Here is a 53,635-nt window from a genome sequence, read left to right on the forward strand (position 1 = left end):
CACAGAACGACATGGCTACGATCCGACTTCAGCCACCCCGCGGAGCCCGCCGCGGGGCCACGCTGGTCCCTCAGGCGATGGGCCACACCCGTCGCGCCCGCGCCCCACGGCCGCCTCGGCTGACGGACCCGCCTGCCTCAGGGCCGCACGGTACTCAGGCAGAAGGGGTGGCCGGCGGGGTCGAGCAACACCCGCCAGCCGTCGCCCGGCTGCGCCCGCGCCACCGTCGCACCGAGCGCGACGGCGGCCGCCGTCGACTCCTCCAGCTCGTCGACCGCCACGTCGATGTGCATCTGCTGCCGCTGCGCCCCGTCCGGCCACGCCGGCGGCGCGTGGTCGGCGACCTGCATCAGCGTGAGCATCGGGCCCGCGCCCGCCAGACAGATCACACTGCGGTCCGGCCGCGCGTACGCCTCGGTGAGCCCGAGCAGGGCACTGTAGAAGCCCGCGAGCACGTCGGGGTCGGGGCAGTCGATCGATATCGACGCCAGTTGTCCCACCGCCATCAGAACCGCACTCGGCGCGCATCGGTGGTCGCGCGACCCACCTGGTACAGCAGGATCGGCACCACGAGGCACAGGACCACGTTGATCACGCCGGTGGACACCCACATCTGCCAGCTGCTCGCCCCGCTCGCGAGCGGGCCGAGGGTGATCACCAGGCCCGCGCCGATCGCGATCAGGATGAAGAACAGCCCGGGCCGCGGCGCCGAGGTGATCAGCAGCGCCAACAGCCCCGCGCCGATCAGCGTCAGGAACGCCGCCGCCACGATGGTCAGGGTCAGCGAGCGCTGGGCCGCCGCGAAGTCCGCGCTGTCGGCGAGCCGGTAGAGCCAGTTCAGCGCCGACGTCGCCAGCCAGGCCGCGAGGCCCGCGACGACGGCGACCAGCACCGAACCCATGACGAACTTGGGGACGTCCAGAACCGGTGGCTCGGACCGCGTCGCCGCCGCCCGGCCGGTGGCGTGCTGTTCGCGATACGCGTCCTCGTATCCCTGCTGGTAGGCGTCGTTCGGACCGAACTGCTGCGTGCGTTCGTCGCGAGGGTCGTAGTAGGTCATGCGCTCCTCGTTCGTGGAAGGACCCGACGAGCCCAGGGTAGCGACCGATCAGCTGTGACCGGGGTACTCGTCCTCCGTGAGGTGCTCGCCCCACGTGGTCTCGGGCTCGTCGCTCCCGGGCTCGGGGGCCTCCCACAGCGCGAGGTGGCACATGAAGTCCTCAGCGGTGGCGCCGTGCCAGTGCCACTCGCCCGCCGGGGTGTAGACGGTGTCACCCGGGCGCAACTCGATCAGCTGCTCGCCGCGGGTCTGCACGTAGCCGGCGCCCTCGGTCACGTGCAGGGTCTGGCCAGTGGTCGACTATCGGATGGTCGCCTGCTCGGCCGACCACGACGCGAGCAGGCGAAGACGCTCCGCGGACGGCGATCCCGGCTCCGCGGTGTAGATCATGAGGACGTGTCCGGGCTCTGCGGTCACCAGCAGTTCCTCGTAGGCCAGCGTCACGTCGCCGACCACGGGATGGTGGTAGCGCTTAGTGCCGGTCCCGTGCGTGCGGACGTCGTGCGCACCCCACAGCGTCCGGAAGTACTCGCTCCGGGTCGACAGCTCGCCGACCAGGTCCTGCAACGCCCGGTCGTGCGGATCCCGCCCCGCCTCGGCGCGCATGATCGCCACGCACATCTGCGCGAACAGCTCCCAATCCGGATAGAACTCGTGCGCGGCCGGATCCAGGAACTGGAATCGCGCCAGGTTCGGGGTGCGACCACCGTCACCGAGGATCGGCGAGAAGAACGCCCGCCCCAGCGGATTCACGGCGACGACGTCCTGGTGTCCGTTCCGGACGAACGCGACGGCGTCGGTGATCGCCGTCAGCGCCCACTGCAGGCTCGGCCGGGATCCGGCCGACCTCGTGGCCCGAGTGCGGGGCCGCCCAGACGTCGGGACACCGTCCGCGGCGCGTGCGAGGTCGTACAGGTGGGCACGCTCGGTCTCGTCGAGTCGGAGTGCGGCGGCGATGGATTCGAGCACCGACGACGACGCGCCCGCGATCGCGCCGCGCTCGAGCTTCGTGTAGTACTCGACGCTCACGCCGGCGAGGATCGCGACCTCACTGCGCCGCAGCCCGGCCACGCGCCGGCCACCTCCCGCAGGAAGACCGACCTGCCCGGGCGTCACCTTGGCGCGCCTCGACATCAGGAACTCGCGTACCTCGGCTCGGTTGTCCACGGTTCGACCATAGGGGCGACCCGCGGTTCCGTGACAGTCACTGCCGGTACCCCTCATGTCCGGCAGAACCGAAGGAGTACCGCTGTGCGCGGAGTCGCCACGCACGCCCCCGGCGATGTACGGGTCGAGACCGTCATCCGCGTCACCGCCACCTGAGTGTGCGGCTCGGATCGGTGGCCGCACCGTGGCATCGAGGAGGTCGACGGCCCCCGCCCATGGGCCACGAGTTCGTCGGCGCGATCGAGGAGATCGGCTCCGACGTGCGTACCCCTCGAAGTCCGCAACGGCTACCAGTGCCGGTGCGTGCACGCCGTCCTCATGGGGCTGATCGGGACACAGGCCGAGCCCGCCCGCATCCCCCTCGCCGACGGCACCCTGGTCGCCCAGCCGACGCCCGAGCAGATCCCCGCGCTGCTCGCCGCATCCGATGTACTGGGCACAGGATGGGCGCCGAGCGGCGCGACCCGACGCCACGAAGGTGCTACTCGCCGTCTGAGCATCCCGATCAACCGGTCTCGCAGGTGGTCGGAGTCTCGGTCGAATCGGTCCGATTCCGGCTTGTTCGCCCTCGTCGGCCCGCAGAGACCGTGATCTGGACCACGAGGCCGATCACTCCCGAGCCTCGATGAACAGGCCGCGGCTACGTGCGGTGGAGGCGAGGTGTATCACGCCGCCGAACAGCGCAGTCTGGATCAGTTCGTCGGCGAGGTCGGGATGGACGTCCAGCGGTTCGAATCCGGGGTGATGCGCGGAGACGTCGTCGATCCTCGCCCAGTGTCTGATCCCGCATCCCTCGACCGACTCGATGAGGACCCGCTCCACGATCGTCTCCGCACCGTCCATCGTCCCGATGCTAGGCGCGCCCATACACCTCGGCCGTCGACGCCGAGATGCGCAGCGCCGGAACAGTTTTACGAACCGGCGTCCCGCCACCGCGTAAGCGCCGCACCGAACAGCGGCTCGCCGTGTCCCACGCATACGACGTCGACGTCGTGGTCGCGGATCGCCGCGGCGTGCCGCCCGACGGCGTCACAGTCGACGTTGAACGTGCCGGGCACGGTGTAGCCGCCGACGTTGGCGACGGTGTCGCCGACGAACAGCACGCGATGCGCCGGCAGATGGACTGCGATGCTGCCGTGCGTGTGCCCCGGAATCGCGACGATCCGTGCGCCACCACCGAAGTCGAGTACATCGCCGTCGCGCAGCTCGCGGTCGACGGTCACCGTCGGCGCCGGCCGCGATGGAATCGCCTCGTAGATCGGGCGCTCCCAATCCCGCAGCGTCGGTTCCGGCTTCGGGACGTCGCCACGCAGGACGGGGGCATCCTCGACGTGCGCCAGGATCTCCGCACCCCAACCGGCCACGTCGGGCGCCGACCCGTAGTGGTCGACGTGGCCGTGGGTCACGATCAGCCGGACGACGTCCGCGGGCCTGCGGCCGAGTTCGACGAGTACCGCAGCGATCGCAGGCGCGCTGCCGGGCACGCCCGAATCGATGAGGGTGACCTCGCGCCCGTCCAGCCAGATGTAGACGTTCACCGCCGCCACCTCAGGGAACGTCAGGGCGTACAGCTGCGGCAGGATGCGAGTCAACACTCTGCTGATCCTAACTACGGGACCGGTCGGGTGCCCGAGATCCCCGGTCGCGTGCGGGTGTCCGGCTCCAGCCCAGATCACGGGTAGAACAGTCGGCAGGTAGACATATCGGCGCCGACCGACCGACCATCTGATTCGGGCCTATCGGCTGAGGAGTGGCGAGATGCTGAGAGAGTCGATCGTCGAAGCGATCGAGAGCCGTCGTGAGATCGAGTTCGGCTACGACGGACGACACCGCGTCGTGCAACCAGCAGCGCTTGGCGAGTCGCGTCGAGGCAAGCTCACCCTCCTTGCATACCAGGCTGCAGGCGGAAGCAACTCAGGACTGCAGCGCGGCCAGCCCTGGTGGCTGTTCACTCTCGCCAAAATGACGCACGTGCAAGTCGGTGAGCGTCGCTTCCTCGCTGACCCCGCCGGCTACCAGCGAAACGCCGCACCCCTACTCGCGATCGACGCACAGTTGTAAAGTACTACACAGCAACATATTTCGCCGACCTTACCGTCGGCCGAGCCACCGCCCTCAGCGGCGACGTTCAGTCCCGCGCCGGGTACACCGCGATCTTGATCAGGTTGCCGTCGAAGTCACGGCAGTAGTGGGAGGTCATCGGTCCGAGTGCCCCGATCCTGGTCACGGGTCCTCCGACCCAGGTGGTTGCATACGTCGGGTCGACAGGATTTGAACCTGCGATCATCCGACCGCCAAAAGGCTGCTGGAGCGTTCGCCCAGTTCACGCCGAATCGCCAGGTACCCCTCACCTGATCTTTCTCCGCCTACATCGCCGGTCGCGACCTCCGCGCCCAGCTCCCGAATCTCGCCGCCTCCGATGCCGCCGCCGAAGGGCCACGGCCGGGCCCCGAGGGAGGGACCGGACGGGCGGGAAGTGCTACCCGGCCCGCCCGCCGACACCGTGAGACCCGGATGTGCCCTGGTGCCCAGAGGCCCCCGCGCCGCCGTTCGCGCCGCCGCTTCCGCCGGCACCGGCGGCCCCACCCGATCCGGCCGCGCCCCCGACACCGGCGGCACCACCCGATCCACCGTCACCGCCGGACCCGCCGGCGCCAGCCGCGCCGGACTGTCCGAACAGACCCGCGTCGCCGCCGACACCCCCATTCCCGCCGGTACCACCATCGCCGCCCGATCCACCGTTGCCACCGGCGCCCCCGTTACCGCCGTCGCCGGATACCGCCGTGTTCCCCGGACCGACCGACGTTGCCACTCCGCCGCTGCCCCCGCTGCCCCCGGCGCCGCCGGAGGCCCCGCTGCCCCCGGCACCCCCGGCACCACCGGTGCCCCCGCTCCCGCCGGCACCGGTGATCAGCCCGCCGCTACCGCCGGCACCACCGCTTCCGCCGGCTCCGCCGGACCCACCCGAGGCGCCGTCGCCCCCATTACCGCCATCACCGCCGGTGCCACCGATCGCGTCACCACCGCTGACAGCATCGACGGGGACCCCACTGCCGCCGCCGGTGCCGCCGCCGCCGCCATCCGCGCCTTCGCCACCGTCGCCGCCGTCACCACCAGCACCGCCGGTCGCGACCACGTTCGCCGCGCCGAAGCCACCGTCACCACCGGTGCCGCCGGCACCGCCGGGCGCGCCGTCACCACCGTCGCCGCCAGCACCGCCGGTGGCGCTGACCGCCTCGGCCGTTTCACCGTCGCCGCCGTTACCGCCGGCCTGCCCCGACGTGGTCCCGGTATCACCGTCGCCACCAGCCGAGCCGACGGTGTCACCCAACGACGTCACGGTGGTCCCGTCGGGGGCCTGAGAGCCGCTCGATGCCGGATCGACACCGGCCGCCCCGACGCCACCCGCACCGCCGTCACCACCGTCGCCGCCGATGCCGAAGAACAGACCACCGTTCCCACCGTTCCCACCGGCGGTGCCATCGGTGCCGTCGCCGCCCGCCGTGGTGCCGTCCGCGGAGGTGAGTTCCACACCGGCGGTACCGGCCAAGCCGTTGCCGCCGTTCCCGCCCACTCCGAAGAGCAGGCCCGCGTCGCCGCCGTTGCCTGCGGGTTCGGTCGCAGTGGCGTCACCGCCGTTCCCGCCATTGCCGTACAGCAGCCCCGCATCACCGCCGTTCTGACCGGGCCCTCCGTTGCCGCCGTTGCCGATCAGCAGACCGGCGTTCTGCCCCGGACCACCGTTGCCGACGAACACCGCCACCACCGATGCCAGCGGATCGTACGGAGCAGTCACGGCGGCCACGGTCAGCGCGGTGGTTCCAATCGCTGTATCGGCGGCGTCGAGGACGCCGACGATCGGTGCAACGACCGGCTCGATGGCGGCGAGAGAGATTCCGGCAGGGACGGTCGGCAGCAGCGGGGTCGGAGCCGTCGCCGCCCGCGCGAGACCGTCGCCCGGGGGCGCGGCCACCAGCGCCGCCACACTCACCAAGGCGGCCGCGGCGGGAATCCAGAGACGGGTGCGAGAACGTCTGCCCATGGTGGCTCCTCATGTCCACGATCGACCGGAGACGCTGTCGTCGTCTCCGCGCGGTCCGGGAGCCGTCGTGACACCACGGCCGACAATCCCCGACGTTACGGGTTCCGATGCCCGCGGCGCAGGCATTCCGCCCGACAACCACCTCGCGGAACCGCTGAACCACCCGCCGACCGCCACGCGCGGGCGACGGTCACCGGATCCGCCGTGTGCGCATCAGCCAGCGGACAGCGTCCGGGCTGCGCTGGGAGGAATAGCGAACCCGATGTGTCGTGTCGTGTCACATCGACCTGCTGGAGATAGTCGAAACGCCCGACCAGAATACCTTCTGACCAGGCGTTTCTTCTGTCGGGCTGACAGGATTTGAACCTGCGACCACCTGACCCCCAGTCAGGTGCGCTACCAAGCTGCGCCACAGCCCGTGGCTCCCGCTCTCGCGGTGCTGTACGAGGCTACCGCACGCCCCCAGCAGGCGTGAAATCGCCTGCATAACGCCCGTCCCAGTAGCCTGACGCCGCTCACGCCCGCGGTACGCGACGCTCCCACCACGCGGAGGCACGCGGTCCACCGCCCTCGACGGTGACGTCCCGGAACCGCTGATCGATCTCCTCGACCGCGACTCGCAGCCGATGCGCACGCCGGCCGCCGTTACGCATGAGCCGTTCGAGGCGCGCCCGGGCGTCGTCCTGAACCATGCCCGGGTCGCAGCATGGACAGCGAGTGGAGATGTAGCGCTGCGAGCGCATCAGGCGTTCGACGGTCTGGACGTGTCGCCGCCACTGTGCTAGGTACCGCAGTGCGGCGCCGTCCTCCCGGGGACGCCGGGGCCTGTGCGGATTCACCGCAGGTGAAAGGGGTACGCCCTCCGGTATGAGATCGTCATTCGCAGGCGCCGTCTCGTGGCGCGGCCGGTGCAGGCCGACGGGAATGCCGGCAGCTGAATAGTAGCGGGACGCTCACACCCGGTCGACCCACCGCTCCCCCGCCGACTCGAGCTCCGCGCCGCCCGCGGTCACGCCGGCGACCAGCGCCGCGAGCCGCGGCCGATCGGCGGCGGGCACACCCAGGCGTAACGTCACCAACTCCCCGTACACCGTCTCCAAGACGGCGACCCCCGCCGCGCGCACCTCGTTCTCGAGCCGCCCGGCACCGTCGTACGGGACGGTGACCGTCCACTCTCCCAACAACTCCCGCCGCAGCGTGCCCACCTCGTCGAGCGCGACGCGCACCGAGTCCGAGTACGCGCGTACCAATCCGCCCGCCCCCAGCAGCGTTCCGCCGAACCACCGCGTGACCACCGCGACCACGTCGGACACCGGCTTGCCACGGAGCACCTCGAGCATCGGTGCCCCGGCGGTACCGGCGGGCTCCCCGTCGTCGCTCGTGCGCTCGACGGGGCTCGGCGGCGGCCCGAGCACGAAAGCCGAACAGTGGTGCCGTGCGTCCCAGAACTCCTTACGCACCCGCACCACGACCGCCCGCGCAGTCGCTTCGTCTTCGACCCGCCGAAGCGTGCACAGGAAGCGCGAACGCTTCACCTCGATCTCCGCTTGGCCGTCGCGGGCGATGGTCAGGTATCCGGGCATCTGTCCATTCTCCTCGACCGGGTCTGCGCCACCGATCGCCTGTGAACCCGCTGTGGGCGTAGCGACGTCGCCTGCCGCCACGTATCGTCGCACCATGCAGGACACCCCAGGAGGCGCCCGGTGACCACCGAACCGCTGCAGGCACCGTCGGAGCCCGAGCGGCACCGTTCCCCACACTGGCCCTGGATCATCGGCATCATCGCCGCCTTCGTCATCGGCGTGGTCGTGGGTATCGGGTCCAACACCGGCACCACCACGATGCAGTCGGCCGAAGGCGGGTCCACGGAGACCATCACCGTCACCCAGACCCCGGACGTCGGCATCCCCGGCACCACGGATACCGATACCCCCGACACCGATACGACGGACACCGACACGACGACCGACACCGATACGGACTCCTCGACGACCTCGGACCAGTCCGCCGACATCCCGGGGGACGGCATCTACACGGTCGGTCAGGAGATTCAGCCCGGCAGGTATCGCGCATCCGGCGGCGACGACTGCTCCTGGCAGCGGTCCTCGCAGGATCAGTCGGGCCAGGAAGAGCCGATCGAGAGCGGCAGCTCCCGGACGGTCACGATCCGCAGCTCCGACACGAGCTTCCAGACCGAGGGCTGCGGCTCCTGGACGCGGGTGCGGTAGCTCTCAGACCGAGACAGTTCTCAGACCGAGACGCGCACCCGGCAGGCCCGCCGACGCACCGCCACGAGAAGTGGGGCGCCACCGTCGAGTCGCACCGGCACCTCGGCGCGGACGGTGCGCCGCAGGCCGGTTCCGTCACGCAGTTCGACATCGGCCATGGTCGCGCCCGCGAGCCGGGCGCCCGGCCACGCGAGGTCGACGGTGTCGAATCCGCGCGGCAGCACGCCGTCGACCCGGCACCATACGCGGGTTCCCGAGCGCACGACCCGCGTCACGCGGGTGACGAGGACGGTGCCGCGCAGGCTCGACCCCGCGGCGGCGAGCGCGCAGGCGGACTCGTCGCCGAGCAGGACGTCCGCGCCGGCCATCGCCGTGTCTCCAGGCCACGCGTCGCCGAACGAGCGGGCCTCGCCGGCCCGCGCCACCGAGGGCAGAATCTCCATCAACGTCACGCATCCGGTCTACCCGCCCCCGGGTGAGCCGAGAAGTACACGCCCCGTCAAGGTTTCGTCAAGATCACCGTGTCGTCCACTCAGGTGTTCTGCGCGACCCACTCGTCGACCCGACGCTTGGCCTCCGCCGGGTCCACGTCCTCGACGCGGGTGAGGATCGCCCAGCGGTGCCCGAACGGGTCGAGCACGGCCCCGAAACGGTCGCCGGTCACGAACGTCGCCGGCTCCTCGAACGGGGTCGCGCCGTGCTCTACGGCGCGCGCGAAGGTCGCGTCCACGTCGGGGACGTAGATCGCATACGAGTGGTTCACATCTTTCGAACCGTCGGGCTTGACCAGGGAGAACGACGGTGCCGGGTCGGACAGCTGTAGCCGCCCGGTGCCGAAGTCCAACTCGGCGTGGGCGACTGTGCCGTCCGGACCATCGGTCACATCGATGACGGCGGCCCCGAACACCTCCCGGTAGAACTCGATCGCGGCGCGGGCGGGCGAGACGACGAGAAAGGGGGTGATGGTGGTGTAACCGTCGGGGCGGAAGTACGGCTGCGCGGTGGTTTCGGAAGTCATGTCGTACATCCTCGCTAGGCTGCGGCCATGGTGTCTTGGACGAATCCGCCACCGGCCGCGGGCATCCTCCGGCCGGAGAACGCGGGCGCGGTCTTCGAGCTGCGCAGCGCCCCCGCGCCGCCGCACCAACAGCGCTATGTGAGCCACTTCTGGTCGGTGCGGTGGAACCTGCGGGCGCCGCAGCGTCAGCCGTCACAGGTGATCTCGTACCCGTCGATCCACGTCACCGCGGAGGCGGGGCCCGACCGCTACGGGCATCACCTGCCCGCCGAGCTGGTGCACGGCGTGCCCACCCGGCGCTTCGACATCGTGCTCGCCTCCGCCGGTTACTGCTACGGAATCGCCTTCACGCCGGGCGGTTTCACCGCCCTCACAGGTCGGCCCGCCCACCCGCTGACCGACCGCGTCGAGCGCCTCGACCGCCCCGAGCTGGCGGCCGTCCATGTCGCAGCCTCTCCCGCCGAGGCGCTCGACGCGCTGATCGCCACCGCCGACGCCCTCCACACCACCGACGACGACGGCCCGCTCGACACGGTCGCCACGCTCGCCCGGGACATCCGGGAGAACCGGGTGACCACGGTGGCGCACGCCGCCGCCCGACACGGTCTGTCCGAGCGGACGGTGCAGCGGCTGCTGCGCACGCACGTCGGGGTCGGCGCGCAGTGGATGATCCGACGGTGCCGGCTGCACGACGCGCTCGCCGAACTGCACACCGATCCGGCGGTACCGCTGGCCGACCTCGCGGCACGGCTCGGCTGGTACGACCAGGCCCACTTCACGCGCGATTTCACAGCCGCAGCCGGGATCAGCCCGGCCGCCTACGCTGCCCGCCAGCCACCCGTGATGTAGGTAACCCTAAGAAACGACGCGTAAGGTGGTCGTGAACCAGAAGGAAACGGAGACCCCGCCTCATGACCGCACCACGCCGCGGCAACCGCCCGCAGCACGTCCTCACCGTCGTCAAGACCGAGGAGATCAGCCCCCACCTCGTCCGCGTCACCGCGACGGGCGACTCCCTCGCCGGCTTCGGCGATCCCGAGATCGAGGGGCTCCCCAACACCGACGCCTACGCCAAGCTGCTGTTCGCCGACCCCGCGCTCGGCCTCGAGCCGCCGTACGACCTAGCCGAGCTGCCGCCCGAGCAGCGCCCCGTGACTCGCACCTACACCGTGCGGCGCTTCGACCGCGCGGCCCGCGAACTCGCCATCGACTTCGTCGTACACGGCGACGAGGGCCTCGCCGGCCCGTGGGCGCAGCGCGCGCAGCCGGGCGAACGCCTCGTCCTCATGGGCCCAGGCAGCGGATACTCCCCCGACCCCGAGGCCTCGTGGCACCTGCTGGCGGGCGATCTCTCGGCGCTGCCGGCGATCTCGTCCGCGCTCGAGGCGCTGCCCGACGGTGCCCGCGGCGTCGCCTTGATCGAGGTCACCTCCCCCGACGACGCGATCGACCTGATCCACCCCGACGGCGTGGAGATCGGGTGGCTGGTGAACCCCGACACCGCCGACGTCGACCATCTCGCCCAGGCCGTGGCCGCCGCCGCATGGCCCGAGGACGTCTCGGCGGTGCACGTCTTCGCACACGGCGAGCGCGAGTCCATCAAAGCCGTGCGGAAGGTGCTGCGAGAGAAGCAGATCGACCGTAGCCGGCTGTCGATCTCCGGCTACTGGGCCCGCGGCCGCGCCGAGGACGCCTTCCAGGCCGAGAAGCGCACCCCGATCGGCCAGATCGACTGACGCGGCGAGGGCGGGTCAGAAGGGCGGCGGTTCGTCCCGCTGGAGGCCGAGCGCCTCGTCATCCTCGTGCCGCAGCCGACGGTTGCGTTCCCGCAACGCCTCCCGCTGGCGGTTGCGGGCCTGAATCCGCGACGGGGCACCGTCGACGGGCTTCTGCTCATCAGGCGCACCGGCCTCGCCGGCCGTCGTGCCATGCCGGCGGGTCTCCCACGCCAGAGCATCCAACGCCGGGAACAGATCCGTCCCCTGTTCCAACCCAGCCAGGTAGACCATCCCGTCGGGGTGCCGCCACTCGACGGTGCCGTCCGGCAGCAGATCCGACAGCCACCCCGTGTGGGTCTTGATCCGATGATGAAAGCCGCATAGCGGCACCATATTCCACACATCCGTAGCGCCGCCCGATGCGGGATCGGCGTGGTCGTACTCGACCACGTGATCGAGCTGGCACCGCTCCGCCGGCACTTGGCAGCCCGGAAACGCACACACGCCGTGGCGGATGCGCACCACCTGCTGCTGCACCGCCGTCGGGACATAACCGCTCCCGGCCGCGGCGACGATGGTGCCGTCCGCCCGCCGGGTCCCGGCCGTCCGGACGTGCACCTCGCAGCGCGCAAGCATGGACCGCAGGTCGCCCGCACCCACCGGCCCACCGAGTCCGGCACCCACATGCCCGCCCGCGACCACCAAGCCCGGCAACCAGATGCCCGCTGCGCCCGCGATCGCCGGCGCAGCGGGATCCCGGGCGACGAACGGCGCGGGCACCGCACCGGTAGACCCGGCCCCAGGCGGAATCGGCCCCGCTGCGGCAGATCCCCTGTCCTCACCGAACAGGTCCGGGCATGCCTCGCCTTCCTGCGACGCGGAATCCGACTTGTCGGCATCGGGCCCGGTGTAGGCGGTCTCGTTGAGGACCAGCAGAAGATCCACGTGTACCCGGTCCGGCAGGTTCTCCACGCGCGGCCGCCGCTCACCCCACTCGCAGGCCGCCGCGCCACACCGGCAGCCGAGCGTGGCATAGCCGTCGATGATCGCACAGAACGCGTCCACCTCCCGCTGTTGCCGATCACGTCCGTCATCGCAGCACACCGTCGTTGCAACCTCATCGATCAACCCCGCCAGCTGCGCGCCCTTCTCCCGCGCCAGCCGCACCGTGACAACGGCCTTGTCCCCCGCGGCCGGGGACACGTCGAGGAAGTCGCGCCGCGTCTTGGGCTTCTCCCGGCGCGCATCCAGGTCGATCACCGCGATCAGCTTGTCCGCCAGCGCCTCCACCTGCCGCGGCGTAAGCGTCGCGCCGTGCCTCGACAGGCGCGCCTGCAACTGAGCCGCCACCCGCCGACTGAACTCGGCCACTAACGCCGGGTCCGCGATCGCCTGCCCGCGGGCCACGACCACGCGTGCCAGGGGCAGCGACAACACGCCGGTCGACATCAACGCCAAGACGTCCGGCACCCGCTCTCGAAGGTCCAGCGCCAACGCGACCTCCCGGCCCGCGGCCGCCCGCCCCACCTGCAGCGCGGCGCCCAGCTCCGCCTCCAGTACGTCGAAGTCGTCGACGAACCCGGAGACCACCGCGCATGGATCGACTCCGCAGCCGAGCTGTTCGCGTCGGAGTCGATACACCTCCGACACCATCAGCACCCGCCTGGCGTCATCCCGGTTGCGCACCCTGGCACCGTCGGCCAACGCGACCAGCGCGCCCGCGATATCGCCGGGCACCTTCACACCGTCCGGGAGAGGACTGTTCACCTCCCCCAGGAATTCGAACCCCTCGCCATTCCTGCTCATACATTCGAGTGTAATCCAGGCCACATCGGCTTGGCAAGGAGTTTACTAGATTTTTTGTTCGATCATTCTCGCGGCGTGATCGACCAGACGTAACCGTCGGGCCGGATCAGTACCTCGGCACCCGGAGCCACGTCATACGCGGCGAAGGCGTTCCCGCCCTCGTCGACCAGCTCACCCGCACCTGCGACGCTCCCCGCCGGCAGGATCCGATAGGTCGCCACACCATCGGGGACACCGGTACCCGTCCCGCCGAACCGCAGCAGGGTCGCGCGCGGTCCGCGCAGCAGCTCGAACAGCCGGACCCGCCGGCCGTCTGCGCGCACCAGCGGCGCGTCGGGCGCCCGGTCGCCGGGCCGTACCAGACCGGTCGCGTCCGGCGCGAGCGGCCCGCCGCGGTACGTCACGTCGAGCTGCCGCGTGTCCTCGCCGCGCCTGTGCGCATCCTCGTCGCCGTCGACGTACTTCTGCAGCAGGCCCGATGCGATCCCCAGCATCCGCGCCGCAACCGCGCGCCGCTCCGGCTCGTAGCTGTCGAGCAACTCCGGCGACCCGTCGGCGAGCTTCCAGCCCAGGTTGTACGCGTCCTGCACGCCGGTGTTGAGTCCCTGCCCGCCGGTGGGCGGGTGCACATGCGCAGCATCCCCCGCGAGGAACACCCGACCGCCCCGGAATCGCCGGGCCAGGCGCACATTGGGTCGCCACACCGTCGACCACGCCAGATCCGACAGCACCACGCCTCCGCCCGACAAAGCGTCCAGGCGCGACTGCAGCGCTGGCAACGCGGTCTCGACGACGAGGTCTCGCTCGCCGAGCGGCGCGCCGAACTGGAAGTACGGGGTGCTCGGCAGCGGGCTGAACATGATGCCGCGCATCGGGTCGTCGGCACCGGCGAACCAGTGCCCGTGCTCGCGGTCGATCCCGTCGGCGCGGACGTCGCCGAGCAGCATCCGGATGGATTCGTCTGTGCTTCCTTCGAATTCGATGGCGAGCTGCTTGCGGACGGTGCTGCGGCCACCGTCGGCGCCCACCAGGTACGCGGCGCGCACCACCTCACCGGTGCCGAGCGTCGCCGTCACGCCGTCGGCGTCCTGCTCGAAGCCGACCACCCCGGCGCCGAGTTCGACCCGGACTCCTAACTCCGCCAACCGATCACGCAGGATGCCCTCGGTCTGCGACTGACCGAGGAAGTACGTGTCGGGGTACGGCGTCGACGGTGACGGCGCGACCGGCTCGGCCATCATCCGCTCGCCTACGACGGTGCCGCCGATGTGGATTCGGAACGGCACCGCCGGCGCGCCCGCCGCCAGCACGGCGTCGAGCACCCCGAGATCCTCGAAGACCTCGAGCGTCCGCGGCTGCAGCCCGTCGCCGCGGGAGCCGGTGAAGAACGTCCCGGCCGCATCGACGATCCGCGCGGGTACGCCGCGCCGCGCCAGGTCGATGGCCAGCGTGAGGCCGGTGGGTCCGGCTCCGGCGATCAGTACTTCGGTGTCCACGACTCCTCCAATGAATCTATTTTCAGTGAATTTAGATTCATACTGCGCTTGTTAGGGTCTACGGTCAAGGGGGACGTCGAGGGAGGTGCGGATGCCCAACGGGCGCAAGGAGAAGGCGGCCGAGACAGAGGCTGCGCTGAAGGCCGCGGCGCGCGCGGTGTTCGCCCGGAAGGGCTACCTCAACGCCAAGATCACCGACATCACCGCCGAGGCGGGTCGAGCCGCGGGGTCGTTCTACAACCACTTCGCGAGCAAGGAGGAGCTGCTGGCGGCGCTACTCGCCGACCTGGCCGCGGCCGGTGACGAGAGCGCCCTGGCCGGCGACCATCTCTCGGACTTCTCCGATCCCGCGGCGGTGCGCTGGCACGTCGCGCAGTACTGGCACTTCTACCGGCAGCATGCGCCGACGATGCGCGCGCTCGGCCAGGCCGCGCTGGTCAGCGACGAGTTCGCGCGGACCCTCGCGGAGTTCACAGCAACCCAGGCCGCCGACATCGAGGACCACCTCGACCGCGTCACCGCCGCGGGCATGCGGCTACCGGCGACGGCCGATCTGTCGATCGTGATGATGTACCGCCTGCTCGACGGTGCCGCGCAGGCCTGGCTGGAACAGCCCGCGGACACACCGACGGACGACGAGGCCGTCGAGGCGCTGACCCGATTCGTCTACCGCGGCCTCACCGGCCGCGACTACTGAGCGAATCGGTTCACGCGCGCTCGAATGGAGTCCGCTCCCCCGCGGTGACCTCGAACGGCAGGTGGTTACCCGCGGGCGGGAGCGGGCAGGTCGCGAAGTCGATGAACGCGCACGGCAGGTTGACGGCGCGGTTGAAGTCCAGCACCACCTCGCCGCCGGCGGCGAGCACAGCGTCGGATGCGGCGACGGCCAGACTGCGGTTCGCGGCATAGGTGCTCACGCCCGACGTCGCGTCGGTGAACAGAACGAAGAGTCCAGATCCCTTGCCGTTGAACGCGATCAGCCGGCGCTCGGCGCCTTCCCACGCGAACACGAGCTCGCCGGGCGAGGTGTACACGTGCTCGAGCCCCTCGGCCACGGCACCGACGGTGACGGGGCGCGGCTCGGCGTACGGTTCGAAGCGCGCCGACACGACCCACGCCTCGTCGGGATCGAACGCGGGCACGCCGCGGAACGCACGCACCACTGGCGACTCCGCTTCGTGCACCCGGATCAGGTAGCCGTCGCCGCGGCGGGCGACCTCGATCCGGCGGTCGCCGTCCTCGACGAGTTCCCCCGGGCCGGTCGGATGCAAGGTGAAGTCGCGCCGCGCACCGTCGTCGCCCTCATGGTGCGCAGTATCGCCGTCGAACCACCAGGCCCCGGGCAGCCCGTCGAACCGCTCCGGCTCGGGGCCGAGCCACTCCAGTCGCGTGATCGCCAACCACCCCAACGGGGCTGCGAGGTCACGCTCGCGGGCGGCGTGCCAGTCCTGCCAGTCCGCGGCGAATCGAGTGCGCGATGCGGTGGTCATGGGGACTCCTGTCCGTCGACGTCACGGGGTGCAACGCCACGCCGGCCCGCAACCTTCCATTCGACTCGCTGCGAGCGGAACTGCGATCCTGCCCCCAGCTCCCGACGGCGGCACGGAACCGCTCGAGGACGGTGCGCTCGATCGGTACCGCGAGCAGGTTGTGCTCCCGGGGCTTGATCTCGTCGAAGCGCTCGGTGAACACCCGGAAGGCGTGGTCCACGGGCACGTCGACGGCGATCTTCACGCGGATGGCGGCGGGGTCGCTGCTCATGATTCGGGGTTCCCTTCGGGTGTCGACTTCGGCGAACACGTCTGCTCGGCTACTTCTTTGAACGTGATCAGGGCCTGGTTCCAGTACGACTCGAGCTCGCGGCGCATCAGAGCCAGGCCGTCGGGCCGCGGGCGGTAGATCCGCTCCCGGCCGCGGGCGTGCACCTCGACCAGCCGCGCGTCGAGCAGGACGCGCCGGCGACGCGGGCGAATACGCGACGCCGCGTCGGATCGGCGAGCGCGTGCCAGGGATCGACGGTGGCAGTGGGCACGATACGTAAGCAATCACTTACGCATTGACTGGTCTATGCAGCCCGCACAGAGGGCCCGGCCGTCGATTCAGCATCGTTGAAAGCTGGCAATGCACGCGATGATCGGCGTACCCTCACCATCACGGCGATGGATCCCGCCGGTGCCGGTGACGGCCGAACCGCATTCCCGCTGATGGTTCCTACGAGTGAGTCCGGGCCGTGCCCGGACGCGCTGCGTAGGAGGGCCCGTGGACGGATCCACTTCACTCGTCGCAGACCGGGCGACCGGCGACCACCACCGCATCCGTATCCTCGTGGGCTGGGACGGCTCGGACGACGGGCTCGCCGTGGTGCGATTCGCAACCGAGATCGCCGTCCGCCTCGACGCGCAGGTGGACGTGGTCCATGTCCATGATCTCAGCGACATGCCCGAGGACCCCGACGGGGTCGACTGGGACGAGCAGGTCCAGGCGCATCTCGACCTACTGACCCACCGGATCGAGAACGAACTGGCCGGCCTGCGGAACGGGTGGACCTATCACGTGGCACGCGGGGAGGCGCCCGCCCGGCTGCTGCTGCGGCTCGCCGACGACCTGCACGCCTACATGCTGATCCTCGGCAGCCCGCACGCGGGCATCTTCGCGATCATCGCGGAGGTACTCGGCCACCACGTCGCACGCGGAATACTCGCGCGAAACCACACGCTGCCTATGCTTTTCGTCCCGGTCGATCGACGCGGACACCGTCGCGCACCAGCTTGAGGATCCCCCGGGAACCCGACCAGTCCACGCTCCGTCGAGAAAGGCCCACCATGTGGTTGGTCCCCCACCACCCCACGCCGACGCGGGGGTTCCTCCGCACCCCCGAGCGTGTCGCGCTCGCAGGTGACTGGCACGCGAACCTGTCGTACGGCCGCGAGGTGATCCGTCATGCGCGGCAGCGCAACGCCGACGTCCTGATCCACCTGGGGGACTTCGGCTTCGACTTCACCGACGAGTTCCTCGATGGTCTCGAGGCGGAGTTGAACGAGGACGAGATGATCCTCGGTTTCGTCGAGGGCAATCACGAGAACTACGACAGGCTGTTGGAGCGCCCCGTCGCCGACGACGGCCTGCGCTACCTCCGCGAGCGGATCGTCCACCTACCCCGCGGGTTCCGGTGGCGGTGGGGCATCACCTACTGCCTCGCGGTGGGCGGCGCGTACTCCCTGGATCGGGTACTGCGCAAGCCGGGGAAGACGTGGTGGCCGCAGGAGATCTTGCGCGAGGACCAGGTCGACGCCATCGCGGCAGCGGGCCCGGCCGATGCGATGTTCTGCCACGACTGCCCTGCGGGCGTGGCGATTCCAGAGCTGACCCACGACCGGATCGGCTTTCCGCCGGAAGACATCGAGGGGGCGGACCACTGCCGGGACACACTGCGGCGACTGGTTGACCAGGTGCGGCCCGCACGTCTGTGGCACGGCCACTATCACCGCAGGTACCAGTCCGTACTGGACGCGGGGGCGTACCGGACCGTCGTCGACGGACTCGGCCGCGACAAGCAGCCGATCGACAACAACATGGTCGTGGTCCCACTCGGGGCCCTCGGCGCCCACCGCGCCTCCCGCGCAGCCGGCTGAGGCCCGACCCGTGCCCGCGATTCCCGTTGCAGCCGTGCAGGTCCTGCAGGTCGTGGTGGTTCTGCTGGCCTCCCCACTGGTCAGCGGCTTCATCGCGTCGGTGGAGGCCCGCATGCAGGGTCGACGAGGACCACGGGTGCTCCAGGTGTATTACGACCTGGCGAAGGACTTCTCCAAGGAGACCCTCGCCCCGACCGGCGCGAGCGTTCTCTACTTCCTCGCGCCCGCGCTGTCCTTCGCGTGCTACCTGACGGTGCCTATGCTGATCCCCGTCCTCACCAGCTTCGCGCTGCCGCTGGGCTACATGGGCGACATCTTCGGCGGCGGCCTGATCCTGTCGATGGCCAGCTTCTTCGTCGCGGTCGCGGCGGCAGAGACCGGCGACGGCTACGCACAACTCGCGTCGAGCCGCTCCAAGTCGTTCTCCGCGATCACCGAGCCGGTACTGCTGCTGGTGGTGATGACCGTCGGGCTGATCACCACCACGGACCTGCCGTACGTGCTGGGTGCCACCGTCCGGAGCGGGCCGGCGCAGATCGTCCGCCCTGCACACCTGCTGGCCTCGGCCGCCCTGCTGATGGTGATCCTGTTCGAGACGGCGCGGATCCCCGTGGAGACCCATTCGGGCCTGATCGAGCTCGGGATGATCGAGGGCGGAAGGCCTTTCGAGCACTCCGGTCCGCTGCTGGCGCTGCTGAAGTGGGGCTCGGCCACCAAGCAGATGGTGCTGTACGTGATCCTTCTGAATGTGTTCGTGGCGCCCTGGGGCATGGCGTCCACGGCGCGACCGACCGACATCGCGTTGGCCGCCGCCGCGATCGTCGGGAAGGCGCTGCTGCTCGGCGTCGCGATCGCCCTGCTGGACAACATGTTCGCCAAACTGCGGCTGTTCAAGATCACCGAGTTCGTGTCGGCGGCATTCCTGCTGGCGGTGCTGGCGATCTTCACCCTCTACCTGGGAGGTGGCTGATGTATCTCGAGCCCGCCGCAATGCTCGTCACGGCCGCGCGGATCGGCAGCGCGGATCGGCAGCGCGGCGACGTCGAAACCCTCGGCACCGTCGGTGTTCGACGGAACCGCCAACACCGTCGCGGTTCTCGTGCTGCTCCTCGAGTTCGGGATGCTGCGTTCGGCGTTGCTGCGTGCGCAGGTGCGCCTGTACGCCGCGCAGTCGTTCACGCTGAGCGTCCTGGCTGCTGTGGTGGCGGCCGGTCGGGGGATCCCGGAGCTCTACGCGCTCGCCGGATTGTCGTTCCTGCTCAAGGTGATCGTGGTGCCGGCGGTGGTGTACATGCTGTTGCGCGACGCGTCCGAGGAGATCGCGGGGAGTGGCGCCCTGGGCGTGGCGAGCGAGGTGCTGGTCTCGATCGCCGTCGCCGGCTTCGGGTTCTTCGCGGTCGGGGTGTTGGGTGTGCAGTCGAGGGTCCTGCCCGTCGCCGCGCTGAGCCTCTCGGTGGCGGTGGTGTTGGTGGCGTTCGTCCTGATGATCCTGCGCCGCGACGTGGTCAGCCAGGCGATCGGGTTCTTCTCTCTCGAGAACGGCGTGTCGCTGGCCAGCCTGGTGGTGGCGGCCGGTATGCCGCTGATCCTCGAGGTGGCTTTCCTGTTCGACCTGCTGGTGGCGGTCGTCGTGTTCGGTGTGCTGATGCGGACCCACCACCGGCGGTCGCGGTCCCTGTCCACGGAGTCCCTCGACCGGCTGCGGGGGTGACGGCATGCAGTGCGTAGTCGTCCTCATCGTGGTCGTCCCGCTGGTCGCGTCGTTGCTGTCCCCGATGACCGTTCGCGCGGCGGAGGCGGTGACGGTGGTGTCCGGGGTCGCGACGTTCGGGCTGGCGCTCGTGATCGGCGGCGCCGTGGCACACGGCGACGTGTCGGTCGGCGGCTTCCTGCGCGTCGACGCCCTGTCTGCGGTCTTCCTGCTCGGGACGACGTTCCTCTACGCGGTGACCGCCGTGTACTCGGTCGGCTATCTGCGCACACACGCCGCCGAGCCGGACACCTCTGACGACCACGCCGAACGACGTCGGTACCTGCGCCGCTACTACCTGGGGTTCAACGTGTTCGCCTGGTCGATGGTGTGCGCTCCGCTCGTCGGCGGTCTCGCGCTGCTGTGGATCGCCGTCGAGGTCACCACCGTCGTCTCGGCACTGCTGGTGGCCCTCGACGCCACCGAGAACGCGACGGAAGCAGCGTGGAAGTATGTGCTGATCGCGTCGTCGGGACTCGGAATCGCCCTGCTCGCCACCATCTTCATGTACTACGCGGGCGCCGTGGTCCTCGGCGAGTCGTACGACCTCGACTTCGCCACCCTGCTCGGGGTGGCACATCACCTCCCGCCGACACCGGTGCGGTTGTCCTTCGTCCTCGCGGTGGTCGGCTACGGCACCAAGGTCGGGTTGTTCCCGGTGCACACGTGGCTTCCGGACGCGCACGCCGAGGCACCCACCCCGATCTCGGCACTGCTGTCCGGGTCGCTTCTCGCCGTGAGCTTCTACGCCATCCTGAGGTTCTTCCAGATCGCGAGATCCGCACTGGGGCCCGGCTTCCCGCAGGGAGTCCTCACGGTGTTCGGGATGGCATCGCTCCTACTCGCGGCGCTCTACCTGCTGCAGCAACGCAACCTCAAGCGCATGCTCGCGTACTCGAGCGTCGAACATATGGGGATCCTGGCCATCGCAGTGGGTTTCGGGTCCCCCCTGGCGTTCCTCGGCGCGATGCTGCACGTCCTGTGTCACGCCGCCGCGAAGGGCACCGCGTTCATGGGCGCCGGCGTGCTGGCGAACAAGTTCGGATCGAAGGAACTGGCGGATATGCGCGGAGCGATGAACGTCCTCCCCTGGTCGGCACCGATGTTCCTGATGGCCGTGTTCGCGCTGTCCGGCATGCCCCCGTTCGGGGTGTTCCGCAGCGAATTCCAGATCGTGTCGGGCGCCTGGGACGGTGCGACGGGCGCGCGAGCGCTCGCCCTCGTACTGCTGGTGACCCTGGCGTTCGTGGGCCTGGCGTGGTCGACCACCCGGATCCTGTTCGAGCCCGCGGGCCGCGGCACCGCAGCGGCCGCGATCCCGGCGGGTGAGCCGAGCGTGTGGATGGTGGTACCGGTCGTCGCCGGGATCGTCGCGCTGCTGGTCCTGGGCGTGGCGCCGCCCGGATACATCACCGCGCTGTCGAGTCGCGCCGCCGCCGAGCTGACCAGCGGGGTGATCTGATGTCCGTCGCACCGATCGCGGGCGCCGGGACGGTGGTCCGCGACGTCACCGTCGCCGAGTGGCACGACGCGCTCGTCGCATGCGCGGCCACCGCGCGGTTCGCCGGGCTGTACGGGACGCACGAAGGCACCGACATCCGGTTACGCGCCCTTTTCGTGGGGCGCGACGGTGTGGTGCTGTGCGTGGGCACCGTGTTCGAGGGCGGCGGAGACGATGGGTCCGGAGACGATGGATCCGAAGGCGACGGGGCCGGGCGCGCGTACCCGGCACCGTCGTATCCCTCGGTGACGCATGCGATCCCGGCTGCAGTCTGGTACGAGCGCGCCCTGCACGACCTGTCCGGCGTGGTCGCGGTGGGGCACCCCCGACTCGACCCGCTGCTGTCCCCGCTCGACTCCGGAAGCTTCTCACCACAGCCCGGGCGATCACGCGCCGACGGACCCGGGCCGATCATCGCGCCCGCACCCGACCGGCGAGGCCCGTCGGACCTCGAGGGCGACGGCGTCTTCACCCTCCCGCTGGGGCCGGTGCGCTCCGGCGTCTACGAGTCCATCGAGTTCCTGATCGAGACTCCCGGCGAGGACATCCCGCACCTGAACATCCGGCCGCACTACAAGCATCGCGGTGTCGCCACCAGATTCGACGGGTGCTCCCCCGACGACGGGATCGTCGTGGCGGAACGGGTCGAGGGGATCGCGAGCGTCGCACACGCCCTTGCCTTCTCGCACGCGGTCGAGGCGCTCGCGGGTGTCGACGTACCTGCTCGAGCGGCTGTGATCCGGGTGCTGCACGCCGAGCTGGAACGCATCGCGAACCACCTCGACGTCGCCATGCGGCTGTGCGAGGCCGCGGGCCTCTCGGTGGCGTACACCAGGTTCGGCTGGCACAAGGAGGAGACGATGCGCACCGTTTCGACCCTGTGCGGCAATCGGTTCGGACGTGGCGTGGTGTGCCCGGGAGGGGTCACCCGCAACCCGGACCCCGGCCCGGCACAGATCGCGGAGCGAGTCGCGCGCCTGCACGACCGCGTCCGCGCGGATCGCGACGAACTCATGGCCAACGCATCGTTCCTCGATCGGCTCCGTGGGACCGGGGTGCTGCACCGAGACGTCGCCCACCGATACGGCGCCGTGGGGCCCGTCGGACGCGGCTCGGCGGTCGAGACGGACGTGCGGTGGGACCGGCCGTACGACGCCTACCGTGATCTGCGGTTCCCCCAACCCCCGGTGGCTGCGACGGGCGACTGCTTGGCGCGCCTACGCGTGCGGTGGCGCGAGATCGACGTGTCGGCCCGGCTGATCGCGGATGCCTGCGAGATGCTCGATGATCTCGGGGCGACACCGCTGGCCGCGCAGGCCCGGCCGGCCGACGGCTACAGTACCGGCGCTGCCGAAGCCCCGCAGGGAGAAGTACTGTACGGCTTGGAGATCCGCGGCGGACGGATCGCGAGGTGCTTCGCGCGCTCGGCATCCCTGCACGACATGGTGCTGTTCCACGAGGTCTTCTCGGGTGACGTGTTCACCGACTTCGCGTTCATCGAGGCCACGTTCGGCCTGTCCTATGCGGGGGTGGCGATGTGATCCCTTGGGCCTTCCGAGGCTTCCTGAACGGCACGCTGACGACGCGGTGGCCGGCACGGCCGGACGCCTATTTCGACGACTCACCGGCAGCGGTTCGTCCGGTCGCCGATCGGGTGGACCCGGCCACGCTGCAGCGGCTGCAGGAGCTCTGCCCGACCCGGGCCTTCGTTGCGGACGCCGAAGGCCGCCTGATGATCGATCGCGGCAGGTGCGTGCTGTGCGGCCGCTGTGTCACGGCCGAGCCCGACCTGCTGCGCTGGGATCACGGTGCGGACACCGCCGCGCTCACGCGTGGCGGCCTCGTGGTGGGCGGGGTACCGGAGACCGACGAGGCACTCACTGCGCTGCGGGCCGAGCTGGCGCACCGGGTGCGCCGCCTCCGCAGATCCGTGCACATCCGCCACCTCGACTCGGGCTCCGACGGCAGCGACGAATGGGAGGTCCAGGCGCTGCTCAATCCCGTGTACGACGTCACCCGGCTCGGCATCTACTTCACCGCCAGTCCGCGGCACGCGGACATCCTGCTGGTGACCGGCATCGGCGCGATCGGGATGCGCGACGCACTGGAGCAGACCTACGAGGCGATGCCCGATCCGCGCGTGGTGATCGTGGCGGGCGTGGACGCGGTCGGAGGCGGGATCTTCGCGAGCGGGTACGCCGCCGGGCACGGAGCGTCCGACCGGCTCCACGTCGACGTGTGGATCCCGGGTGCGCCCGCATCGCCGTTCAGCCTGCTGTACGGGATCCTGTCGGCGCTCGGGCGGGTCCCCGAGCGGAGGCCGGAATGATCGCGGCCGCGCTGATCACGTTCGCGCTGACGGCCGTCGTCTCATGGTCGGCGGGTTCACGCGCCGGGGCGGCCGGCACGATCGTGTCCGCCCTCACGTGGACCGGCAACGCGGCCGGTGCGGCGATCATGGCCTGGGCGGGCGCGCGCGCCCTCGCCGGACGAGTCGAGACCGTCACCCTGCCCATGCAGGTGACCGGGGGCCTGCCCGGGGGTGCCGCCCACCTCCAGGTGGACCGGATCTCGGGCCTGTTCGCGGTGATCGCGTTCGGGATCGCGGTCCCCGTGCTGGCCGCCGCCGCGGCGGCAGGAGACCGGGCGCGCGGTCGTCTCCCTTCCGCCGCCGCCCTGCTACTGGCGGCGGTCGAGCTGATCCTCACGTCGGCCCACTTCTTCGTCTTCCTGTTCGGCTGGGAGCTCCTGACCTTCGCGTTCTACCTGCTGGCCGGCTTCGACCGAGACCTGCCCGGCCGTTCGCGGGCATCGCTGGTCACCGTCGTCTTCGGAAAGTCCAGCGGCGCAGCGCTGTTGCTCGGCGGCCTGCTGCTGGCCGCACACACCCACACCCTGGACATCGCCGGCTGGCACGCGGCGGCCGGATCGGGCGTCGCAGCGCTCGCGTTCGCGCTGCTGCTCGTCGGGTTCGGCGCCAAGGTCGGTCTGATCCCCGGTGAGGTGTGGCTGCCGGAAGGATATCCGGCAGCGCCGGGCCCGGTGCGGGCGCTCATGGCGGGGGTAGCGGTCAACGTCGGCTTCTACGGTATGTGGCGCACGCTCGCGGTGCTCGGCGCCCCGCCGACGTGGCTGGTCTGTGCCGTCCTGGTGATCGCCGGCGCCACCGCCGTCCTCGGGATCGCGCAGGCGGCGTCGGCGCCGACCCTGACCGGCCTGATCGCGTGGTCCAGCGTCGAGAACGCCGGCCTCATCACGGCCGGCTACGGTGCAGCCCTGGTCGGCGCGGCGGCACACGACGTCCGTCTCACGGCGCTCGGACTGACCGCCGCGACGGTGCAGGTGTGCTCCCATGCCCTGGGCAAATCGCTGGTCTTCGTCGCGACCTCTGCGGTCGAGCAGACGTATCAGACCGTTGTTCTGGACCGGCTCGGCGGCGTCACCCGCCGGTTGCCATGGGCGGGTTGGGGTTTGATCGTCGGCTCGTTCACCCTGGCCGGCCTGCCGCTCACGGCGGGATTCGCCGCCGAATGGCTGACGCTCGAGTCCCTCATCCAGCAGTTCCGGATCACCAGCCTCGCGACCCAGCTCTGCGTCGCCGCGACCGCGGCCCTCGTCGCCCTGACCATCGGCGTCGCCGGCCTGACCTTCGTCCGGGTCGTCGCCCTCACCGCGATGGGCCCCACCCGCATGGATCAGCCGACGCCGCAACCCGTCCCGGCCCGGATCGATCGGCGGCCGGCGTATCGCATCGGGATCGTCCTGCTGGTCGTCGGCTGTCTCGGCCTGGCGGCGGCGGCCCCGCTGGAGATCCGCGCGATAGCCGCTGGTCTGCGTCCGCTGGTGGGCGGCGCGCCGCTGGGCGCCCTTGCCGGCCCCTGGGTGTTGCAACCGGTGTTCTCCGGTTTCTCCGCGCTGTCCCCCACCTGGCTGTGGGTGGTGCTGCCGGCGCTGACCGTGGTGATCGGGCTGGGCGCCGTGGCGCTCTCCCGCGGCCGTCTGCTCCGCGTGCGGCGGGTGGCGCCCTGGTCGTCTGCGTCGCCCGGCGTGCACCGGGGTGTCGGTTACACCTCCTCGGCCTACGTCAACCCGATCCGGCGGGTGCTGTCGACCGTGCTGCTCACCCGGGTCACGATCCGGCGGTTGCCGCCGGGGCGGGGCGACGAGGACGCGGCACCCCGGTTTGACGTGCGGGTACGGGTGGTGGAGGTGGTCGAGCGATACCTGTACCGCCCGGCGATCGCGGTCGTGCTGCGCGCGGCGGGCACAGCGCGCCGGATGCAGTCCGGGCGCCTGGACGCCTACATGGCGTACATGTTGGTCGCGCTGCTGGCGGTGCTCACCCTGGTGATCGTGGTCTCGTGAAGGGCGCCGTCACACGGAGGGTTTGCGGTCCACCGCCAGCACCGACCAGCGGGAGCCGTCGCGGACCAGCTCGGCGTAGCTCGCCGTGGGGGCGTCGACCCGGACATCCGGATCGATCGACGCGATCAGCGGGCGGATCACCGCGTCGTGGGTCACCGCGATCACGGCGGGCGGCACGCCCGCCGCACGACCCGGTCCGGGCGACACCGGGGTGTCGAGCAGCGCATCGATCTCGGGTCGGACGCGCGCCAGCACCGTGGCGACGGGCTCGACGCCGGGCGCCGCGTCCACGCTGCCCCACCGAGCCACCACCTCTTCCTTGATCTCGCCGGTCTGCGGGCCGTAGTCGCGGTCGTTGAGATGCTGATCGACACGCCGCTCGATGCCCAGCGTGGTGGCGATGATCTCCGCCGTCCGGACCGCGCGCTGCAGCGGGCTGGACACCACGAGTACGGCGCCGCACCCCACCAGCGACTGCGCCAGCCGCATCGCCTCCGCTTCACCGACCGGGTCGAGCGGCGGGTCGGCGAGGCCACGTAGTCGGCCTTCCGCGTTGAGCGCCGTCCGGCCGTGCCGGGCGAGGAAGAGGTGCTGCTGCGCTGTCATCTGTTCTCCTGACTCTCGGTGCGGATGGCGACCGCACCGTCATGGGGCCGCGTCCGGATCGGGCGACTCGCCGAATATCTGCTGGAACAACTCACCGCCGTTGCTGCTCGCGTGCGGGGCACCCGGCACCACGCGGAGGGTCCGGGCACCGTCGGGCGTCCGCTCGGCGCGCAGGAACTGCGCCGCCCGCTCCTGATGCAGGCGGGCGGCCAGCTCGTACAGGTGGGTGACACAGACCACAGTGTGATCCGCCTCGATCAGGGCCCACAGCACGTTTCGCGCGATCCACGCGCCCGCACGCTCGTTCGTGGTCTGGAACGACTCGTTACACAGTAGGAGCGATCGCGGTGCCAACGTGTCGACGATCCGGTCCATGCGCGCGAGTTCCTCATCGAGGGCGCCCATCGTCAGTCCGGCGTCCTCCCGGCGACGGAAATGGGTCGCGACGCCGCCGTGCACCGCCGACTCGAACGACGCCGCGGGCACACAGAGCCCCGCCTGCATCAGCAACTGCGCGGCACCGACGCTCCTCAGGAACGTCGACTTGCCGCCCTGGTTGGGCCCGGTCACGACGATCAGTGATCGCTCGACCTCGACGTCGTTGCCCACGGGGCGGCGTCCCGCGCACAGGGCCACGCCCGGGTCGTAGAGGTCTCGAGCGGCGAACCCGGGGGCGGCCCGCACCGTGGGGCGACACACGGGACTTCCGGTCGCCCGCAGTGCCGCGACCAGCCGGGCGGCGGCGAGATAGAAGCCGGTCTCCCAGCGCAGTGCGCGGAAGTACTCGCCCAGGTCGGTGGTGGAACGCAGGAGCGTCGAGGCGATGGTGCGCAGGGCGCGGTCCTCGACCGCGGCGAGTTCCTGGGCGGCTTCGACGTCGTCGGGGTCGACGCGGAACCGGACCGCGGACGCCCCGCGCAGACGGTGTCGCAGCGACCGGCGGCGCAGCTCGACGCGGTGGTAGTCGACACCGGCGCCGCCGTCCCCGAGGCGGCCCGCGAACCGGGTGTCCCGGGCCTGCTCGAGCCCGTCGAGACAGCGGGCGACCCCGACGAGAGCCGGTTCGGCGAGGTCGCGCACGATATCCGCGAACAGGTCCGTGAACGCAGGAGACGAGAACACCCCGCCGCGGTCCGCCGCGATCGTCCGCAGCTCACGGAGGATCGGCAGCAGTTCCCTCAGGGTGGTGGACGAGTGATAGAGCGAGTTCTCCGGTAGCTGCTGGCCCCAGCCGACGAACATGTGGCGGTGCAGCGCATCGAGCGCCTCGGTGGCGAGGGCGTACAGACGCTCGACCGTCCGCACGTCGGCGACGGTGTCGGCGAGCGCGTCCTGGCGGTGCCGCAACACCTGCGGGTCGGTGACGGACGACAGCAGTCCCGCCACCGCGACATCGGACAGGAAGACGTCGTCGCCCGCCATCGCAGAGATGATCGCGGCCAGACCGAGGTCCTCGACCACGGCGCGTGAACCGGCGGGTGGACGCAGGTCCACAGGTACGGCGCGGTCGAGGAACATCAGACGGACCCTCATAACGCGAGCCTCTCGGCGAGCTGCCGATACGTCAGACGGTGCGCCGTCGCCACCGCGCGGGCGTGGGCGCGGCCGTCGGCGTACGCACGCACGATGCGGAACGTCCGGCGCTCTGGATCGTTCGGGTCGACCTCCCCGACCAGGCTCACCGTCGCCTGGGACAGCCGCGACAGCTCATCGACGAAGGTGACATACACCGCGAGCGCACCGAGCGCCGCGATCCGGCGGATCACGTCCCGCCCCAGCAGCTCCGCGTCGCTGCTGGTCGTCGAGGAGAAGACCTCGTTCATCAGGATCAGGCTGCGCCCCGTGGCGAGGTCGAGTACCGCGCGGGTACGACGCAACTCGTCGACCAGCCGGCCGGAATCGTCGTGGGGATCCTCTTGCGCGGAGAACACCGTGAACACCCGATCGACCAGGCGCAGCCGGGCGCTGCGCGCGGCGATCGGCAGTCCCAGCGCCGCCAGGTGGTGGAGCTGGCCCACCATGCGGGCGTAGGTCGTCTTGCCCCCGTGGTTGGGCCCGGAGACCACCAGGACGCGCTCCCCCGGCTCGACCCGGAAGTCGTTGCGGACCAATCCCTCCGGCGCATCCGCGGCAGCGGGTACCGGGTCGGTTCGGCTGGTCGGGCGATCCGCGAGCGCGAGGTCGACGCAGCCCTCGGCCCAGGTCTGCTCGTTCGGCAGATCGGTCAGCTCCGGATAGCAGAACGCCAGCCCCGCCTCGTCGCCCACGCCGTGCGCGAACGCCAGGTATCGCAGGACGAAGCGCAGCTCGCTGCGGAGCCGCTCCAGTCCGGGGTCGACGGGGTCGGGATGTGCGGTACGGAACGCTGCGAGGCGCGCGAACGCGGCAGGGAAGATCGTGGCGACGCCGGCAGCGATCTGGGACTCGATCCGGTTGAGCGGCTGCGGTTCCGACGCCTCGGACGCGGAGGGGACGGGCACGGCGGGCGAGCCGTCCGCGAGCAGACAGCGCAGCGCCCGCTCCACGGCCGGCGCCGCGTCCGGCTCGTCGGCGTAGTCGCGCACCTCCACCCAGTGATCCGTCACGTGCACGCAGTACCGCAGGTCGCCCAGTCGCTGTGCGAGTTCCTCTACGCTGCACCGGAACTCGGCCACCGACGAACGGGTCAGATACGTGTCGAGGGCTAGCCGCACCTCGACCAGCGGTGCCGACACGGCCTGTGCCAACGCCTCCCGAAGATCGTCCACCAGATGGAGATACCGCCGGCACGTCGCCAGGTGCCACGCGTCCGCCTCCGCGGCCTGCGGTGCGGCCGATACCAGCCGGCGCAGCGCTGTGAGCGCGCCCCACCGCGCCACGAAACGGGACAGGCCTCCGCGGAGCGTCAGGTCACCGTCGACCTCGGCGAACACCGCCTGCCGATTCCGCACCGTGGCGATCGAGGGCGGCAGGATCCGGAAGTAGTCCCGGATATCGTCGTCGTGGCCCTCCGCGACGGCGTCCACGATGCGATCCAGCGCCGTGTCCACGAACGTTTCGACCGGGTCGACCGGGGCCGGCCGCTCGTCACCGTCGAACAGGATGCTCGGTACTGCGCGAGCCGTGTCCGCACCGCTCACGGTCGCCGGTACGTCTCGGGGAGACCGTACGCCATGCCGGGATTCGCCTCGGCGATCGACAGGAGCCGGTTGTACTTCGCGATCCGCTCGCCGCGCGCGGGCGCGCCCGACTTCAACTGGCCGAAACCCGATCCGACGGCGAGGTCGGCGATGAAGCTGTCCGTCGTCTCCCCCGATCGGTGCGAGATCATCGCTCCGTACCCGTGTCTGCGACACACCCGCAAGGCCTCGAGCGTCTCGGTGACGGTGCCGATCTGATTGACCTTGATCAGCGCCGCGTTCGCGACGCCGTCGGAGGCGGCCGCCTCGATGATCGTCGGATTGGTCACGAAGTTGTCGTCCCCCACCAGCTGCACCCGGTCGCCCAGTTCGTCCGTCAAAGCGCGCCAGCCTTCGTCGTCGTACTCGGCGAGGCCGTCCTCGATGCTCCAGATGGGGAAGTCGTCCAACAGGGTCGAGTACATGTCGATCATGTCGGTGCTGGTGAGCGACGCCTCGTCGATGAGATAGCGCCCGTCCAGATAGAACTCCGACGCTGCAGGGTCGATCGCGATGGCCACCTCGTCCCGGGACGGCTGGTAACCGGCTGCACCGATGGCCTTGACCAGGATCGCCAGCGCCTCTTCGGGACGCGACAGCTCGGGCGCGAATCCGCCCTCGTCGCCGAGCCCGGTGCTCAGCCCTCGCTCGTCCAGGATCACACGCAGGGCCGCATACACCTCCGCGCCGGCCCGCACCGCCTCGGCGATCGACCGGGCGCCGAGCGGCGCGATCATGAACTCCTGGAAGTCGAGCCGGTTGCGCGCGTGGCGGCCACCGTTGATGACGTTGAAATGCGGCACGGGCAGCCGCGGCACCGCGCCGCCGCCGGTCAGGCTCCGCCATACCGGCTCCCGCTGATCGGCCGCGAACGCCTTGGCAGCGGCGATCGAGACCCCCACGATGGCGTTGGCACCGAGTCGCGACTTGTCCCCCGTCCCGTCCAGGTCCACCAGCCGCTGATCCAGCTCGGCGAGCGTCGAGAACGGCGTGCCCACAATCGCATCCGCTATCTCGCCGGTGACGCTGCGAACCGCGGACCGCACTCCCCGGCCGTGGTAGCGATCGGCCTCCCCGTCGCGGAGTTCGACGGCTTCGCGGCTGCCGGTGGAGGCTCCCGACGGGACGCCCGCCGCAACGGTGGCTCCGCTCTCGGCGTACAACGTCACGGCGACCGTCGGGGCGCCGCGGGAGTCCAGCGTCTCCTGCGCATGGAGACGGGTGATGACGAGCGACATGGGGCAGACCTCCTAGCGAGGGTCCGCGCGGGCAACCCGACACGAACCCGATTCGGGTTTCGATGTCAGGGACCGTTGGCCGCTCCGTGCCGGCAGCAGCAGTTGTCGGCGAGCCCCACCGCCGTCCGTTCACACACGATACCAGTGCACATCCGTTGACGCCGTGGAATTTTCATGGTGCAACCCCGAAGATCCGACGGAAGACGTCCTCGGCGTGGCTGGTCTCGGACGCCGGTTCGGGGCACACCCGGAAGGTCCGCGCACCGTCGGGCCGGCGCTCGGCGCGCAGGAACAGCGTGTCACCCGGATCCGCCGCGAAGGCGTCCACCAGGTCGAACATGTGTGTCACGTAGACCACGGTGACGCCCCCGTCGCGCAGCGCCCGCACCACTGCTGCCCCGATCGCGGCACCCTCGCGGAAGTTGGTGGTGGAGAACGACTCGTTACAGAGCACCAGCGCGCCGGGGCGGATCAGGTCGACGACGGCGCTCATGCGCTCGAGCTCGTCGTCGAACCCCCCGTGCCTCATCGTGGCGTCCGCCGGCCGCCTGAAGTGCGTGAACACGCCGGAGTGTGCCGGCGCCTCGTAGTCGTCCCCCGCCACGAACATTCCGGCCCGCAGCATGACCTGCGCGAGCCCGACGCTCCGCAGAAAAGTCGTCTTGCCGCCCTGGTTGGCGCCGGTCACGAACACCACGTCACCGTCGAACCCGTCGACGTCGTTGCCGACCGGGCGGTCACCCCGGCGGACCGCGAGCGTCGGGTCCACGAGCTGGATGAACGAGAAGCCGCGCGCTGTGGCCGGTCGAGCGGTGGGGAACGACACCGGCGCGCCCGCGGAATCCAGCGCGCGACACAGCCGGACGCAACCGAGATGGAAGGTCAGTTCGATGGTGAGGGCGCTGAAGAAGCCTCTGACGTGTTCCGCGGCCGCCGCGAGGATCTCGGCGACGGCCTCGTTGCCGTGGTTGCACAACTCGCCGAGCGCCTCCGCGCCGGCCAGGTCGCGCGGTGCGATCTCGAACGTCAGCGAGGAGTGCTCGAGCAGCGGGACGTAGTCGCGGACCGGAGGACGCCGGTTGCGCCGGAGGTGGTAGTCGGTGCCGTGGTTCGCGGTACCGAGGCGGGCGCTGATCGACTCCCCCTTCGGGAACCGCAGGCTGTCCAGGTACCCCTCGACGGACTTCACGTACGACTCGTCGAACTCGGTCGCCATCCGGGAGCAGAGGCTTCGCAGGCCGGCCGACCGGAACTGTCCTTCATGGCGGATGCAGCAGTCGCGAAGGTCCGCCAGGGCCGCCGTGTACAGCTTGAGGACCCCGACAGAATGGTACATCTGCCGGGCCGGTGAGGCTTTCGACAGAATGCCCAGGAAGGTCCGCCGCTCGCGGTCGAGTGCGTCCTGCGCGATGCCGTGGATCTCGGCGACGGCGTCCGGCGTGGCGATGCAGTCCCGGAGGACGTCCTGGCGATGGACGATGTCGTCGACATCGTCGGCCCCGACGAGCATGATGCGCCGAACGACGTCACGGTGTCGCGCGTCATCCGCCATCACCGCCACGAGGGCGTCGAGGTCGAGGTCGCGGATCAGGTCGTCGGCGTTCTCGGGTAGCGCGGGCAACGCCCGGACGTCACGGTCGCGATAGAGCAGTCTGGTCCTCATTCGGTCCTCCTCGACGACGCGGCCGACCGCTCCGCCCGGCGCCCGATCCGCGATCGCAGTGCGGGATAATCCAATCCGTGCAGCTTGGCGAGGACCTCCGCGTGCGCCACCCCGTCCGCCGGCCGCCGCACCACCTTGAAGGTGCGGATCCGCGGGTCGTCCGCATCGGCCTCCGCGACCATGCTGACGACCGTGGGACCGGCCTGTGTGAGTTCGTCGACGAAGGTGACGTAGACGGCCCGCAGGTCGAGCGCGATCATCCGGCGCATGATGGCCGCCCCGAGCAGCCGGGCGTCCCGCAACGACGTCGAGGCGAGCGACTCGTTGAGCACCATCACCGTTCGCGATGTCGCCGTCTCGAGGATCTCGTGTAGCCGGACCAGTTCCTCTTCCAAGCGGCCGTGCGCGTCCGCGCCCGACTCCTCCCGGGCGAAATGGGTGGCGATGGTGTCGCACAGGCCGATGGTGAGCGACCTGCCCGGCACCGGGACGCCGATCGCGGTCAGGTGGAAGAGCTGCCCGAACGTGCGGGCCAGCGTCGTCTTACCGCCCTGATTGGGCCCGGTCACGACCACGATGCGCTCCGGTCCCTCGGCGACGATGTCGTTGGTCACGATCGGGGAACCACTGCCGGACGACAGGATCGCCAGCGACAGGTCGTATGTGTCCCGGGCACGCACCATGACCGTGTCGTCCGACACCTGCGGGTAGGTGTAGCCGCCACCGACCGGAGCCGTGCGCGCCACGAAGTCGAGATACGAGAGATAGAACTGGATCTCGCGTTCGAGGAGGTCGACCTGGGGCTGCACGAACTGCCGATGCCGATCACAGAACGACTGCAGTTCGGCGAACACCGCCGGCTCGAGCTCCGCGACCAGGCCGAGGATCGTCTCCTCCACCGGGTTCATCGTCCCGATCCGCGTGCGCCGGGTAGACGGCTCGCCGTCGTCGTCGGGGCTCAGCCGCGCCAGCGCCGCCGTCACCTCCTGCTCGTAGTCGTCCGAGTCCTCGTAGGCGCTGACTCGGACGTGGGATCCCTTGATGTGCACCGTGTAGCGCACGCCTGTAAGGGCATCCGCGACAGCGCCCGCCGATGCCTCCAGTTCGGTGAACTCGGTGGCGAACGCCAGGTCCGAGAGTTCGTCGCGGAGATCACGGAGCCCCTCCGAGAGCATCACGACCTGCGCCAGACGCCGATCCAACCGCTGCACCGCATCGACGTAACCACGCGCGGCCTCGAGGAACCAGCCGTTGCGTTCGTGCCGGTCGCGAGTCTGTTCGGCGCGCTCCAGGCCGTCCCGGACCGCACGCATCCGCACGGCGAACTCCCCGGCCGCCTCGTGCAGCTCCGCGCTGCGCTCGAGGTCTTGGAACACGGCATGCCGGAACTCGACGTCGGCCGCGGTGGGCAGCGGGGTGTAGAAGTACGGTTCGAGCGCGTATCGCTCGCGGCCCGCGACGACGGCCGAGACCACCTGATCGAGATTGAGGTCGGCGAAGTAGGCGGGTGCGGTGTCGTCGACCGTCGACGCGGCGTCGGGGTCGGGGTCGCGGAACATGATGCTGCGGAGGGTCATCCCATCACCGCCTCGTGGTCCCCGAACGACTGTACGAGGCCCAACACCCCGAACCCGTTGCCCCGCAGTTCCTCCGGGAGCGAGCGCGCGACGGTGGCCGACTCGGTGGTCTCGACCGCGCCGATTCCCGCGCCGGCGAGGGCGAACGCCGCAGCCAGGCCCGCGAGGGCGTGTGGTCCGACGGCGAACGCCGCGTACCCGATCAGGTAGCAGCAGGTACCGCCGACGAAGACGGGGCGGGCGCCGACACGGTCCGCGAGGATCCCCGAGAGCATCGACCAGACGGTGGCTACGGCGTTGTGTAGGACATAGAGCAGGATCGCGATGCTGGTCGCCGCGGCGAGGTCGCGCTCGCCCGTGTGCAGCAGGTCCGTGGCCCGGAGGATCAGCAGCGTCGTTGCGACGTTGCCGAATTCGAACGACGCGATCGGTATCAGCGTGCGCGCGAAGCCCGCCCGTCGTAGCGCCGCGAGGTTGAACGCCAGGGCACGCCGAGCCTCCTCCCGGACGATGGTGCGGCGGGCGTCGCGCGCCGCGACCGAGATGGCGACGGCGGCGAGCACGCCCGGCACGATCGACAGCATCATCGTCTGCCGGACGCCGACGACGACCACCAGGGCAGACGCCAGCAGCGGGCCCACGATCGCGCCGGCGTTGTCGCCGGCGCGCTCGACACCGAAGGCCCGACCGTAACCCGCTCGAGTCGACAGCGTGGTGAGAAGGACGTCTCGCGCCGGTGAGCGCAGTCCGCGGGAGGACCACGCCACCGCGCGCAGAACGGCGACCTGCCAAGCGGCCGTGGAGATCCCGATCGCCGCGGTCGCGACGGCGGTACCGAGGTAGCCACCGGCGGCGATCCGGCTACGCCGCCGCGGGTCGGCTGCCAGCGGTCCGCCGGCGAGCTTCGCCAGCCCGGTGAGCGCATCGGCGAAACCGTCCACAGCACCCAGCACGGCCGGGCCGCTGTGCAGAGTGGAAGCGAGGAACGTCGGCAGCAGGCTGGTGACCGACTCGTGGCTCGCGTCGCTGAACAATGAAGCGGCGCCGACACTCCAGATGCCGCGTGTCGATCCGTCCCTGACCGGTTGAACAGTATCGGCCCGCACTGGCACACACTCCTCCCACGTGGAAGGAGCCATCAGCCTCGAGCAGGCGGTTCAGCCGTCCAGAACTGGTCCGGGTCGGCTCGGCGGAGATCCATCGCCGCATCTGGACCGTACCGCATTCGTATCGATTTCTGCAGTGCAATCGGAGGGTTCACGCAGGGCGTGGTGTGGCGAGCATGCCGCACCCTGACAACAGGTACGAGATCCTCGCGATTGCCGCCGACTACCCCCACTGAGACTGCCTTCGTTCGACGAGAGCGTCTTCGCAGACGGTCTCGCCTTCGACGGCTCCATCTGTCCGCGGCTTCCAGTCGATCGACGAATCCGACATGATGCTGGTCCGACGTCATCGCTGCTCCACTACGACGTGTCGGCCCGGCCCATCGCCGACTCGCGTCCGTCGTCTGCCGGACTCCGGACACCCTCTCGGATAGGCTCGCCGCGAGGCAGTTCCGCGACGAAGGGATATCCGATGTTCCGCTCCACCGCAGGCACCCTCCCCACCGAGGCGACGCCCACCGTCGGGGGCGTCCCCCTCCCGAAGGGCCGCGTCGTCACCGCGACCGAGGCCGACCACCCCGGCCCCGTCGCCTGGATCACCGAGGACATCCTCGAGGTCGAGCAGCTGCAGTCGCTGGTCCGCAAGCTCGCGGCGGCCTTCCCGCAGACGGGGCTGTGGCCGGTTCGCGCCCGAGGCCTGGACGACGACGATCTCGCCCGCCCCTGGCTCGACGGCGAGTTCACCGGCCCCGACGACCGCACCATCGAGGCGCTGACGGTGCTCACCGCGCAGGCGGTCGCCGACGAGGAGCCCGACTACCCGGACACCGACCCCGACTCCACCGAACCCGACCCGGTCACGGCCCTCGCAGCGCCGATCCCCGGGCCGGACCTGACGGCCGAGCAGATCGAGATCGATCACCCGGGGGGCCTCCTGCTGGTCCCCGTCGCCCGGCCGGCCGACGTCCCGGCCGCCCTCGGCTGGATCGGCGCGACCAACTCCGAGCTACGCGGCGCCGAGCTGACCGCCGTGCTGCGCTCATGGGAGGACCGGTTCGGGGCCGTGCTGATCGGCCTCGGCTTCGACACGATGACCGTCCAGCTGTCGCGCCTACCGCAGGGCGCCGACGAGATCCAGGCGATCCTGGGCGAGCACTACGCCTTCTGCGCCGACAACATCGACCAGGGGCTGCCGGCCGACCAGTACGCCGAGGGCCTGTCCGAGTGGCTGCACTGGGACTTCTGGTGGGACTGACGCACCGGTAGCGAGCGCCTCACTCGTCACGCAGTAGGCGGTCCCACACCCGCGACGCGATGTCGCGCGCGGCATCTCGGGGTCCGCGTCCGGCTCCGCGCCCCGCGTGCGCGGCGACCGGGGTGGCGGTGCAGACAGGTACGCCTCGGGGCGGTCCAGGAACCGGCGCCAGTGCGCGACGATCCCGAGGTCGCGCCAGGCGACGTCGACGGGGCCCTGCTCCGTGAGTTCGACGATCTGCGCTCCCGGCAGCGCGGTGAGGATCGGCGAGTGCGTCGCGCAGATCACCTGCGACCCGCTGTCGACCAGCGGGCCGAGCGTCTCGGCGAGCCGCAGGCAACGTGACGACCGCGGCGCCCGCCGCAACCGCCGTCCCTCGAAGGTCAGGTCCAGCGTGAGCGCCTCACCGAGCGGCGTCTTCGGGGTGCCGAGGTTGCCGCCGGGCACCGAGGCACGCCCTCCCCGGGAGTCCAGGCCGTACTGCTCGGCGATCGCCTCGACCAGAGTCGACTTGCCGGAACCGTTCTCGCCCACGAGGAAGGTGACGGGCGCGGTGAAGCGCAACCCGGCACCGTCGAGCACGGGCGCCAGCGCGGGCACGCCCCGCACCCACGCGGGCAGCTCCGCCCGCGCCTCGGGCCGCACGTACGCGCGCTCGATGAACATCGCTACGCAGGGTCCAGCGCCCGGTCGCGGGCGGGCCGGACGATGAACAGCACGGCCAGCCCGGCGAGCAGCACGACGATGATCCCGACGATGCCGGCCCGGTCGGCGTGGAACAGGGCGACGCACACACCGAACAGGGTGGGCGCGAGAAACGACGCCGCCCGCCCCGTGGTCTGATACAACCCGAACATCCGCCCTTCGTGCCCGGGCGGGGTGAGGCGGGTCATGTAGCTGCGCGCCGACGCCTGGGCGGGTCCGACGAAGATCGTGAGCATCAGCCCGAAGACCCAGAACATCAGCTCCCCCGAGACCGCCAGCAGGGCGCACCCGGCGACGGCCATCGCGACCAGCGACACCACTATCACCGGCTTGGCGCCGTACCGGTCGTCGAAGCGTCCGGCGACCAGCGCGCCGGCGGCCGCGAACACGTTGGCGACCACGCCGAACACCAATACCGTGGACGCAGACATGCCGTACACGGTGGTGCCCAGCACGGCGCCGAAGGTGAAGACCGCGGCCAGCCCATCCCGGAACAGCGCCTGGGCGAGCAGGAACACCACGGCGTGCCGGTCGGCCCGCCACAGCTCGGCGATCGAGGCGAACACCGCGCGATACGACCCGACGATGCCGAGTCGCGGCACGTCGTCCCGGCGCGGTTCCCGCGGCAGGACGAGCAGTACGGGCAGCGCGGAAGCCCCGAACCACACCGCCGCGAGCACCGCGACGATCCGGATGTTCAACCCGTCGGCCGTGGGGACGCCCAGCAGGCCACCGTCACCGGCGATGAAGCCGTAGTTGCACACCAGTAGCAGCACGATCCCGCCGAGGTACCCGCACGCCCAGCCGACGCCGCTCACGCGCCCGACGGTGGCAGGCGTCGAGACCTGCCGCAGCATCGCGTAGTAGGGCACGTTGGACAGCTCGAAGCAGACCGTGCCTACCGCGAGCAGCAACAGCCCGAGCCACAGGTAGTGGTAGTCGTCGCGCACGAAGAAGCAGCACAGCGTGCACACGAAGACCAGCAGGCTCCACCCGCCCAGCGAGCGCTTCCGGCTGCCGGCCGCATCGGAGCGTTGCCCCATCACCGGCGCCAGCACCGCGACGAGCAGGCCCGCGGCTGCCATCGCCCAGGACAGCCAGCTGGTGGCACTCATGGGCCCCGGCAGGTGCTTACCCACCGAGGAGGTGAGGTACACGGTGAACACGAACGTCGTCATCACCGCGTTGAACGCCGCCGAACCCCAGTCCCAGGCGCACCACGCGGCCACCCAGGCCCTCGGAGGCGTCAGCTCGCTACTTCTTGGCACGCTTCTCACGGACGCGCACGTTGACCCGAACGGGCGATCCCTCGAAGCCGAACTCCTCCCGCAGCCGTCGCTCCAGGAACCGGCGGTAACCGGCCTCGAGGAAGCCTGTGCTGAACAGCACGAACGTCGGCGGCCGGGTCCCGGCCTGGGTCGCGAACAGCACGCGCGGCAGCTTGCCCCCACGGAGCGGCGGCGGGGTCGCGGCCATGACCTCCTTGAGCCAGTTGTTCAGCCGGCCGGTCGAGACACGCTTGTCCCACGACTCGAGCGCGGTCTCGATCGCAGGCACCAGCTTCTGGACAGCGCGCCCGGTGTGCGCCGAGATGTTGACCCGCTGCGCCCAAGGCAGCTGCACCAGCTCGCGATCGATCTCCTTCTCGAGCTGCAGCCGCCGGTCCTCGTCGACGAGGTCCCACTTGTTGTAGGCGATCACCACCGCCCGGCCCGATTCGACCACCATCGACAGCACCCGCAGGTCCTGCTCGGTGAGCGGCTGCGACGCGTCGATCAGCACGATGGCCACCTCGGCCGCCTCGATCGCGCCCTTGGTGCGCAGGGAGGCGTAGAACTCGTGCCCGTTGGCCTGGTTGACCCGCTTGCGCAGCCCGGCCGTGTCGACGAACTTCCACACGCGCCCGCCCAGCTCGACGAGGGAGTCGACGGGGTCGACGGTGGTGCCGGCCACGTTGTCGACTACCGAGCGGTTCTCGCCGGTGAGCTTGTTGAGCAGCGAGCTCTTGCCCACGTTCGGCTTGCCGACGAGCGCCACGCGCCGCGGCCCCCCGATGCCGCCGGTGCCCTCACGAGGGGTCTCCGGCAGCTTCTCCAGGATCACGTCGAGCAGGTCGCCCGTGCCGCGACCGTGGGTGGCGGAGACGGTGAGCGGCTCCCCCAGGCCCAGCGACCACAGCGTGGCGGCCTCGGATTCGAGGCGCTCGTCGTCGACCTTGTTCGCGACCAGGATCACGGGCGCCTTCGAGCGCCGCAGCGTACGGGCGACGGCCTCGTCGGTGGTGGTCGCCCCGACCCGGGCGTCCACCACGACGACGATCACGTCGGCGGTCCGCATGGCCACCTCGGCCTGCTGCGCCACGGACTGCGCCATGCCCTTCGCGTCGGGCTCCCAGCCGCCGGTGTCCTGCACCAGGAACCGGCGCCCGGCCCAGTTCGCCTCGTAGGAGATGCGATCGCGGGTCACGCCCGGCACATCCTCGACGACCGCCTCGCGGCGGCCGAGGATGCGGTTCACGAGCGTCGACTTGCCCACGTTCGGGCGGCCGACGATCGCCACCGTCGGCAGCGGAACCGCCTCGGCGGCGGCCTCGCCGGCCAGCTCTGCCAGCGCGGTGTCCGACCACTCGGCCTCGTCCGTCCACACGCCGTCGCCGGCGGTCTCCAGTCCATCACTCATCAGTGCGCCACCCCGATCCGGTCGGTCACCAGTGCTACGACGGCGTCGACGGTCTCGTCGAGCGTGAGCTCGGACGTGTCTACGCGGTCCGCGTCGTCCGCCGGACGCAGTGGTGAGGTCTTGCGAGTGGAGTCGGCCTCGTCGCGGCGCTGCACCGACGCGAGCACGTCGGCGAGGTCGCTGGGCAGGCCGAGCTCCAGGTTCTGTGCGTGCCGGCGCGCGGCACGGGTCTCCGCGGACGCGGTCAGGTAGACCTTGACGGCGGCGGACGGGAAGACGACGGTGCCGATGTCGCGGCCCTCCACCACGATCAGCCCGCCGTGCGGGTCGTCCACCTCGTCGAAGTCCTCGGCGATCGCGCGCTGGTAGTCGACGAGACGCGCGCGCAGCTCGGGCACGGCGGAGACCGCCGAGACGTTGGCTGTCACGTCGTCCTCGCGGATTCGGCGAGCGATGGAGACACCGTCGAGCTCGACGATCTCCTGGGCGGGGTCGCAGCCCATGGCCAACGGCAGGTCGACCGTGGCCGCGGCGACGGCGACGGCGTCCGCGGGGTCGATGTCCGAGTCGAGGACCTGCACGGTGGCGGCGCGGTACATGGCGCCGGTGTCGAGGTACCGGGCGTCGAGACGCTCGGCGACGCGCCGAGCCACCGTCGACTTGCCCGTGCCGGACGGTCCGTCCATGGCGATCACGCGGGCGCTCACAGGCTCACCGCCCGGTACAGCGCGCGGACCTCGTCGTGGCCGAGGACCCGGAGCGAGCCGGGCCGCTGGTCGCCCAGGGCCACCGTCCCCACGTGGGTGCGGACGAGCCGCTCCACGGGGTACCCCACCTCGTCGAGCAGCCGCCGCACCACGTGCTTGCGGCCCTCGTGCAGAACGATGCGTACCAACGACTTCCCCTCCGACACTTCCAGTACTGAGAACTTGTCCACCTTCACCGGCCCGTCCTCGAGCTCGACGCCATTGCGCAGCTTCTTGCCGAGCGTCCGGTCGAACTCGCCGGCCACCCATGCCAGGTAGGTCTTCGGCACCTCGTAGGACGGGTGCATCAGTCGGTGCGCGAGGTCGCCGTCGTTGGTGACCAGCAGCAGCCCCTCGGTGTCCGCGTCCAGGCGGCCGACGTGGAACAGCCGCTGCCCGGCGGCGACCCGCTCGGCGACGATGTCGCCCACGCACGGCCGGCCCATGTCGTCGCTCATCGTCGACTGCCAACCGCGCGGCTTGTTCAGCGCGAGGTGGACCAGGTTCTCGTTGACCACGATGCGCACGCCGTCCACCCGCACCACCGAGGTGTCGGGGTCCACGCGCCGACCCTGCTCGGTGACGATCTCGCCGTCGACCTCGACGCGCCCGTCCTCGATCATGTCCTCTGCGACCCGGCGCGAGGCGACCCCGGCCTGCGCGAGCACCTTCTGCAGCCGCACGCCCTCACCGGTGGCGTCGCCGGTTCGGTCCGCGGCGAGGGAGTCCGACGGTGACTCGACATGCTGCCGGCGCGCGGGCTTGGCCTTGGAGAGGACGGGGATCTCCGCCTGCCGGCGCGGGGCCTGGCGCGGCGCAGCCTGGCGCGGCTTGTCGGTGCGGCGGTCGTCGCCGCGGGAGCGATCGGAGCGTGATCGGTCGGAGCGGGACGGGTCCTGGCGGTCGCCGCGTGGGGCGCCTCCCTGCGACTTGCCTCCGCGGGGTGCGCCACCCCTGCGGCCTGGTTCCGGTGTGCCGTCACGGCGAGCGGGTCTGTTCATGGTCCTTCTCTTCAGATGTCATGCGTCCGGGTCGAACGCTCCGGGACCGGCGGCCGTTCCCGCGCCACCCTTGCGGGCGAGGCGGGCGAACCGCGGTTCCGAGTCGAGGTCGCCGGACAGGTCGTCGATCACATCGACTTCGGGTAGTAGCGGCGCGAGCGGTGGCAGTTCCTCGAGGGACGTCAGTCCGAGCCGCTCCAGGAACAACTCGGTGGTGGCGTACGCCGTGGCCGCCGAGTCCGGGTCCGTCCCCGCCTCGACGATCAGTCCCCGCGCGAGCAGGGTCCGCATCACGCCGTCGACGTTGACGCCGCGCACGGCGCCGACCTTCGCCCGGCTGACCGGCTGACGGTACGCGATCACCGCCAGGGTCTCCAAAGCGGCGCGGGTCAGCTTCGACCGCACGCCGTCCAACAGCAACCGTTCCACATAGGGCGCGTAGTCGCTTCGGCTGTACAGTCGCCAGCCCTCGGTGGTGCCGCGCAGGTCCATCCCGGATCCGCGGGAGGCGAGCTCCTCGCGCCACCGCGCGAGCTCGCGAGCCACCCGAGCCAGCGGCTCCTCGACCGCGTTCGACAGGGAGTCGACGGTGACGGGCGCGTCCACGACCAGCAGCAACGCCTCCAGCGCGGCCCGCAGCTCGTCGTCGCCGAGGCCCTGATCCGCCGCGTCCCCGTCCGTCGTGTCACCGTCGGCGCCGGACTCGCCGAACGGCTGCTCGCTGCGCACGGTGTCGTCGGTCACTCGTCGTCCTCGTCTCGCACTGTCACGTCGTCGCGTTCACCCGACCACCGCACCCGTAGCTCGCCGAGCGCCTCGGGCTGGTCGAACATCACCGCCCGCTCCCGATACAACTCGAGCAGCGCGAGGAATCGCGCCACCATCGCAACCCCAGAATCGCACCCGGAGACCAGCTCCGCAAAGGTCGCCCAGTGATCGGGCGCGTCGCGCAGCAGATCGCCGATGATCCGCGCCTGCTCGGGCACCGAGACCTTGGGCACGTGCAGGTGCCCGAGACCCACCTGCGGCACCGGTTTCGGCAGGAACGCGGCAGCCGCGATCTCGGCGAACTGCTGCGGCGTGACGCCCAGGGTGACCTCCGGCACGAGGCCCTCGTAGCGCGGCTCGAGCGATGCCGACCGGGGGTAGCCCCGGTTGGCCTTGGCCTCGAGCTGCGCCATCAGCTCCGCGACCTGCTTGTACGCGCGGTACTGCAGCAGGCGCGCGAACAGCAGATCCCGCGCCTCGAGCAGCGCGAGGTCCTCCGGGTCGTCCACCTCACCCGACGGCAGCAGCCGCGCCGCCTTGAGGTCGAGCAGCGTCGCGGCCACCACCAGGAACTCGGTGATCGCGTCCAACCCGGCCTGGGTCCCCAGCTGCTTGGTGTACGAGATGAACTCGTCGGTCACGACGTGCAGCGCGATCTCGGTCACGTCGAGCTGCCTGCCACCGATCAGGTTGAGCAGCAGGTCGAACGGCCCCTCGAAGTTGACGAGTTTGACCTGGAAGCCCACCGGCGCGGAGACCTCGGCGACGCCACCGTCGGGCCCCGGCTCGGTCATCCCTCCTCGCGGGCGATGACCTCGCGCGCCAACTGCCGGTAGGCGATCGCTCCCGACGACTTCGGCGCCCACGAGGTGATCGGCTCCCCCGCCACGGACGTCTCGGGGAACCGCACGGTGCGGGAGATCGCGGTGTCGTAGACGACGTCGCCGAACACCTCGACGACGCGCGCCATCACGTCCCGCGAGTGCAGCGTGCGGGAGTCGTACATCGTGACGACGATGCCGGCCAGGTGCAGCCGTGGGTTCAACCGGTCGCGCACCTTCTCGACGGTGTCGGTCAGCAGCGCGAGACCGCGCAGCGAGAAGTACTCGCACTCCATAGGGATGAGCACCGAGTCCGCGCACGCCAGGGCGTTCACGGTGAGCAGACCGAGGCTGGGCTGACAGTCGACGAGGATGTAGTCGTACCGGTCGAGCACCGGATAGAGCGCGCGGCCCAGGGTCTGCTCGCGGCCCACCTCGTTGACCAGCTGGATCTCCGCGGCCGAGAGGTCGATGTTGGACGGCAGCAGGTCCAGCCCCTCGACGCGCGTGCGCATCAGCACGTCGTCGGCGGACACGCGGGCCTCCATGAGGAGGTTGTGCACCGTGAGGTCGAGCTCGTGGTGCGCCACGCCGAGCCCCGCCGACAGCGCTCCCTGCGGATCGAGGTCCACCAGCAGGACGCGCCGTCCGTAGCTCGCGAGGGAGGCGCCCAGGTTGATGGTGGTCGTGGTCTTGCCCACGCCGCCCTTCTGGTTGCACACCGCGATCACCTTCGCTGGGCCGTGGCTGGTGCGGGGCGCGGGGTCCGGGAACTCGCGCACCGGGCGCCCGGTGGGGCCCAGCGCGTCGTCGTGTCCGTGATGGGGTTGCTTCGGGGCGTGGTGGGCCAGCTCCCCGAGGTCCAACCCCGGGTTGTCCGCGTCCGGTGACACCGTTCCCGCACCTCCTTGCCGTCGCACCCCTTGGGTGACCACCTTAATGGGCGGTACCTCCCAGGTGATGGACGCGGGCCACGTGTGTGTCAGCGCGGCCGCATACTGGGAGCATGACTGTCGATATCGCAGACGAGCGATACGTGTCCGTGACGACCTTCCGCCGCACCGGGGTCGGGGTGCCCACCCCGGTGTGGGTCGTGCCGCTGCCCGAAGGCCGGGTCGGAGTGTGGACCGCTCCTGACGCCGGCAAGGTCAAGCGAGTGCGTAACGACCCGCATGTCGAGCTCACGGCCTGCGACGCGCGCGGCAAGGTGCGCCCCGGGGCGCCGACGCTGCCGGGCACGGCCCGGCTCGTCGAGTCCGGACCCGAGATCGCCGCGGTCCGCGCCGCGCTGCGCCGCAAGTACGGCCTGATCGGGACTGCCGTCCAGTTCGGCAGCCGCCTCAAGGGACTGTTCAAGCGCGACGACCGCGTCGCCGTGCTCGTCATCACCCCGACGACGGAGTAGCCGCAGGATCCTGCCGCGGACCACGACGCGGGTGGACCGCCGTCAGCGCAAGGCGCGGGGGTGTGCCTGCGCGTACACCTCGCGGAGGGACTGGGCGGTGACCAGCGTGTAGATCTGCGTGGTGGCGACCGACGAGTGGCCCAGTAGCTCCTGCACGACGCGGACGTCGGCGCCACCGTCGAGCAGATGCGTGGCGAACGAGTGCCGGAGCGTGTGCGGGGACACCGACGTGGCGATACCGGCCCGCTCGGCGGCGGTCGCCAGGACCTGCCACGCCGATTGGCGTGACAGCCGGCCACCGCGCACGTTGAGGAACAGCGCCGGCTCCGACCGCCGCACGAGCCCGGGCCGGCCCCGCACGAGGTATGCATCGAGTGCAGCTATCGCGGGACGGCCGATAGGCACGATCCGCTCCTTGCCACCCTTACCGCGCAGCAGAACCGCTCGACCCTCACGATCCACATCGTCGACGTCCAGGGCCGTGACCTCGGATATCCGGGCGCCGCACGAGTACAGCACCTCCAGCAGGCAGCGATCGCGCAGCCGCGCCGGGGTGTCGGAGGCCGCGGCCTCACCGGCACCGTCGGACCCGCCCCCCGCTGCCTCGAGGATCGCCACCACCTGGTCGACCGGAAGCGCCTTCGGCAGCCGCCGGCCGGGTGTGGGCGGCCGGACCTCGCGTGCGACGTCCGCCGGAGTCATGCCCTCGGCGGCGGCGAACCGATGCAGGCCGCGCACCGCGACCAGCGTGCGCGCAGCGGAGCTGGCCGCCAGCGGTGGGTGCCCGCCAGCGCCCTCGCGCAGGGCGACGAGGAAGCCGCTGACATGAGCCTCGGACACCGCAGCCAGATCGCGGACGTCCCTGTCCGCCAGGTACTCCTGATAACGAGACAGGTCCCGGCGGTACGACAGCAGCGTGTTCGCCGCCGCGCCGCGCTCGACGGTCAGGTGGTCGAGGAAGCCCCGCACCTGACCGTCGAGGGGCTCCGCATTCACTCGACCGGGCGCCCCTTGCGGGCCGCGAAGGCCGTCGGCCTGCAGGGCCAGGGCGCCTCGGCGCTACGCAGCGGGGCGTCGTCGTCCATCACCATGGTGGCGGCGAGGATCGCGCTCACAGAGGTGGAGTTGACGATCTCACCCGACAGGACCATCTGCACCGCGTCGGGCATCTGGACCCATTCGAGGGTCATGTCGAGTTCCTCGTCCTCCTGATAGTCCGCGATGTGGCAGTACCGCAGGTCGGTGGCGAGGAATACGCGCACCACCTCGTCGGTGAACCCCGGCGACGGTGCCAGGTCGACGAGTACGTGCCAGTCGCGCGCGCCCAGCCCGGTCTCCTCGGCGAGTTCGCGCTGAGCGGCGGCGCACGGGGTCTCGGCGCCCGAGTGGTCGAGCAGCCCGGCGGGGATCTCCAGCATCCGCCGCCCCATCGGGTGCCGGTACTGGTTGACCATCGCGATTGCGCCGTCCGGATTCATCGCGACCACTGCGACGGCGCCGTCGTGCTCCACGACGTCGCGGTTGGCCGTGCCGCCGCCGGGCATCGTCACCTTGTCCTTGCGGACGGCGAAGATCGGCCCGTCGTAAACGAGCTCGGTCGACACCGTCTCGAATTCATGCATCACATCAGGCACTCTCCGCCTCCTTGCGGTCCGCCGACTCCCCCACCGATTCTGCCCCCTCAGGCGCTGCGGCGCTCACCGCTCCGTGAACGTCGACCGGCAGCACCTCCTCGGCCTGGTACCGCAGCGCCGCGCCGACGAACGCCGCGAACAGGGGATGCGGCCGGGTCGGTCGGGACTTCAACTCAGGATGCGCCTGCGTACCCACCAGGAACGGGTGGATGGACCGCGGGTACTCCACGAACTCCACGAGGTGGCCGTCGGGCGACGTGCCCGAGAACAGCAGTCCCGACTCCGCGATCGCGTCGCGGTACGCGTTGTTCACCTCGTAGCGGTGGCGGTGCCGCTCCGACACCTCCAGTGCGCCGTAGGCCGAGGCGACGACGGTGCCGCGTCCCAGCGTCGCCGGGTACGCGCCCAGCCGCATCGTGCCGCCCAGGTCTGCCTCGCCGGCGACGGCCTGTTCCTGGTCGGCCATCGTCGAGATCACCGGATGCGCGGTGTCCGGATCGAACTCGGCCGAGCTGGCGTCCTCGAGGCCCGCCGACCGGGCGGCCTCGATGACGATGCACTGCAGGCCGAGGCACAGTCCCAGCAGCGGGACGCCGCGGGTGCGGGCGTACCGGATGGCGCCCAGCTTGCCCTCGATGCCGCGGATGCCGAAGCCGCCGGGGATCAGCACGCCGTCGACGCCGCGCAGGGCCGCGGCGGCGCCCGCATCGGTCTCGCACTCGTCGGACGCCACCCAGTCGATCTCCACCTTGGCCCAGTGCGCGAAGCCACCGGCGCGCAGCGCCTCGGTGACCGACAGGTAGGCGTCGGGGAGGTCGATGTACTTGCCCACCAAGGCGATCCGCACCGTCTCGCGGGGCTCGTGGACGCGGCGCAGCAGGTCACCCCACACGGTCCAGTCGACGTCCCGGAACGGCAACCCCAACTTGCGGACCACGTAGGCGTCGAGCTGGTTGCGGTGCAGCACCTTCGGTACATCGTAGATCGACGAGGCGTCCGGGCACGAGATCACGCCGTCGATGTCCACGTCGCACATGAGCGCGATCTTGTTGCGCTGCCCCTCGGGGACGTCCCGATCGCAGCGCAGCACCAGCGCGTCGGGCTGTATACCGATGCTGCGCAGCGCGGCCACGGAGTGCTGCGTCGGCTTGGTCTTCAACTCGCCCGAAGCCGCGAGGTACGGCACCAGGGAGACGTGCAGGAAGAAGACGTTGTCGCGGCCCACGTCGTGCCGCACCTGCCGAGCCGCTTCGAGGAACGGCTGCGACTCGATATCGCCCACGGTGCCGCCGATCTCGGTGATCACCACGTCGGGGGTGATGCCGTCGGCGTCGGCGTCGCCCATCGCGAGGATGCGAGCCTTGATCTCGTCGGTGATGTGCGGGATCACCTGGACGGTGTCGCCGAGGTACTCGCCGCGACGCTCCTTGGCGATCACGGACGAGTACACCTGGCCGGTGGTCACGTTCGCGTATCCGGAGAGGTTGCGGTCCAGGAAGCGCTCGTAGTGGCCCACGTCGAGGTCGGTCTCGGCGCCGTCCTCGGTGACGAACACCTCACCGTGCTGGAACGGGTTCATGGTGCCGGGGTCCACGTTGAGGTACGGGTCGAGCTTCTGCATGGTCACGCGCAACCCTCGGGCGGTGAGCAACTGGCCGAGGCTGGAGGCGGTGAGCCCCTTCCCCAGCGAGGACGCGACGCCCCCCGAGACGAAGATGTGCTTCGTGGCGACACGAGCGTGGGGGCGTGACTGAGGCAACGAGACTCCCGTGATTGAGCGGACAACCTGCTTCATCTACGGGACTTCAGAGTATCAGCAGATTCGCGCCCACCGGACGCGGCACCGGCCGCGGCGGGTCGCACCCGGTGTGCGGAACGTCCTGCCAGCCGAATGGAACCGGGTCGCGTCTGTCAGTCGGTGCGCGGTGGCATGTACGCCGGTCGCTCGATGGGAGCGTCGTACTCGGCGAGCACCACCTGGCCGGCCCCGGGCGGGTCGAACTCCCTACCCGGTGCGACCTCGACGAACATGAGGTCGAGCGGGATCGCCGGGTCGGCCCCTGCGAATGCGGCAAGGGATATCTCGCGAGGCAGGTCGTAGTTGTCGATCAGCGTGCCCTCGAGCCCGCCGATCTCGCTGATGTAGTCACCGAGGGTGAGTGCGCGGTACCCGTATCGGGCTGCCGCCGGGTGGTCGGGTTGGAGCTCCGCGATCACGCGGATCCGGTAGCGGGAGGTAGTCATCGGTTCGCCTCCCTAGCCCACGCCCGGCGCGACCGCGCTCGCCGTCGGCCCGGTGCCGTACGCCCCGAACCTGCCGTGTGCCGCCTCGCCGAGCGCGAGCACAGCCGTCACGCGGCCTACCGCGGTGCCGACGTCGTCGACGGTGGACAACTTCGCGTGCAGCGTGTCGTCGTGGCGCACCACGACGACGGGGCCGGCGCCCGCCGCGGAGCCCGTGCGACCCGCCAGGACCGCGCCCTGACCATGCTTCGACAGCGCTGCCGCCAGCCGCCCCACGGCCTGGCCCTGGCCCGCGGCGGAGGTGGCGACGGAGGCGCCGGTGACGACCACCGCGACCCGCGCGGGCGCCGGGTCGCCGCCGTCGAACGTCACGAAGCCCCCATCACGCAGGGCTGCGAGCGCATTCGCGCGGTCCGGGCCCGACGGTGCCGCTGGCGCGGGGTCGGACGTCGGCCCCCTGCTGAGCAGGATCGCGCCGAGCAGGTCACCGGCTCGGGCGGCGGGATCGGCCACCGTCGGGTCCAGCGTCACGCCCGCCGGCACGGACTGGTCGACGATGCCGCCCAGCCGCGCGGCCTGCCCGTCCGCATACAGCGTCGGCGTCAGGGTGAGCGTACCGGTGACGGTGCCGCCGGACCGCTCGACGTACGTGGTGATCGCGCTGACGTCGGCGGGATCCGCGCCGGGCGCAGCGATCACGACGACGGGGCTGTCCGACAGGCCGTCCGCGAACAGCCGCCCGGCGACGGTGTCGGCGAACCCCTCGCCCGCATCCGCACGCGCAGTGAGATCCTGGTTGTCCGCCTTCAGGTCGGCGACCTGCGCCCGCAGGTCGCGCGTGACGCCACCGTCGCCGGTGTAGCGCGCAAGGACGCCGCCACCCAGGGCGAGCCCCACCGCGAGCGCGACCAGGACGGCGGCCCAGAACAGGGCCGGGCGCCGCGCATCCGCGCGGCGCCGTGACCCCGGCGAAAGACTCGGCATGGGCTACAGGCGGTGGAACTGGCCCTGGACCCAGAGGGCGAAGCGGTTCCACTCCGCGATCGCCCAGTGCACCACATCGTGGCCCTGGTTGGACACCAGCACCGCCACCACCACCGCCACCAGCGCGGCGAGGATGAACAGCGCCACGGCGCCGGCGTGCCCGCGGGAGCGGTACAGCGTGGCGACGGCTTTGCCGTCGACCAGCTTGGTGCCCACCTTGAGCCGGGTGAGGAAGGTGGACGGGTTGGACTCGCGGCGTCCGGCGTCGAAGAATTCCTCGAGCGACGCCGGGTGTCCCACGGAAACGATCAGCGACGCGCCGTGGTGGTCGGCGAGGATCAGCGCGAGATCGGCAGGCGACCCGGACGCGGGGAACGTCATGGCGCCGATGCCCAGGTCCTGGATGCGCTCGAGGCCGATGGCGTGCCCGTCGGCGTCGGCCGGCAGGACCACCTGGGCGCCGGAGCGCAGGGTGTTGGTGGTGATCTGGTCGGGATCGCCGACGATCAGGTCGGGGCGGTACCCGGCCTTGACCAGCGCGTCCGCGCCGCGGTTCACGCCGACCAGCACAGGCGCGTACTCCTTGATGAACGGCTTGAGACGCTTGAGGTCCTCGACGTGGTCGGGCCCGTCGGAGACCACCAGCACGTGCCGGTCATGGAGGTTCACCTCGACGTCGGGGATGCCGACACCGTCGATCAGCAGCGGCGACTCGACGCGGATGAACTCGATCGTGTTGCCGGAGAATGCCTCCAGGTGGTCCACGAGACCGGACCGCGCCGCCAGCATGCGCTCGGTCACGGCACCGTCGGTCAGCTGCTCACCCGCCGCGAGCTCCCGGTCGCCGGTCAGGATGCGACCCTCGTGCACGCGCACGCGCTGCCCGTCCTTGATCCGCTTGAACACCTCGGAGCCGGCGTCGTCGACGAGCACGATGCCCGCCGCGGACAGCACCTCGGGGCCCAGGTTCGGGTAGCGGCCGGAGATGAACGGCGACGCATTGACGACGACCGAGACGCCCGCCTCGACCATCACCTCGGCAGTGGTGCGATCGAGGTCGAGCTCGTCGCACACGACGACGTCGCCGGGTCCGATACGCCGGAGCAGGCGGGTCGTGTCCTTGTCGACACGGGCGGTGCCGGTGACGCCCGGGAGGTCGTCCGTGGAGCGGGACAGCAGGCCAGACAGCTTCATGCGGCTAATTCTGCACCGTCAGTCACAAGACTCTCAGGAGGCGCGCCGAGCACACACGCAACTTCTGTTACGACGCGTGCGCACCGATCTGCTCGACCTTGTCGGTCTCGGCGGCCACGAGCAGCTCCTCCGCATGCGCACGCCCGGTGTCGGTGTCGCCCATGCCGGCGAGCATGCGGGCCAACTCGGCGATCCGCTCGTCGCGGCTGAGCGCGCTCAGCGTCGACGTGACCGCCTTGCCCTTGCCGCCACTGCCCTTACCGCCACTGCCCTTGCCGCCACCCAGGACCTGTTTGCCGACGGTCAGGTGGGTGTCGGCGAAGGCCGCCACCTGCGGCAGGTGGGTGACGACGATGACCTGATGCCGCCTGGCCAGCGCCGCCAGGCAGCGGCCGATCTCGACCGCCGCCTTGCCGCCGACGCCGGCGTCGACCTCGTCGAACACCATCGTCAGGCCGGACTCGGTCTGCGCCAGCACCACCTCCAGCGCGAGCATCACCCGCGACAGTTCACCGCCTGAGGCCGACTTCGCGATCGGCAACGGGTTGGCGCCGTCGTGCGCGACCAAGCGGAACTCGACCACGTCGGTGCCGTGGCCGCCGGCGCGCAGCCGGGCCGGGCCACCATCGCCGCTCGGGACCGCGTGGTCGCTCTCGCCCGCCTGGTCGGGGGTCACGGCGACGGTGATCGACGCGCCGCCCATCGCGAGCTTCCGGAGCTCGGCGGTCACCCTGCGGCTCAGGCTCACCGCGGCCTTGGTGCGGGCCGCGGTGAGCTTGGCCGCGGCGTCGGCGACGGCACGCCCCAGGTCGGCGACCCGCGACGTGAGAGCCGCGAGCCCCTCGGCCGAGGTGTCGATGCCCGCCAGCCGGGTACGGGCCTCGGCAGCCCAGGCCAGCACCCCGTCGGCGTCGGGCGCGTACTTGCGGGTGAGAGTCCTCAGGTCGGCCTGCCGCTGGAGGCTCTGCTCGAGCTCGGACGGGTCGGACGGCAGCGCCGACAGGTACGCACCGAGCTCGGTGGCCACGTCGCCCGCGATGGTCGTCGCCTCGGCGACGCGCTCGGCGAGCTCGCGCAGCACCGGATCGTCCGAGCCGGTCAGCGACGCGCGGACCGTGCCGAGCAGGTCCAGCACGGCGCCCGCACCGTCGCCGAAGGAGCCCTCGTACGGCGTGCCGGTGAGCGCGGCGTACGACGTGTCCGCGGCCTCGCGCAGCGTGTCCAGGTCGGAGAGCCGGCGGATCCGCGCGCTCACTTCCGCGTCCTCGCCCGGCAGCGGGTCGACGCCGTCGATCTCGGCGAGCGCGGCGGTGAGGTGGTCCTGCTCGAGGGCCAGCTCCCGGGAGCGCGAGGTGCGTTCGGCGAGCTCCGCCTTCGCGCCGACCCACTCGGCTCGTACCTTGCGGTACGCGGCCAGAGCCCGGGTCGCCGGCGCGCCGGCGAACGCGTCCAGCAGGTCCCGCTGCCGCTCGGGACGCAGCAGCCGCAGCTGGTCGTTCTGGCCGTGGACGGTCAGCAGCGGCGCGCTGAAGTCCGAGAGGGTGCCGACGGGGACGCTGCGACCACCCAGGTAGGCACGGGAGCGACCGTCCGCCGACACGGACCGCACGGCGATGACGGCACCGTCGTCGTCGACATCTCCGCCCGCGGCGTCGACCACCTCCCGCACCTGGTCCGCCGCGGATGCGTCCGCGAGGCTGAACCGGCCCTCGACCACGGCCTTGTCCGCGCCCGCGCGGATCCGCCCGGCGTCGGCGCGGGCGCCCGCGAGCAGGTGCAGGCTGGTCACCACCATGGTCTTGCCGGCGCCGGTCTCACCGGTCAGCACCGTGAGCCCGGGCGCGAACTCGGCCGTCGACGCATCGATCACGCCGAGGCTCTCGATCCGGATCTCCTCGAGCACGCCTCTCCCTCAGTCCCTGTCGCCGCGCCCGCGCCAACCGGTCACGGGCAGTTCGAACTTCTGTACCAGGCGGTCGGTGAACGGCGCCGCGTCGAGGCGGATGAACCGCACGGGCAGCCGGCCCCGCACGATCTCGATGCGGCCGCCGACGGGCACGTCGAGGACGCGCCGGCCGTCGCAGAAGGCGATCGCCGCGTGGCTGCGGCTCTCCACCTCGACTGCGATCCGCGACTCGGGGCTGGTGACCATCGGGCGCGCGAACAGCGCGTGGGCATTGCTGGGCACCACCAGGATGGCCTCGAGATCCGGCCACATCACCGGACCGCCCGCCGAGAACGCGTATGCGGTGGAGCCCGTCGGAGTGCTCACCAACACGCCGTCGCACGCGAACCGCGACACCGGCCGGTCGTCGACCTCGGTGACCAGCTCGAGCAGGCCCTGCCGCGTGCGGTTCTCGATGGACACCTCGTTGAGCGCCCAGCCCGCGGCGACGGGCACGCCGCAGTCCAGGATGGTGACGTCCAGGGTCATCCGCGCCTGCACCGTGTATTGACGGGCGATCAGGTGGTCGATGGTCTCGCCGGCCGACTCGCGCTCGGCCTCCGCGAGGAATCCCACGTGGCCGAGGTTGATGCCGATGATCGGGATGTCGTTCGCGCGCGCGATCTCCGCGGCGCGCAGGAGACCGCCGTCGCCGCCCAGGACGATCACCGCCTCGCACCCGACGCCGATCTCGTCGGCGTCGACCACCGTCGTGACGTCCTCGAGGATCCGGACCCGCACCCCGGCGGCCGAGCACCGTTCGACGATCCGCTGCAGCGTGACGTGCACGTCGGTCCGGCGGGTGTGTACGACCACCAGGAATACCCGATCCACTACCAGCCCTCCCTTCGTTCCCGCCGTGCTGTTCCCGCCCGGCCGATCCTGTCGTGTCGCGCTGCCGGTCGCCTCGCTAGACGGGCCCGTCCGCGACGGCGCGCTCGATCATCTCGGCCCGTTCCGCCTCGGTCTCGTCGCTGTCGGTCGGGCGGGCACCATCGTGCTCGCGACGCAGCCACAGAAAGTACTCGACGTTGCCGGACGGCCCGGGCAGCGGGCTGGCCGCCACGCCCCGCGTCCTGAGCCCGACGGCGGCTGCGGCCCGCGCCACCGTCGTCACCGCGCC

Annotated in this window: 52 protein-coding genes, 1 tRNA gene, 5 pseudogenes and 2 riboswitches; of the genes and pseudogenes, 16 read left to right on the top strand and 42 right to left on the bottom strand. The window is 70.9% G+C overall.

From position 1 onward, the window contains the following. Positions 1-137: 137 nt before the first annotated feature. Genes ABD908_RS11360 through ABD908_RS11375 form a run of 4 tightly spaced genes read right to left on the bottom strand, consistent with a single transcriptional unit; the run spans position 138 to position 2,227 of the window. Positions 138-506, bottom strand: a complete 369-nt coding sequence (locus ABD908_RS11360; RefSeq protein ID WP_344995312.1) for a VOC family protein — start codon at positions 504-506, stop codon at positions 138-140. Next, the gene (locus ABD908_RS11365) at positions 506-1,060 is read right to left on the bottom strand and encodes a hypothetical protein (protein WP_344995314.1); all 555 of its coding nucleotides are present in this window, start codon (positions 1,058-1,060) and stop codon (positions 506-508) included. The genes ABD908_RS11360 and ABD908_RS11365 overlap by 1 nt, the downstream gene beginning before the upstream one ends. A 48-nt stretch (positions 1,061-1,108) precedes the next feature. Further along, complete coding sequence (locus ABD908_RS11370) at positions 1,109-1,336, bottom strand: cupin domain-containing protein (RefSeq protein WP_344995316.1); 228 nt, start codon at positions 1,334-1,336, stop codon at positions 1,109-1,111. Positions 1,337-1,360: 24 nt separating this feature from the next. Next, entirely contained in the window at positions 1,361-2,227 is an 867-nt protein-coding gene (locus ABD908_RS11375; protein WP_344995319.1) for a helix-turn-helix transcriptional regulator, read from the bottom strand. 156 nt (positions 2,228-2,383) lie between these two features. Here ABD908_RS11375 and ABD908_RS11380 point away from each other — a divergent pair. Continuing rightward, positions 2,384-2,713, top strand: a pseudogene (locus ABD908_RS11380) (IMP dehydrogenase); the annotation flags it as partial. A gap of 123 nt (positions 2,714-2,836) precedes the next feature. On the opposite strand, the gene ABD908_RS11385 reads toward ABD908_RS11380, so the two are convergent. Then, on the bottom strand, positions 2,837-3,070 hold the full coding sequence (locus tag ABD908_RS11385) for a hypothetical protein (protein WP_344995322.1): 234 nt from the start codon (positions 3,068-3,070) through the stop codon (positions 2,837-2,839). A gap of 68 nt (positions 3,071-3,138) precedes the next feature. Then, positions 3,139-3,822 carry an MBL fold metallo-hydrolase gene (locus ABD908_RS11390; RefSeq protein ID WP_344995325.1) on the bottom strand — a complete coding sequence of 228 codons (684 nt, stop codon included), beginning with the start codon at positions 3,820-3,822 and terminating at the stop codon, positions 3,139-3,141. A gap of 163 nt (positions 3,823-3,985) precedes the next feature. On the opposite strand from ABD908_RS11390, the gene ABD908_RS11395 reads away from it, so the two are divergent. Next, complete coding sequence (locus ABD908_RS11395) at positions 3,986-4,288, top strand: WYL domain-containing protein (protein ID WP_344995328.1); 303 nt, start codon at positions 3,986-3,988, stop codon at positions 4,286-4,288. Positions 4,289-4,355: 67 nt separating this feature from the next. Here ABD908_RS11395 and ABD908_RS11400 read toward each other — a convergent pair. From ABD908_RS11400 to ABD908_RS11420, 5 genes and pseudogenes are all read right to left on the bottom strand, one after another. Then, positions 4,356-4,460, bottom strand: a pseudogene (locus ABD908_RS11400) (VOC family protein); the annotation flags it as partial. 246 nt (positions 4,461-4,706) lie between these two features. Next, positions 4,707-6,269, bottom strand: coding sequence for a PGRS repeat-containing protein (locus ABD908_RS11405; protein WP_344995331.1), 1,563 nt, complete (start codon positions 6,267-6,269; stop codon positions 4,707-4,709). A 345-nt stretch (positions 6,270-6,614) separates the two neighbouring features. Beyond that, positions 6,615-6,688: transfer RNA gene (locus tag ABD908_RS11410), tRNA-Pro, on the bottom strand. A gap of 96 nt (positions 6,689-6,784) precedes the next feature. Beyond that, the gene (locus ABD908_RS11415; RefSeq protein WP_344995334.1) at positions 6,785-6,961 is read right to left on the bottom strand and encodes a hypothetical protein; all 177 of its coding nucleotides are present in this window, start codon (positions 6,959-6,961) and stop codon (positions 6,785-6,787) included. 261 nt (positions 6,962-7,222) lie between these two features. Beyond that, entirely contained in the window at positions 7,223-7,852 is a 630-nt protein-coding gene (locus tag ABD908_RS11420) for a YigZ family protein (protein ID WP_344995455.1), read from the bottom strand. Positions 7,853-7,972: 120 nt separating this feature from the next. On the opposite strand from ABD908_RS11420, the gene ABD908_RS11425 reads away from it, so the two are divergent. After that, positions 7,973-8,497 (top strand): Rv1352/Rv1906c domain-containing protein, encoded by a 525-nt coding sequence (locus ABD908_RS11425; protein ID WP_344995336.1) that lies wholly within the window; start codon positions 7,973-7,975, stop codon positions 8,495-8,497. Positions 8,498-8,517: 20 nt separating this feature from the next. Here ABD908_RS11425 and ABD908_RS11430 read toward each other — a convergent pair whose 3' ends face one another. Then, entirely contained in the window at positions 8,518-8,949 is a 432-nt protein-coding gene (locus ABD908_RS11430) for a hypothetical protein (RefSeq protein ID WP_344995339.1), read from the bottom strand. Positions 8,950-9,029: 80 nt separating this feature from the next. Further along, positions 9,030-9,515, bottom strand: coding sequence for a VOC family protein (locus ABD908_RS11435; RefSeq protein WP_344995342.1), 486 nt, complete (start codon positions 9,513-9,515; stop codon positions 9,030-9,032). A 27-nt stretch (positions 9,516-9,542) separates the two neighbouring features. Here ABD908_RS11435 and ABD908_RS11440 point away from each other — a divergent pair, with 27 nt between their 5' ends. Both ABD908_RS11440 and ABD908_RS11445 read left to right on the top strand, forming a co-directional pair. Further along, positions 9,543-10,364 (top strand): helix-turn-helix domain-containing protein, encoded by an 822-nt coding sequence (locus ABD908_RS11440; protein WP_344995345.1) that lies wholly within the window; start codon positions 9,543-9,545, stop codon positions 10,362-10,364. 62 nt (positions 10,365-10,426) lie between these two features. Continuing rightward, positions 10,427-11,251 carry a siderophore-interacting protein gene (locus ABD908_RS11445; RefSeq protein ID WP_344995348.1) on the top strand — a complete coding sequence of 275 codons (825 nt, stop codon included), beginning with the start codon at positions 10,427-10,429 and terminating at the stop codon, positions 11,249-11,251. A 15-nt stretch (positions 11,252-11,266) separates the two neighbouring features. Here ABD908_RS11445 and ABD908_RS11450 read toward each other — a convergent pair whose 3' ends face one another. Both ABD908_RS11450 and ABD908_RS11455 read right to left on the bottom strand, forming a co-directional pair. Continuing rightward, the gene (locus ABD908_RS11450) at positions 11,267-13,039 is read right to left on the bottom strand and encodes an HNH endonuclease signature motif containing protein (protein ID WP_344995351.1); all 1,773 of its coding nucleotides are present in this window, start codon (positions 13,037-13,039) and stop codon (positions 11,267-11,269) included. Between the two features lie 62 nt (positions 13,040-13,101). Continuing rightward, entirely contained in the window at positions 13,102-14,535 is a 1,434-nt protein-coding gene (locus ABD908_RS11455; RefSeq protein WP_344995354.1) for an FAD-dependent monooxygenase, read from the bottom strand. A gap of 91 nt (positions 14,536-14,626) precedes the next feature. Between ABD908_RS11455 and ABD908_RS11460 the strand changes: the two genes are divergently transcribed. Further along, positions 14,627-15,232 (top strand): TetR/AcrR family transcriptional regulator, encoded by a 606-nt coding sequence (locus tag ABD908_RS11460; protein WP_344995357.1) that lies wholly within the window; start codon positions 14,627-14,629, stop codon positions 15,230-15,232. Between the two features lie 10 nt (positions 15,233-15,242). Here ABD908_RS11460 and ABD908_RS11465 read toward each other — a convergent pair whose 3' ends face one another. From ABD908_RS11465 to ABD908_RS11475, 3 genes and pseudogenes are all read right to left on the bottom strand, one after another. Then, on the bottom strand, positions 15,243-16,025 hold the full coding sequence (locus ABD908_RS11465; protein WP_344995360.1) for a DUF1684 domain-containing protein: 783 nt from the start codon (positions 16,023-16,025) through the stop codon (positions 15,243-15,245). A 121-nt stretch (positions 16,026-16,146) separates the two neighbouring features. Then, positions 16,147-16,296: pseudogene (locus tag ABD908_RS27640) on the bottom strand (ATPase); the annotation flags it as partial. Further along, positions 16,293-16,580 carry a hypothetical protein gene (locus ABD908_RS11475; protein WP_344995366.1) on the bottom strand — a complete coding sequence of 96 codons (288 nt, stop codon included), beginning with the start codon at positions 16,578-16,580 and terminating at the stop codon, positions 16,293-16,295. The pseudogene ABD908_RS27640 and the gene ABD908_RS11475, both read right to left, overlap by 4 nt. A gap of 101 nt (positions 16,581-16,681) precedes the next feature. Further along, a riboswitch (Fluoride riboswitch) is annotated at positions 16,682-16,756 on the top strand. A gap of 38 nt (positions 16,757-16,794) precedes the next feature. Here ABD908_RS11475 and ABD908_RS11480 point away from each other — a divergent pair. From ABD908_RS11480 to ABD908_RS11515, 8 genes are all read left to right on the top strand, one after another. Next, a complete protein-coding gene (locus ABD908_RS11480) occupies positions 16,795-17,307 on the top strand; it encodes a universal stress protein (protein ID WP_344995369.1) in 513 nt (170 codons plus the stop codon). 50 nt (positions 17,308-17,357) lie between these two features. Beyond that, positions 17,358-18,167: a metallophosphoesterase gene (locus tag ABD908_RS11485; protein ID WP_344995372.1), complete on the top strand. Its 810-nt coding sequence runs from the start codon at positions 17,358-17,360 to the stop codon at positions 18,165-18,167. Positions 18,168-18,177: 10 nt separating this feature from the next. Next, positions 18,178-19,137, top strand: coding sequence for a respiratory chain complex I subunit 1 family protein (locus tag ABD908_RS11490; RefSeq protein ID WP_344995375.1), 960 nt, complete (start codon positions 18,178-18,180; stop codon positions 19,135-19,137). Between the two features lie 93 nt (positions 19,138-19,230). Next, positions 19,231-19,878, top strand: a complete 648-nt coding sequence (locus ABD908_RS11495; protein WP_344995378.1) for a hydrogenase — start codon at positions 19,231-19,233, stop codon at positions 19,876-19,878. 4 nt (positions 19,879-19,882) lie between these two features. Then, on the top strand, positions 19,883-21,379 hold the full coding sequence (locus tag ABD908_RS11500; protein WP_344995381.1) for a proton-conducting transporter transmembrane domain-containing protein: 1,497 nt from the start codon (positions 19,883-19,885) through the stop codon (positions 21,377-21,379). Then, complete coding sequence (locus ABD908_RS11505) at positions 21,379-22,959, top strand: hydrogenase large subunit (RefSeq protein ID WP_344995384.1); 1,581 nt, start codon at positions 21,379-21,381, stop codon at positions 22,957-22,959. Before ABD908_RS11500 ends, ABD908_RS11505 begins: the two co-directional genes overlap by 1 nt. After that, the gene (locus tag ABD908_RS11510) at positions 22,956-23,747 is read left to right on the top strand and encodes an NADH-quinone oxidoreductase subunit B family protein (protein ID WP_344995387.1); all 792 of its coding nucleotides are present in this window, start codon (positions 22,956-22,958) and stop codon (positions 23,745-23,747) included. The genes ABD908_RS11505 and ABD908_RS11510 overlap by 4 nt, the downstream gene beginning before the upstream one ends. Further along, positions 23,744-25,783 carry a proton-conducting transporter transmembrane domain-containing protein gene (locus ABD908_RS11515; RefSeq protein WP_344995390.1) on the top strand — a complete coding sequence of 680 codons (2,040 nt, stop codon included), beginning with the start codon at positions 23,744-23,746 and terminating at the stop codon, positions 25,781-25,783. Before ABD908_RS11510 ends, ABD908_RS11515 begins: the two co-directional genes overlap by 4 nt. Positions 25,784-25,792: 9 nt before the next feature. On the opposite strand, the gene ABD908_RS11520 is transcribed toward ABD908_RS11515, so the two are convergent. The 7 genes from ABD908_RS11520 to ABD908_RS11550 all read right to left on the bottom strand — a co-directional run bounded on the left by ABD908_RS11520 (position 25,793) and on the right by ABD908_RS11550 (position 35,059). Continuing rightward, entirely contained in the window at positions 25,793-26,389 is a 597-nt protein-coding gene (locus ABD908_RS11520) for a histidine phosphatase family protein (RefSeq protein WP_344995393.1), read from the bottom strand. A 39-nt stretch (positions 26,390-26,428) separates the two neighbouring features. Beyond that, positions 26,429-27,922, bottom strand: a complete 1,494-nt coding sequence (locus ABD908_RS11525) for a MutS-related protein (RefSeq protein ID WP_344995396.1) — start codon at positions 27,920-27,922, stop codon at positions 26,429-26,431. Then, positions 27,919-29,508: a MutS-related protein gene (locus ABD908_RS11530; protein WP_344995399.1), complete on the bottom strand. Its 1,590-nt coding sequence runs from the start codon at positions 29,506-29,508 to the stop codon at positions 27,919-27,921. The genes ABD908_RS11525 and ABD908_RS11530 overlap by 4 nt, the downstream gene beginning before the upstream one ends. After that, entirely contained in the window at positions 29,505-30,785 is a 1,281-nt protein-coding gene (eno, locus tag ABD908_RS11535; RefSeq protein ID WP_344995402.1) for a phosphopyruvate hydratase, read from the bottom strand. The genes ABD908_RS11530 and eno overlap by 4 nt, the downstream gene beginning before the upstream one ends. Before the next feature lie 172 nt (positions 30,786-30,957). Continuing rightward, positions 30,958-32,448 (bottom strand): MutS-related protein, encoded by a 1,491-nt coding sequence (locus ABD908_RS11540; RefSeq protein WP_344995405.1) that lies wholly within the window; start codon positions 32,446-32,448, stop codon positions 30,958-30,960. Continuing rightward, entirely contained in the window at positions 32,445-34,025 is a 1,581-nt protein-coding gene (locus tag ABD908_RS11545) for a MutS-related protein (RefSeq protein WP_344995407.1), read from the bottom strand. Before ABD908_RS11545 ends, ABD908_RS11540 begins: the two co-directional genes overlap by 4 nt. Continuing rightward, positions 34,022-35,059, bottom strand: a complete 1,038-nt coding sequence (locus ABD908_RS11550) for an MFS transporter (protein ID WP_344995410.1) — start codon at positions 35,057-35,059, stop codon at positions 34,022-34,024. Before ABD908_RS11550 ends, ABD908_RS11545 begins: the two co-directional genes overlap by 4 nt. An 88-nt stretch (positions 35,060-35,147) precedes the next feature. Next, positions 35,148-35,239, bottom strand: a riboswitch (Fluoride riboswitch). Between the two features lie 364 nt (positions 35,240-35,603). On the opposite strand from ABD908_RS11550, the gene ABD908_RS11555 reads away from it, so the two are divergent. Then, on the top strand, positions 35,604-36,386 hold the full coding sequence (locus tag ABD908_RS11555; protein WP_344995413.1) for a DUF4253 domain-containing protein: 783 nt from the start codon (positions 35,604-35,606) through the stop codon (positions 36,384-36,386). Between the two features lie 498 nt (positions 36,387-36,884). Here the strand turns inward: ABD908_RS11555 and ABD908_RS11560 are convergent. From ABD908_RS11560 to ABD908_RS11595, 8 genes and pseudogenes are all read right to left on the bottom strand, one after another. After that, a pseudogene (locus ABD908_RS11560) lies at positions 36,885-37,052 on the bottom strand (AAA family ATPase); the annotation flags it as partial. Positions 37,053-37,054: 2 nt separating this feature from the next. Continuing rightward, positions 37,055-38,359, bottom strand: coding sequence for an MFS transporter (locus ABD908_RS11565; RefSeq protein ID WP_344995416.1), 1,305 nt, complete (start codon positions 38,357-38,359; stop codon positions 37,055-37,057). Then, positions 38,346-39,770, bottom strand: a complete 1,425-nt coding sequence (gene der, locus ABD908_RS11570) for a ribosome biogenesis GTPase Der (protein ID WP_344995419.1) — start codon at positions 39,768-39,770, stop codon at positions 38,346-38,348. Before der ends, ABD908_RS11565 begins: the two co-directional genes overlap by 14 nt. Further along, complete coding sequence (cmk, locus tag ABD908_RS11575; RefSeq protein WP_344995457.1) at positions 39,770-40,456, bottom strand: (d)CMP kinase; 687 nt, start codon at positions 40,454-40,456, stop codon at positions 39,770-39,772. Before cmk ends, der begins: the two co-directional genes overlap by 1 nt. Before the next feature lie 17 nt (positions 40,457-40,473). Then, positions 40,474-41,517, bottom strand: coding sequence for a pseudouridine synthase (locus ABD908_RS11580; RefSeq protein WP_344995422.1), 1,044 nt, complete (start codon positions 41,515-41,517; stop codon positions 40,474-40,476). Between the two features lie 18 nt (positions 41,518-41,535). Continuing rightward, positions 41,536-42,261, bottom strand: coding sequence for an SMC-Scp complex subunit ScpB (gene scpB / locus ABD908_RS11585; protein ID WP_344995425.1), 726 nt, complete (start codon positions 42,259-42,261; stop codon positions 41,536-41,538). Then, the gene (locus ABD908_RS11590; RefSeq protein WP_344995428.1) at positions 42,258-43,079 is read right to left on the bottom strand and encodes a segregation and condensation protein A; all 822 of its coding nucleotides are present in this window, start codon (positions 43,077-43,079) and stop codon (positions 42,258-42,260) included. Before ABD908_RS11590 ends, scpB begins: the two co-directional genes overlap by 4 nt. Further along, the gene (locus tag ABD908_RS11595; RefSeq protein WP_344995460.1) at positions 43,076-43,957 is read right to left on the bottom strand and encodes a ParA family protein; all 882 of its coding nucleotides are present in this window, start codon (positions 43,955-43,957) and stop codon (positions 43,076-43,078) included. Before ABD908_RS11595 ends, ABD908_RS11590 begins: the two co-directional genes overlap by 4 nt. A gap of 155 nt (positions 43,958-44,112) precedes the next feature. Here ABD908_RS11595 and ABD908_RS11600 point away from each other — a divergent pair, with 155 nt between their 5' ends. Then, a complete protein-coding gene (locus ABD908_RS11600) occupies positions 44,113-44,511 on the top strand; it encodes a PPOX class F420-dependent oxidoreductase (protein ID WP_344995431.1) in 399 nt (132 codons plus the stop codon). Between the two features lie 42 nt (positions 44,512-44,553). On the opposite strand, the gene xerD is transcribed toward ABD908_RS11600, so the two are convergent. The 9 genes and pseudogenes from xerD to ABD908_RS11645 all read right to left on the bottom strand — a co-directional run. Then, on the bottom strand, positions 44,554-45,507 hold the full coding sequence (gene xerD, locus ABD908_RS11605; RefSeq protein WP_344995434.1) for a site-specific tyrosine recombinase XerD: 954 nt from the start codon (positions 45,505-45,507) through the stop codon (positions 44,554-44,556). Continuing rightward, positions 45,504-46,145 carry an NUDIX domain-containing protein gene (locus tag ABD908_RS11610; RefSeq protein ID WP_344995437.1) on the bottom strand — a complete coding sequence of 214 codons (642 nt, stop codon included), beginning with the start codon at positions 46,143-46,145 and terminating at the stop codon, positions 45,504-45,506. The genes xerD and ABD908_RS11610 overlap by 4 nt, the downstream gene beginning before the upstream one ends. Next, positions 46,138-47,904: a CTP synthase gene (gene pyrG, locus ABD908_RS11615; protein WP_344995440.1), complete on the bottom strand. Its 1,767-nt coding sequence runs from the start codon at positions 47,902-47,904 to the stop codon at positions 46,138-46,140. The genes ABD908_RS11610 and pyrG overlap by 8 nt, the downstream gene beginning before the upstream one ends. Positions 47,905-48,056: 152 nt before the next feature. Further along, positions 48,057-48,389, bottom strand: a complete 333-nt coding sequence (locus tag ABD908_RS11620) for a hypothetical protein (RefSeq protein ID WP_344995443.1) — start codon at positions 48,387-48,389, stop codon at positions 48,057-48,059. 12 nt (positions 48,390-48,401) lie between these two features. Continuing rightward, a complete protein-coding gene (locus ABD908_RS11625) occupies positions 48,402-49,373 on the bottom strand; it encodes a copper transporter (protein ID WP_344995446.1) in 972 nt (323 codons plus the stop codon). A gap of 3 nt (positions 49,374-49,376) precedes the next feature. Then, complete coding sequence (gene steA, locus ABD908_RS11630; RefSeq protein ID WP_344995449.1) at positions 49,377-50,567, bottom strand: putative cytokinetic ring protein SteA; 1,191 nt, start codon at positions 50,565-50,567, stop codon at positions 49,377-49,379. A gap of 67 nt (positions 50,568-50,634) precedes the next feature. Continuing rightward, positions 50,635-52,470 carry a DNA repair protein RecN gene (gene recN, locus ABD908_RS11635; RefSeq protein ID WP_344995452.1) on the bottom strand — a complete coding sequence of 612 codons (1,836 nt, stop codon included), beginning with the start codon at positions 52,468-52,470 and terminating at the stop codon, positions 50,635-50,637. Between the two features lie 9 nt (positions 52,471-52,479). Further along, positions 52,480-53,346: an NAD kinase gene (locus tag ABD908_RS11640; RefSeq protein WP_385920543.1), complete on the bottom strand. Its 867-nt coding sequence runs from the start codon at positions 53,344-53,346 to the stop codon at positions 52,480-52,482. A 76-nt stretch (positions 53,347-53,422) separates the two neighbouring features. Next, positions 53,423-53,635, bottom strand: a pseudogene (locus ABD908_RS11645) (16S/23S rRNA (cytidine-2'-O)-methyltransferase); the annotation flags it as partial.

Origin of the sequence: Tsukamurella soli, assembly GCF_039541155.1 — a bacterium.
Lineage (GTDB): Bacteria > Actinomycetota > Actinomycetes > Mycobacteriales > Mycobacteriaceae > Tsukamurella > Tsukamurella soli.

Coding starts and splice junctions, on each gene's coding strand:
- ABD908_RS11360 (WP_344995312.1), bottom strand. CDS start 506: ATGGCGGTGGGACAACTGGCGTCGATATCGATCGACTGCCCCGACCCC.
- ABD908_RS11365 (WP_344995314.1), bottom strand. CDS start 1,060: ATGACCTACTACGACCCTCGCGACGAACGCACGCAGCAGTTCGGTCCG.
- ABD908_RS11385 (WP_344995322.1), bottom strand. CDS start 3,070: ATGGACGGTGCGGAGACGATCGTGGAGCGGGTCCTCATCGAGTCGGTC.
- ABD908_RS11395 (WP_344995328.1), top strand. CDS start 3,986: ATGCTGAGAGAGTCGATCGTCGAAGCGATCGAGAGCCGTCGTGAGATC.
- ABD908_RS11405 (WP_344995331.1), bottom strand. CDS start 6,269: ATGGGCAGACGTTCTCGCACCCGTCTCTGGATTCCCGCCGCGGCCGCC.
- ABD908_RS11415 (WP_344995334.1), bottom strand. CDS start 6,961: ATGGTTCAGGACGACGCCCGGGCGCGCCTCGAACGGCTCATGCGTAAC.
- ABD908_RS11420 (WP_344995455.1), bottom strand. CDS start 7,852: ATGCCCGGATACCTGACCATCGCCCGCGACGGCCAAGCGGAGATCGAG.
- ABD908_RS11435 (WP_344995342.1), bottom strand. CDS start 9,515: ATGACTTCCGAAACCACCGCGCAGCCGTACTTCCGCCCCGACGGTTAC.
- ABD908_RS11440 (WP_344995345.1), top strand. CDS start 9,543: ATGGTGTCTTGGACGAATCCGCCACCGGCCGCGGGCATCCTCCGGCCG.
- ABD908_RS11445 (WP_344995348.1), top strand. CDS start 10,427: ATGACCGCACCACGCCGCGGCAACCGCCCGCAGCACGTCCTCACCGTC.
- ABD908_RS11450 (WP_344995351.1), bottom strand. CDS start 13,039: ATGAGCAGGAATGGCGAGGGGTTCGAATTCCTGGGGGAGGTGAACAGT.
- ABD908_RS11460 (WP_344995357.1), top strand. CDS start 14,627: ATGCCCAACGGGCGCAAGGAGAAGGCGGCCGAGACAGAGGCTGCGCTG.
- ABD908_RS11465 (WP_344995360.1), bottom strand. CDS start 16,025: ATGACCACCGCATCGCGCACTCGATTCGCCGCGGACTGGCAGGACTGG.
- ABD908_RS11485 (WP_344995372.1), top strand. CDS start 17,358: ATGTGGTTGGTCCCCCACCACCCCACGCCGACGCGGGGGTTCCTCCGC.
- ABD908_RS11500 (WP_344995381.1), top strand. CDS start 19,883: ATGCAGTGCGTAGTCGTCCTCATCGTGGTCGTCCCGCTGGTCGCGTCG.
- ABD908_RS11505 (WP_344995384.1), top strand. CDS start 21,379: ATGTCCGTCGCACCGATCGCGGGCGCCGGGACGGTGGTCCGCGACGTC.
- ABD908_RS11515 (WP_344995390.1), top strand. CDS start 23,744: ATGATCGCGGCCGCGCTGATCACGTTCGCGCTGACGGCCGTCGTCTCA.
- ABD908_RS11520 (WP_344995393.1), bottom strand. CDS start 26,389: ATGACAGCGCAGCAGCACCTCTTCCTCGCCCGGCACGGCCGGACGGCG.
- ABD908_RS11525 (WP_344995396.1), bottom strand. CDS start 27,922: ATGAGGGTCCGTCTGATGTTCCTCGACCGCGCCGTACCTGTGGACCTG.
- eno (WP_344995402.1), bottom strand. CDS start 30,785: ATGTCGCTCGTCATCACCCGTCTCCATGCGCAGGAGACGCTGGACTCC.
- ABD908_RS11540 (WP_344995405.1), bottom strand. CDS start 32,448: ATGAGGACCAGACTGCTCTATCGCGACCGTGACGTCCGGGCGTTGCCC.
- ABD908_RS11545 (WP_344995407.1), bottom strand. CDS start 34,025: ATGACCCTCCGCAGCATCATGTTCCGCGACCCCGACCCCGACGCCGCG.
- ABD908_RS11555 (WP_344995413.1), top strand. CDS start 35,604: ATGTTCCGCTCCACCGCAGGCACCCTCCCCACCGAGGCGACGCCCACC.
- der (WP_344995419.1), bottom strand. CDS start 39,770: ATGAGTGATGGACTGGAGACCGCCGGCGACGGCGTGTGGACGGACGAG.
- cmk (WP_344995457.1), bottom strand. CDS start 40,456: ATGGACGGACCGTCCGGCACGGGCAAGTCGACGGTGGCTCGGCGCGTC.
- ABD908_RS11580 (WP_344995422.1), bottom strand. CDS start 41,517: ATGAACAGACCCGCTCGCCGTGACGGCACACCGGAACCAGGCCGCAGG.
- ABD908_RS11590 (WP_344995428.1), bottom strand. CDS start 43,079: ATGACCGAGCCGGGGCCCGACGGTGGCGTCGCCGAGGTCTCCGCGCCG.
- ABD908_RS11600 (WP_344995431.1), top strand. CDS start 44,113: ATGACTGTCGATATCGCAGACGAGCGATACGTGTCCGTGACGACCTTC.
- ABD908_RS11620 (WP_344995443.1), bottom strand. CDS start 48,389: ATGACTACCTCCCGCTACCGGATCCGCGTGATCGCGGAGCTCCAACCC.
- ABD908_RS11625 (WP_344995446.1), bottom strand. CDS start 49,373: ATGCCGAGTCTTTCGCCGGGGTCACGGCGCCGCGCGGATGCGCGGCGC.
- steA (WP_344995449.1), bottom strand. CDS start 50,567: ATGAAGCTGTCTGGCCTGCTGTCCCGCTCCACGGACGACCTCCCGGGC.